36 protein-coding genes (1 of these 36 only partly in view) are annotated in these 57671 nt (G+C 43.3%); 20 read left to right on the forward strand and 16 right to left on the reverse strand.

Going from position 1 to position 57671, the window contains the following annotated elements; translation table 11 throughout:
• From AHMF7605_RS16840 to carB, 5 genes are all read right to left on the reverse strand, one after another.
• Positions 1–2471, reverse strand: the 5' portion of a protein-coding gene (locus AHMF7605_RS16840; protein ID WP_106931225.1) for a YfhO family protein. The gene continues 34 nt to the left of window position 1, outside the view; only the first 2471 of its 2505 coding nucleotides appear in the window; the start codon lies at positions 2469–2471; its stop codon lies off the left edge, out of view.
• A 66-nt stretch (positions 2472–2537) separates the two neighbouring features.
• Positions 2538–2825 carry a DUF4834 family protein gene (locus AHMF7605_RS16845; protein WP_106931226.1) on the reverse strand — a complete coding sequence of 96 codons (288 nt, stop codon included), beginning with the start codon at positions 2823–2825 and terminating at the stop codon, positions 2538–2540.
• Positions 2822–3574, reverse strand: a complete 753-nt coding sequence (locus AHMF7605_RS16850) for an FkbM family methyltransferase (protein WP_158267539.1) — start codon at positions 3572–3574, stop codon at positions 2822–2824. Before AHMF7605_RS16850 ends, AHMF7605_RS16845 begins: the two co-directional genes overlap by 4 nt.
• Before the next feature lie 331 nt (positions 3575–3905).
• Entirely contained in the window at positions 3906–4055 is a 150-nt protein-coding gene (locus AHMF7605_RS16855; RefSeq protein WP_106931228.1) for a type II toxin-antitoxin system HicA family toxin, read from the reverse strand.
• A gap of 221 nt (positions 4056–4276) precedes the next feature.
• On the reverse strand, positions 4277–7090 hold the full coding sequence (gene carB / locus AHMF7605_RS16860) for a carbamoyl-phosphate synthase large subunit (RefSeq protein ID WP_106931229.1): 2814 nt from the start codon (positions 7088–7090) through the stop codon (positions 4277–4279).
• Between the two features lie 46 nt (positions 7091–7136).
• Here carB and AHMF7605_RS16865 point away from each other — a divergent pair, with 46 nt between their 5' ends.
• Together AHMF7605_RS16865 and AHMF7605_RS16870 are read left to right on the forward strand one after the other, a co-directional pair.
• Entirely contained in the window at positions 7137–7367 is a 231-nt protein-coding gene (locus AHMF7605_RS16865) for a hypothetical protein (protein ID WP_106931230.1), read from the forward strand.
• A 150-nt stretch (positions 7368–7517) separates the two neighbouring features.
• Complete coding sequence (locus AHMF7605_RS16870) at positions 7518–8534, forward strand: SDR family NAD(P)-dependent oxidoreductase (RefSeq protein ID WP_106931231.1); 1017 nt, start codon at positions 7518–7520, stop codon at positions 8532–8534.
• 211 nt (positions 8535–8745) lie between these two features.
• Here AHMF7605_RS16870 and AHMF7605_RS16875 read toward each other — a convergent pair whose 3' ends face one another.
• Entirely contained in the window at positions 8746–10236 is a 1491-nt protein-coding gene (locus AHMF7605_RS16875) for a PQQ-dependent sugar dehydrogenase (RefSeq protein WP_106931232.1), read from the reverse strand.
• Positions 10237–11231: 995 nt separating this feature from the next.
• On the opposite strand from AHMF7605_RS16875, the gene AHMF7605_RS16880 reads away from it, so the two are divergent.
• The 4 genes from AHMF7605_RS16880 (at position 11232) to AHMF7605_RS16895 (ending at position 13671) form a co-directional block, all read left to right on the forward strand.
• Entirely contained in the window at positions 11232–11426 is a 195-nt protein-coding gene (locus tag AHMF7605_RS16880; RefSeq protein ID WP_106931233.1) for a YwbE family protein, read from the forward strand.
• Positions 11427–11587: 161 nt separating this feature from the next.
• On the forward strand, positions 11588–11983 hold the full coding sequence (locus AHMF7605_RS16885) for a DUF983 domain-containing protein (protein WP_233219167.1): 396 nt from the start codon (positions 11588–11590) through the stop codon (positions 11981–11983).
• A 343-nt stretch (positions 11984–12326) separates the two neighbouring features.
• Positions 12327–12770: an Hsp20/alpha crystallin family protein gene (locus AHMF7605_RS16890; protein WP_199200254.1), complete on the forward strand. Its 444-nt coding sequence runs from the start codon at positions 12327–12329 to the stop codon at positions 12768–12770.
• 604 nt (positions 12771–13374) lie between these two features.
• Positions 13375–13671, forward strand: coding sequence for a hypothetical protein (locus AHMF7605_RS16895; protein WP_106931236.1), 297 nt, complete (start codon positions 13375–13377; stop codon positions 13669–13671).
• A 158-nt stretch (positions 13672–13829) separates the two neighbouring features.
• Here the strand turns inward: AHMF7605_RS16895 and AHMF7605_RS16900 are convergent, their stop codons facing one another.
• The 5 genes from AHMF7605_RS16900 to AHMF7605_RS16920 form a co-directional block, all read right to left on the reverse strand.
• Positions 13830–15164, reverse strand: a complete 1335-nt coding sequence (locus AHMF7605_RS16900; RefSeq protein ID WP_106931237.1) for an MBL fold metallo-hydrolase — start codon at positions 15162–15164, stop codon at positions 13830–13832.
• Positions 15165–15201: 37 nt separating this feature from the next.
• Positions 15202–15438, reverse strand: a complete 237-nt coding sequence (locus AHMF7605_RS16905; RefSeq protein WP_106933510.1) for a heavy-metal-associated domain-containing protein — start codon at positions 15436–15438, stop codon at positions 15202–15204.
• A gap of 204 nt (positions 15439–15642) precedes the next feature.
• A complete protein-coding gene (locus AHMF7605_RS16910; protein ID WP_106931238.1) occupies positions 15643–17094 on the reverse strand; it encodes a DUF4403 family protein in 1452 nt (483 codons plus the stop codon).
• A gap of 188 nt (positions 17095–17282) precedes the next feature.
• Positions 17283–18050 carry a hypothetical protein gene (locus AHMF7605_RS16915; RefSeq protein ID WP_106931239.1) on the reverse strand — a complete coding sequence of 256 codons (768 nt, stop codon included), beginning with the start codon at positions 18048–18050 and terminating at the stop codon, positions 17283–17285.
• 100 nt (positions 18051–18150) lie between these two features.
• Positions 18151–18876, reverse strand: coding sequence for a DUF3891 family protein (locus AHMF7605_RS16920; protein WP_106931240.1), 726 nt, complete (start codon positions 18874–18876; stop codon positions 18151–18153).
• A 644-nt stretch (positions 18877–19520) separates the two neighbouring features.
• On the opposite strand from AHMF7605_RS16920, the gene AHMF7605_RS16925 reads away from it, so the two are divergent.
• The 4 genes from AHMF7605_RS16925 (at position 19521) to AHMF7605_RS29815 (ending at position 28868) form a co-directional block, all read left to right on the forward strand.
• Entirely contained in the window at positions 19521–22664 is a 3144-nt protein-coding gene (locus AHMF7605_RS16925) for a SusC/RagA family TonB-linked outer membrane protein (RefSeq protein ID WP_233219169.1), read from the forward strand.
• An 11-nt stretch (positions 22665–22675) separates the two neighbouring features.
• Complete coding sequence (locus AHMF7605_RS16930; protein ID WP_106931242.1) at positions 22676–24526, forward strand: RagB/SusD family nutrient uptake outer membrane protein; 1851 nt, start codon at positions 22676–22678, stop codon at positions 24524–24526.
• 86 nt (positions 24527–24612) lie between these two features.
• On the forward strand, positions 24613–27987 hold the full coding sequence (locus AHMF7605_RS16935; RefSeq protein WP_394336236.1) for a VCBS repeat-containing protein: 3375 nt from the start codon (positions 24613–24615) through the stop codon (positions 27985–27987).
• Between the two features lie 734 nt (positions 27988–28721).
• Positions 28722–28868 (forward strand): hypothetical protein, encoded by a 147-nt coding sequence (locus AHMF7605_RS29815; RefSeq protein ID WP_158267540.1) that lies wholly within the window; start codon positions 28722–28724, stop codon positions 28866–28868.
• Positions 28869–28894: 26 nt separating this feature from the next.
• On the opposite strand, the gene AHMF7605_RS16940 is transcribed toward AHMF7605_RS29815, so the two are convergent.
• Positions 28895–29863, reverse strand: a complete 969-nt coding sequence (locus AHMF7605_RS16940) for an NAD-dependent epimerase/dehydratase family protein (RefSeq protein ID WP_106931243.1) — start codon at positions 29861–29863, stop codon at positions 28895–28897.
• 193 nt (positions 29864–30056) lie between these two features.
• Here AHMF7605_RS16940 and AHMF7605_RS16945 point away from each other — a divergent pair, with 193 nt between their 5' ends.
• The 4 genes from AHMF7605_RS16945 to AHMF7605_RS16965 all read left to right on the forward strand — a co-directional run bounded on the left by AHMF7605_RS16945 (position 30057) and on the right by AHMF7605_RS16965 (position 37060).
• Entirely contained in the window at positions 30057–31379 is a 1323-nt protein-coding gene (locus tag AHMF7605_RS16945) for a hypothetical protein (RefSeq protein WP_106931244.1), read from the forward strand.
• A gap of 149 nt (positions 31380–31528) precedes the next feature.
• Complete coding sequence (gene kbl / locus AHMF7605_RS16950) at positions 31529–32719, forward strand: glycine C-acetyltransferase (RefSeq protein ID WP_106931245.1); 1191 nt, start codon at positions 31529–31531, stop codon at positions 32717–32719.
• A 506-nt stretch (positions 32720–33225) separates the two neighbouring features.
• A complete protein-coding gene (locus AHMF7605_RS16960; RefSeq protein WP_233219171.1) occupies positions 33226–35874 on the forward strand; it encodes a M1 family metallopeptidase in 2649 nt (882 codons plus the stop codon).
• A gap of 172 nt (positions 35875–36046) precedes the next feature.
• A complete protein-coding gene (locus tag AHMF7605_RS16965) occupies positions 36047–37060 on the forward strand; it encodes a ScyD/ScyE family protein (protein WP_106931247.1) in 1014 nt (337 codons plus the stop codon).
• A gap of 66 nt (positions 37061–37126) precedes the next feature.
• Here the strand turns inward: AHMF7605_RS16965 and AHMF7605_RS16970 are convergent, their stop codons facing one another.
• The 4 genes from AHMF7605_RS16970 to AHMF7605_RS16990 form a co-directional block, all read right to left on the reverse strand.
• Positions 37127–37333, reverse strand: coding sequence for a hypothetical protein (locus AHMF7605_RS16970; protein WP_106931248.1), 207 nt, complete (start codon positions 37331–37333; stop codon positions 37127–37129).
• Positions 37334–38023: 690 nt separating this feature from the next.
• Positions 38024–39826 (reverse strand): carbohydrate-binding protein, encoded by a 1803-nt coding sequence (locus tag AHMF7605_RS16980; RefSeq protein ID WP_106931250.1) that lies wholly within the window; start codon positions 39824–39826, stop codon positions 38024–38026.
• Between the two features lie 381 nt (positions 39827–40207).
• Entirely contained in the window at positions 40208–41065 is an 858-nt protein-coding gene (locus tag AHMF7605_RS16985) for an aminotransferase class IV (protein ID WP_106931251.1), read from the reverse strand.
• Positions 41049–42191 (reverse strand): DmpA family aminopeptidase, encoded by a 1143-nt coding sequence (locus AHMF7605_RS16990; RefSeq protein WP_106931252.1) that lies wholly within the window; start codon positions 42189–42191, stop codon positions 41049–41051. The genes AHMF7605_RS16985 and AHMF7605_RS16990 overlap by 17 nt, the downstream gene beginning before the upstream one ends.
• A gap of 546 nt (positions 42192–42737) precedes the next feature.
• On the opposite strand from AHMF7605_RS16990, the gene AHMF7605_RS17000 reads away from it, so the two are divergent.
• The 6 genes from AHMF7605_RS17000 to AHMF7605_RS17025 all read left to right on the forward strand — a co-directional run bounded on the left by AHMF7605_RS17000 (position 42738) and on the right by AHMF7605_RS17025 (position 57602).
• Positions 42738–45143, forward strand: a complete 2406-nt coding sequence (locus AHMF7605_RS17000) for an ABC transporter permease (protein ID WP_106931254.1) — start codon at positions 42738–42740, stop codon at positions 45141–45143.
• Positions 45144–45295: 152 nt separating this feature from the next.
• A complete protein-coding gene (locus AHMF7605_RS17005) occupies positions 45296–47698 on the forward strand; it encodes an ABC transporter permease (protein ID WP_106931255.1) in 2403 nt (800 codons plus the stop codon).
• A gap of 35 nt (positions 47699–47733) precedes the next feature.
• Positions 47734–50136, forward strand: coding sequence for an ABC transporter permease (locus AHMF7605_RS17010; protein ID WP_106931256.1), 2403 nt, complete (start codon positions 47734–47736; stop codon positions 50134–50136).
• 48 nt (positions 50137–50184) lie between these two features.
• Entirely contained in the window at positions 50185–52545 is a 2361-nt protein-coding gene (locus AHMF7605_RS17015; protein WP_106931257.1) for an ABC transporter permease, read from the forward strand.
• Positions 52546–52571: 26 nt separating this feature from the next.
• Positions 52572–55043: an ABC transporter permease gene (locus tag AHMF7605_RS17020; RefSeq protein WP_106931258.1), complete on the forward strand. Its 2472-nt coding sequence runs from the start codon at positions 52572–52574 to the stop codon at positions 55041–55043.
• A gap of 153 nt (positions 55044–55196) precedes the next feature.
• Complete coding sequence (locus AHMF7605_RS17025; RefSeq protein WP_106931259.1) at positions 55197–57602, forward strand: ABC transporter permease; 2406 nt, start codon at positions 55197–55199, stop codon at positions 57600–57602.
• Positions 57603–57671: the final 69 nt, after the last annotated feature.

Genomic DNA, 57671 nt, shown 5'->3' on the forward strand with positions numbered 1-57671 from the left:
TCGGATTTTACGGCGTACACCACACCGCCAATAATGATTAAGAGCATAAGAATGGAAGAAATAAGGGAGCCGGTGTTGCCTAAGCTGTACGAAGCCGGTTCAAATTTAAATTCTACGGTATGTTTACCGGCTGGTATTTGCATGGCTCGCAGCACGTAGTTCGCCCGGATATGTTCTACTGGTTTGCCATCGAGGTAAGCTTGCCAACCTTCGGGATAATAAATTTCCGAAAAAACTACCAGACCGTCTTGCGACGCATTTACATTGTAAACCAAATCGTTTGGTTCGTAGTTGGTAAGCGTTACCGTAGAACCGGCGGCACTAAACTGGGTTTGCTTTACCGGAAACTTAGAAATATCTACTACCGCTTCGGTGACCGGATCAAAATCTTTTAAGGCGGCTAATTCCTCGTCGGGGCTGTTTACGGTTCTTATTTTCTGCACGAACCAGGCATTACCTAAAGCTTGTGGGTTTCGCTGCACGGGTTGTTGCTGATTACCGGTTATTAAATACCGGGTATTGAGCATATTTAAAACCTTAATATTATTTTGGGCAATGTGCTGTTCAATAATATCGGCGTAGCGCCGCAATTTAGCTCCGTGATACCCGCCAATGGATTTATGGAAATAAGAAGTACGCGCTTCGTTAAACGGATCTCCCAGGTTCAGTACCCGGTAACTTAAATCTTTATCCTGCAAAATGGACTGATCAGCCGGAGTCGGTTCAAAATGCGTTTCGGTTAAATTAGTTTGAAAATCGTCGTTGTTCAGGTAACGTTTATCTACGGACCAAAGGTCAATCAGAATTAAAAACGCTATTATTAATACCGTCGAAGTAACCGCCAATTTATTCCGCAAATAGAAATACAAGGCGCCAGCCGCTAAGGCAATAAAGATAAGAGAACGAATAGCATCGCCGCGCATCATACCCGCCCGATCAGCACGGACGGCGTTGATTAACCAGGCTTGCTGTAAAGTTTGCTCATCACTCGGGTTGGCGAAGCTGGCCATACCGGCAAATAAAAATACTAATAAACAAATACCACCCGTAATGCCGGCAGCGTACCATAATTTTTTCTGCGAATCTTTTACATCGCCCTTATACAAAAAGCGATACAGCGCAAAAATTCCTAAAAGGGGCATGGTAATCTGGGCAATTACTAAGGTCATGGATACGGCCCGGAACTTATTATACGCCGGGAAGTAATCGAACATGAAATAATTAAATGCCGGAAAGTTTTTACCCCAGGATAACAGAATAGATAAAATAGTGCCCGCTAATAACCAGTAGCGCAGGCGCTTTTCTACTACAAATAGTCCCAACACAAATAAAAAGCATACGATGGCACCCACATAGACCGGGCCGCTCGTGCCCGGCTGATCGCCCCAGTACAAGGGAAAACTTTTTAAATATTCTTCTACCTGCGCTTCCGGAATACCGTTCTGCAGCATAGCTTTGGCCGTTTCCGAACTTTTGCTTAACGAACCTACACTGGCCCCGCCGTAAAAATTAGGAACCAGCAAGGTCATGGTTTCGCCTACGCCGTAGCTCCAGTTAAACGCATAATCCCGGTCTAGCCCCGTTGATTGATTCGTGCCACTGTTAGGGGCTTTTAGTTCTGATTTTCCGCGAATAGAATATTTGGTGTACTCGGCAGTAGTATATAGCCGGCCAAAACTTACCCCGGCAGCAATAATCGCGCAGATACCCAACACTACTACCCGCTTCAGAAAATCGGGTAGCCATTTATTTTTAATGGCATCAATAAACTGCACAATACCAAAAATTACCACCAGCAGCAACAGATAATAGGTAATCTGCATGTGGTTGGAGCGGATGTGCATGGCTAAACCAAAAGTAAATAAAGCTGCCCCTAACCATAAATGCCGATTGCTTTTCCGGAAGGCGTACAATAACCCGGCAAGTGCCAGCGGAATGTAAGCAATGGCTATAGATTTGGTGTTATGCCCAGCGGCCAGAATAACCAGGTTATACGACGTAAAAGTCATAGCGAAGGAACCGGCAATGGCCAACCAGGTACTCATGCCCATTACCACAAATAGAATATAGGCACAAACCAGGGTTAAGAAAATATTGGCCGCAACGGCTGGTAAACCCAGCGTCAAAGCATTATGAAAAATATAGGAAAGATCACCGGGAAAACGGGTGGTAATTAGGTAGGCCGGCATACCACTAAACATAGAATTCGTCCAAAGGGGTTCTTTGCCGTATTTATCGCGGTAATCCTGGATTTCTTTGGAGCCGCCCTTGGATTGCAGAATATCATTTTGCACCAAACTTTTATTATCGAATAAAATGGGCGAAACGTAAGCAGCCGTTATTGCCAGAAATAAAATCACGGCGAGTACGTGCGGCAATATGTCTCTTTTTAAATCAAACGAACGCCGCCGGTTAACCGGGCTCGTTAAGGTGGTTTGCTTTTCGTTTTTCGAAACGGCTGTATTTTTCATTTTTATTTTCTGTTTTCAGGTAACAGCACCTTACTCAAATTTTATTTTAAAAAGAAAGGTAAGTAATTATTTTACTTCTTCATAGTCGACGTATTCGCCGCCTTTAAAATCACCGCCGTTGGATTTTGCTTTGTCCCCATCCGGCACGTAATCAATATTAACTTTGCCTTCCTGGGTCCGTTGCTGTTGTTGTTGAAAAGGCTCTTGTTGAAAAGGAGGCTGGCCAAAGGTACCCGTAAACCCGCCTTTGCGCAGGGTACGTTTCACAAATGCTTGCAATACCCATCGGATAATGTACGGCATTAAAAGCCGCAATAGAAAAAATAGTATTAATAAGGTTATGAAAAATTTCATGTTGCTAAAGAATGTTTAAAATAAAAATCGCCTTGATGATGCGCCCGTTGTGGAGCATCGGCACACAGGACTAACGTTTGAGTGGAGGATAAAATATACGGTTGGTAGCCTAAATTCTGCAATAAAGTAATTACGCCTTCGCGGTTTTCCGTACCATTTAACTCCGTTTGGATCAAAGGCCTGAATTTTCGCAAAGTTTCTTGGAGATGGCTGAAAACGGGATATTCAAATCCTTCTACATCGCATTTAACAAAATCAAGCCGGTTTAAGTTGCGGAATAATTCATCGGGCACTTTCATTTGTACCTCGTAGAGGCGGGCGTACTTTTCGTCGGCCGAAGAGGTAACTTTGGTCATGCCGTGGTGCAGCAAACCGTCGCGCTCGGGCGTCCCCATCTGGATGCGGGTATTTTCGCCGCCTAGGGCGTAAGGCAATAATTCTAAGTTTGGCACTCCGCTGGCTTTTACGTTGTCGCGCCAGATTTGCTGGAACATGGGTATCGGCTCCACGGCTAACACTTTACCCTTTGAACCGGCCAATTTTGATAAAAAAGTAGAGTAATAACCCAGGTTCGCGCCAATATCGAGGCAGTAAAAACCGGGTTGAATAATTTTTTTAAGAAAAAACAGTTCCGGATATTTTTTAGCTAGCCACCCAGCGCCTACTAATTGCAGATAGACTTTACTTACCAGCCGGATATAGCCCTCAAAGCCGAGCAGTTTTACTAACAGTTTGCGAATTGCTTTCACGGCGGCAAAGGTATGAAAAAAAATAAACCTTCCGCCTGCGGCACCTTCCCTAAAAACAGGGAAGGACAAGCCGTTGATGCTGCGTAGTTAATGATTTATCTTATGAATACAACGCCGATAAATTTATCCGGTAATAAATATTACTTCGGCTTTAGATTTAGATTATGGAATGGCTAAACCTTCTTCTTTCAATCCTTCCAGATAAAAGTAATAGCTTCGTAAATATTAGTTTCAATCTCAAACTTGGTGTTACCAACAGCGATACATCCTGGCACGTAAGCACTATAACCTGTATCCGTTTTTTCTATAATTATCAAAATTTTCTCATTGTTCAGCTTTTTAAACCTGCTTGTTTTAAAATACTATTTAATGTACCTGCTGCTAAATCATCTGAAAGCCTATGTACTGAAACTATTACTAAACCAGATTTAATTTCGGGCTTATACTGTTTATGCTTCCTTTTTGCCGCACTACATACCAACTATTCATTTTTAATAATTTAATATCTCCGAAAACCTTCCTAAAATATAGTTTAAATCAAGCAATGTCTTATTTCATTAATTATTTTAAAATCTTGTTTTGCACTGATATAAAGTAAAAATTCCAGCCTCATACCCGAAACTGGAATTTTAAAATCTACCTCACACAACTTTACCGGCATCTCCTCCCCTGTTTTAAGGGGAGGTGCCGCAGGTGGAGGGGTTATTTACTCAGATACAAATTCCGCTCTGAGTAGACATTAATAAAGTAATCATCCTGTAAATCATCGATAAAGTAGATGGCTTCGCCGGTAGATTTCATTTCGGGACCGAGTTCTTTGTTTACTTCCGGGAACTTACTGTGCGAGAATATTGGTACCTTAATGGCGTATCCTTTTTTAACCGGGTTAAAAGTAAAGTCTTTCACCTTTTTTTCGCCCAGCATTATTTTGGTAGCGTAGTTCACGTAAGGCTCCTGGTAAGCTTTCGCAATAAACGGTACTGTACGGCTCGCGCGAGGATTCGCTTCAATTACGTATACCGTTTCATTCTTAATGGCAAACTGAATATTGATTAAACCAACTGTTCGTAGGGCCAAGGCGATTTTTTTAGTATGCTCCTCAATCTGACGAATAACGTTTTCGCTTAAATCAAATGGCGGCAACACTGCGTAAGAATCGCCGGAGTGAATGCCTGCGGGTTCAATGTGTTCCATAATCCCGATAATGTACACTTCTTCGCCGTCGCAAATAGCATCCGCTTCGGCTTCAATGGCCCGGTCGAGGAAATGGTCGAGAAGTACCTTGTTGCCCGGATTATCTTTTACAATATCTACTACCTGGGCTTCGAGTTCTTTCTCATTAATGACAATTTTCATGCTTTGTCCACCCAACACGTAACTTGGCCGAACCAGCAGCGGGAATTTTAAATCTTTGCAAACCACCAGGGCTTCATCGGCGCTTTGCACGGACGCAAACGGCGGATACGGAATATTATTTTCTTTTAGTAAAGTAGAGAAAGCGCCGCGGTCTTCGGCTAAATCCAGAGCCTCGAATGAAGTACCTATAATTTTAATGCCGTACCGGTCGAGCTTTTCGGCTAGTTTCAAAGCGGTCTGGCCACCCAACTGCACGATGACACCCTCTGGTTTTTCATGAAGAATAATATCGTAAATATGCTCCCAAAACACCGGCTCAAAGTATAGTTTATCGGAAATGTCAAAATCCGTGGAAACCGTTTCGGGGTTGCAGTTAATCATGATGGTTTCGTAGCCGCACTCTTTAGCCGCTAATACCCCGTGTACGCACGAATAATCAAACTCTATTCCTTGCCCAATACGGTTAGGACCAGAACCTAATACTACTATTTTCTTCCGGTTGCTTACCACACTTTCGTTTTCGCCCTCGAAAGTAGAGTAGTAATAAGGCGTTTTCGCTTCAAATTCGGCGGCGCAGGTATCTACCAGTTTAAATACCCGATTAATGCCCAACTCGGTACGTTTGGCGTGCACTTCGCTTTCCAAACAGTTGAGTAAATAGGCAATCTGCCGATCTGCATAGCCTTGTTGTTTGGCTTTCCGGAAAAGATCCACCGGCAAGGTATCCAGGGTATATTTGCGCAGTAATTTTTCTACGGCATCCAGTTCTTCTATCTGGTGCAAAAACCAAGGGTCTATTTTAGTTATTTTCTGGATAGTGGAAGTAGGAATACCGAACCGCATGGCATCTTTCACGCTAAACAAGCGGTTCCAGCTGGCATTGGTAAGACTATCAATCAGCTGATCGTAATTAGTCATTTCTTTGCCGTCGGCGCCAATTCCGTTTCGCTTAATCTCTAAACTCTGACACGCTTTCTGCAAGGCTTCCTGAAAAGTACGCCCGATGCCCATTACCTCACCCACCGATTTCATCTGCAGGCCCAATCGTTTGTCGGCGCCTTTAAATTTATCGAAATTCCAACGCGGTATTTTTACAATCACGTAATCCAGGGCCGGCTCAAAGAAAGCCGAGGTCGTTTTGGTAATCGCGTTCTTTAATTCGTCGAGGTTGTAGCCAATGGCTAATTTTGCGGCAATTTTGGCAATGGGGTAACCCGTAGCTTTAGAAGCCAGCGCCGAAGAACGGCTCACCCGCGGATTAATTTCAATCGCAATAATATCGTCGTTCTCCGGGTTTACCGCAAACTGCACGTTACAACCACCGGCAAACTGACCAATCCCGTTCATCATTTTAATGGCTAAATCGCGCATCCTCTGATAAACCGTATCAGGTAAAGTCATAGCGGGTGCTACGGTAATGGAATCGCCGGTGTGAATGCCCATGGGATCGAAGTTTTCGATGGAGCAGATAATAATAATGTTCTGGTTGTTATCGCGGAGTAATTCCAGTTCGTATTCTTTCCAGCCCACAATACTTTGCTCGACCAGCACTTCGTGGATAGGCGAAGCGTGCAAGCCGCGGTTCAAAGCTTTATCAAATTCAGTGGGGTCGTTCACAAAGCCCCCACCGGTTCCGCCTAAGGTAAAAGAGGGCCGAATTACCAATGGAAACCCAATTTCCTGGGCAATTTCTTTTCCTTCCAGGAAGGAGGTAGCTGTATTGCCTTTACACACGTTAACGCCCAGATCGAGCATTTTCAGCCGGAATTTTTCCCGGTCTTCGGTGGTTTCAATGGCTTTAATATCCACACCAATTATCCGTACCCCGTACTTTTTCCAGATACCAGCGTTTTCGCAGTCAATCGCCAGATTCAACGCTGTTTGACCGCCCATGGTAGGCAGCACCGCATCAATCTTATGTTTTTGCAGAATCTCAACAATGTACTTTTTCTCCAGGGGTTTCAGGTAAATATTATCGGCGGTAACACTATCCGTCATAATGGTAGCCGGATTAGAATTAATGAGTGTTACTTCGATGCCTTCTTCGCGGAGGGAGCGGGCGGCCTGGGTACCGGAGTAATCAAATTCGGCGGCCTGACCAATGACTATGGGACCGCTACCAATAATCAAAATGGATTTAATGCTGGTATCTCGGGGCATGTTGCTGTAAGTATAAATTGCGCAAAGGTAGACAAAAACTTAAAAGTTGAAAGGCAATTTTTTAACTAATACCCCAGATTCGTTAATAAATAGAAAAGCTTCAGCCATTCGAAGGTTTACCGGAAGATTTTTAGAAAATTTTAAAAATTATGTTTTTGTCTTGGATAATTGCTATCAGAAAGAGGTAGTTGATTCTTTTGAATACCAAAAATGGCTGGTCATAATTGGCTACATAATAAATTATCCTGAAAAGATTAAACCAAAATCAATAGAATAAATTTTTAAGTTCGAAACTTAAAGACTGCACCTTGTTTTAAGAGAATTGTTGAGGCAAAACTCATCTTTCCGTTATTGTTCGCGTAGAAATGTTACCCCGGTAAACATAGGGCTTAATTTTTTATTTATTAACGATACGCCTTCTAAAATTATGACAACAAAAAATAATCCTTGGCTTTGGGCTACGGCCGGTATAGGAGCAATAATAGCCGTTCGGGCCTTGGCGCGGCAGCAAAATAAATACTCTTTTCAGAATAAAGTAGTTGTTATTACCGGTGGCTCAAGAGGTTTAGGTTTGGTGCTGGCCCGCCAGTTGGCTGCTGAAGGCGCTTTATTAGCCATCTGCGCCCGCACCGAAGAGCAACTAAAAAAGGCTGAACAGGAATTAACGGAACGGGGCGGGGAAGTTTTAGCGATTCCCGGCGATGTAACCAACCGGGTGCAGGCAGAGCAATTCATTCAGCGCGTAATAAAATACTACGGGCGCATTGACGTGCTTATAAACAATGCTGGTATTATTCAGGCTGGTCCGCTCGCTGATATGACTCTAGCTGATTTCGAAGAAGCTATTAATACGCATTTTTGGGCCCCGCTTTATACAATGTGGACTACCATCCCGCACATGAAAGAACGCGGTCAAGGGCGCATTATAAATATTGCTTCGGTAGGTGGTAAAGTAAGTATTCCGCACTTGGTACCTTACAGTGCGAGCAAATTTGCCTTAGTAGGATTATCGAATGGTTTCCGGCAAGAGTTAAAAAAAGATGGCATTTTAGTAACCACCGTTAATCCCGGTTTAACCCGCACCGGTAGCAACCGCAATATCAAAGTAAAGGGCCAGTCCGAAAAAGAATATGCCTGGTTTACAACAGTAGGAGCGAGTTTGCTCATTTCCTCGGCGGTAGAAAAAACCGCTCGCAAAATAATTGATGCCTGCCGGTACGGCGAAGCCGAAGTATTAACAAATTTTCCGGCTAAGATTCTGGCATTAGCAAATAATGTACTTCCCGAACTAACCTCAGATATGCTTAGCTTAACCAACAAAATTTTACCGGAAGAAAATGGGAATGAAATTAATTCGCGCGGTTACGAAAACGAATCTGACTTGATTCCGGATTATTTGCAAAATCGAGCTAGCCGGGCGGCTCAAGAAAATAATGAAATATGAGTAAAGAAGGCTGAATAAAACAAGGATGACCTTGGCAACTGTTATTTTAAAACAGTTTGCCAAGGTCATCCTTGTTTTCAATAAAAAATTTAAATTTTTATTCTACTACTATACGCTTTTACTTTCTTGATTTCTTTACGAAAAAATATAAAAATGAAGGTATAATCAGAATAACAGTAAATAAAACAAAATAACGAAGAACAGTAATCAGCTAATTAAAGAGGCTGCTAAACGTTATCATAGAAGTTGGTTCTTTTAGCACAGGTTTCAGGAGGGTGATTTTGCCATCGCCTCCATATTCTGATACATAAATATTGCCAGTGTTCATATCTTCGGTTAAATCGAGCGGCAACATGAAATCTGCGAATCCGGAAATAGCTCTTCCAGGAGTTTCCCGGATAATATTCTTGGTTCGGCTACTTGGAGCTAATACCATTATATCCCGGTTTCCCATTAAACGTACTACCAGAATTTTCCCTTTCATCTGACCTTTAAAGGCATTGCCCTTGTACTCTATTATACCATTTGGCGAATTATGCACCGGAAATTCATGAGCAAATCCGCGCCAGTTAGGATCTGGTTGAATGCCTACCGGGTATTGATTAAATTGAGCCGGATCCATTTTTTCCGTCGGATTTCCTCCATTCATAATGTACTCGCCCCGACTAGGATTTGGATGACCATAATAGCCTCCTTTTTCCACGCGTAACAGATAATCTTTCTGATCTTCCAATACATTGCTAACAGCCGGTACTTTAGGACCTGAATAGAAACTACCATCCGGCCGACGGATACCTGCTACCGACGCGGGGGTATTTCCTCCGGCACCAGATCCGTTTGTAGTTACGTATAATTGTCCGTTGCTGTGCCATAATAAGTCGTATGCATTACGAATTCCGCTGGCATAGATAGTTAAAGGAGCATTCGGCGCAAAAGGGTTGTAATTTCCACCATCGTCTGTTTTTACATTAAGGGGCAGTGTTGCCCCTTGTAATTTCGTTAAATCTAAGCGTAAAATGGCGGCAGAAAGTAAATGTTCCCGGCGATTAGCCCAGGTACTATCGGGGCCACCCATAGCCGTATTGCTGCCCTGACAAAAATAAAGCGCCTTGTCCGGACCAAAAGCAATGCTGTTTGTTAAATGGTCTTTTGCCGATCGGGGTAGGTTGACTAATACATCCTGTACAGTTTCCAGATTAGGGCCGGATAAACGAGTTAATTTACCATCCCAATCAGGGCCATCCATAAACATGAAAGTGCTATGCGTTGCCCAGGCAATTAAATTAGTAGGGGTAGAAGCGGGGTCAAAGGTCAAGCCAATAGTTAAGCGTGGAACCCGTTTCCCACTTACATCTTGTAAAGAATAAATAATTTGCGGATTACTTAAAGTGCCATCTGATTTTATTGTAAATCTCTTGATTCGTCCGTCAATGGTGCTGGCGTATAATTTGCCGTCCGGGCCAACGGTAAGGCTGGTGTGGTGATCGGTGGTATTTTGTAGTTCAATCCTGTTAAATTGAACTTCTTCGGTTACAGCGCTTGCCAGATGCACCTGCGATAAATCCTCCACATCTTCAAGCAGGTGCTTTACGGCTAATTTAATTTCTCTTAATTCTTGCTTTGGTTTAGAACAGGATGTAAGAAATCCCGCTAACATTACAAAAGCATGAAAAAGATAGGACTGGTATAATTTAATTTTCATTAGAATGCAAGCTTCAAAAAGGCAAATTCTTTTATGCCAAATTATATATTGTAATTTATCTATGTAAAATTAGGTGCTTTATTTAAATTTTTTACTGATTTTTATTATTTTCTCTAATTTTATTCCTAAAAATACCAGTATATAACTATTGAAAATTAAATTACAGCTTTCTAATGAGTAACATTTTTATACGTATACTTAGCTCAAAAGATTTTAAAATAGGATATTATAAAGTATTTCTTTAAAAAATATTATATACCTATTGTAAGCAATCAATTTTCAACATTTTAGTAAATTTTAGGGTTCCTTATTTAAAAGATATACGCTTTGTACTTACTTTTTACAACGAATAACAACTTTACCAAAAATCCGGCCGAAATTTTGAAAATATATCCAGTTTTCTATATAAAATTTTGCAATTATTTGGTATAAAGTTACAATTATTTGATAAATAATGAATTATAAATAAAATAAAAGCAAATTAATCTTGTAAAATTTTTAAAATAATTTAATGCCAATAAGATTTGAATTAGATTTTGGCGTACTTTAATCTAATTAATAATTAAACTAATCCAGTTTTGTATACATTCTGCAACAATGATCCTGCCGTTGCAATATCTTTGCTTATATTAAATGAAATGTTAAAACATAGGAGTTATTATTTGTTTCTGGAACTGTGTATCCATGCACGTTAGAGCTTAAAATGCGATTCAGTTCGAACTTACCTAATAACAGTGGGTTTGTTAAGGTATAAATTTACTTTTGTCGCGCCTCGGGATGGTTCTTGCCCTGGAATTATAATCTTAGAAGATACTCTATAGTCAAAGTAAAGTGTTTAACGCTTCATTACTGCCTGTTAAAACTCTGGATAATAACTTGTTAAAATACGGCTTATTCATTTTTAGTTAACGTTCGTTTAACTTTGTGCTGGTTCGAACAGTTAAAAAGGTATTTTAGCATTCTGTTTTTCTTATACCCGCATTCTATAACTAATTATGAACGGAACGAATCGTGATGCTATTTATCCGGGCCTGGCAGTAGCCATTGTTTTAAAAAAAGATCAGCGCACTGGCAAACGTACCCGAGGAATTGTAAAAGATTTGCTTACCAGTTCTGCTTATCACTCGCGAGGAATAAAAGTAAGGCTTGCAGATGGCCAGATTGGACGGGTAGTAGAGATATTGGAATAGTTGTTCTTGAAATTGCACGTATGCTTAAAGGTAAAAAGAGATTGTTTTTTACAATTAAATAGTATCCCTCAAAATACTTTGTCTGTTATTCCCATTGCAACGTAATTGTTTCCGTTTACTTTTTAGTAAAAAATAAGTATACGTTTCTGGAGGTTATTACTATGAAGAATCAGAAGCCATCGTGGTTGTACAGTGTTATTGCGGCAAAATGTCCTCGGTGCCGGGAAGCTAATATGTTTCCGCCCGGCACTTTGTATACTAGTCGGTTTGCCGATATGTACCAACAATGCCCCTGCTGCGGCCAGAACTTTGAACCGGAACCAGGTTTTTATTACGGCGCCATGTACGTGAGCTTTGGTTTTAGTACCGGTATATTTTTAATTGTTTTGTTTGTATTAAGCCAGTTCGTAAAAGAATTAACTCTGGGCATGGTAGTCATTACCATCACCGTTATTGTAGTAGGATTATTACCTATAATGTTTCGCTTATCGCGGGCCGTATGGATTAATATTTTTGTCCGTTACGAGGGGCCATGTAACCAGATCGCTAAGAAGTAAGCTTTGTTAAATGCGTTAATGGCTGCTACCTGCCTGTTTTTTTATCCGAGGTGGTATTCTCTTTTAAGATATCCATACTAATAGCTTGTTTAATTTTTAGACTTACCTGGTTATTTCCTGGTTATTTCCCGGCTAAGTTGGAAATACTGCCAAACCGACTGTGATTTATTCTTTTAACGGGTAACTTCTCTGAAATTTTTTCAGAATTTTCGCTGAAAATCAGTTCTAAAATCTGTCAACTTTACAGAAAGTTAGTTTGGCAAGTGCCTTGTTAGTAGCCTATTGTATTCTAAAATTAATTTAAATCATAAAATTAAAGGAGGAATTAAAAATGGGAACTTTAATGAAAAACGATCAAAGCTTATTTCCAACCATCCCTTCCTTTTTTGATGATATGCTAACAAGGGATTGGTTCAACTGGCCTTTAAGCCAACGTACTAACAACTGGTCTGTGCCAGCGGTAAATGTTAAAGAAACCAATGATGCTTTTGAACTGGAAGTAGCTGCCCCCGGCATGGACAAGCAAGATTTTAAAGTAGAGTTAGATAATAACTTGCTGGTAGTTTCGGCCCAAAAAGAAAATAAATACGAAGAACAAGCCGGAAACGGTCACTTTGCTCGTCGCGAATTTAACTATCAATCTTTCACCCGCACCTTTAGTTTACCGGAAAGACTAGTGAAGGGAGATGAGATTTCTGCCAAATATCAAGATGGCATTTTATATATTTCTGTTCCTAAAACAGAAGAAGCCAAGGTGAAACCGGCGAAACAAATTGAAATTCACTAATTACAAAAGGCGGGCTCCCCGCCTTTTTTTGTTTTATATAAAGTCTAGGTTTTAAGAGGTAAACACCATTAAAGGAGGTATAGCTCTGAAACCAACCTTGTTGAACAATCCCACAGCACTGCCCTGAATTTTCCATCCATTGACTCATGTAATTGACCGGCTTTTAGAAGCTAAGTTGGAAAGTAGCCCGCTTTTACCAGATACTAATTTCCGGCAAACTCCAGCAGTTATATTCTGGAAGTGGTGGTTCCGGGTATGAGTAAAAAGTAATTAAAACTAAAAGTAGATAATCAAGTACTTGCTATCCAGGGAAAGAAAACACACAAAGTAAAAAGGAATGGGTTATTAAAAAGTCTACCTTCCAGAGTACTCACTTAACTAGGTAAATAATTCCAATAATAAGGCTTTTGTCTTTGATTTAACTTAAAAATAGACTTAAACCAATGCGATTGCACACTCTCTTCTTTAAAAAAAGCCAGATTTATAAAAAAATAGCTTAAATATTAGAAGTAAATTTTTATTTAAGCGATATTTATCCGGCTACTTTATACGAGAAGATCGTACCTAGAAAATTTTATTTCTTCTGACTTAAACTATTCCGTTTATGAGTTTCCATACTTTAGTAAATCCCGTTCTGGACAAAGTACATCAGCTCACTTATTCCGAAGATAGTATCTATGATTTCTTTAGTTTAGCCAATAAAGCTTATTTGCTGATTTACACCCAGGGAGCGGATGGAAAGAAAGAGTATCTTGATAGACTAAAACGAGTAATAGAAACTCAAATTCGGCCTTTGCTGGAAGAAGAATTAACGCGGGAAGAAAAGAAGAATTTATTTAACACAGCCAAAACCAGCTTCGAAGCACAACTGGAAGCTTATCTTAAACAAATCCAACCATAATTAAAAAAACTTTAACAAATAGTTACAGGCGTTCTATAAGAACGTTACCAGAACTCCCGTGTTACCTAGCACGGAGTTGATTATGTAATTTATACCAGTATAAAAGTTAAATAAACCGCTTATACTTTCCTAACAACGAAATATTTTTAATTTCCTCTTTAACTAAACTCTTTAACGGCTTCGCTTAAATCATAAACTGGTTGATTTTTAATATTGCGGCTAATAATGGAAGCTCCGGCCGCCGAACGGTAACCGCCCGCGCAATGCACCATAATGGGTTTATCAACTGGAATTTCGTGAATACGCTCGCGTAGTTCCGGTAAAGGAATAGGTATTGCCGTTGGGAAAAGTTTGCCTTCTTTTACTTCGTTGTTATTACGAATATCAATAATAGTAAATGCCGCCAAGTCGGATTTAAAAGCGGCGGTATCCGCCATATCCGATTTTTCGGTTTGGTTTTCCGGATTTACAATGGCTCCTTTAATGTTGCGTTCATAACCAATTTTAGCAGTTTTAGCAATAACTGTTTCCAGAGTCAGAACAGAATCCGCGATTAAATAAAACTTTTCCTGCGGACCAACCACTGAACCTAGCCAAGTTTCAAATTTTGCTCCCTCCTGCAAGTTAATGGCACTGGGTAAATGGCCTTGCTTAAACAATTTTCCAGGACGGGTATCAATAATCAAGGTATTTTTATCTAATAAATAATGAGGCGGCAGATGAGGAACATGATTAATGCTTGGCTTATACGCAGGAGCGCCGTGTTTATTTAATTCAACGGCATAAGCAAAGTATTTAGGTACGAATGGCTGATCGGCGAGCAGGTACTTGGCAAATTCTGCTTCACTCATTTCCTGTAGCGCCGGATTGCCTTTTTTTTCGGCGCCAATAGAACTGCGTTTGGCCTCGCTCATACCCTTGCCGCACAACGAACCCGCTCCGTGGGCAGGATACACAATTACTTCGTCGGGCAAAGGCATAATTTTCTCGCGGATGGAGTGGTACATTTGGTGGGCCAGATCTTCGCGCTTGCTGGTAATACTGCCCACGTTTTCCCGTAAATCCGGGCGGCCCACATCGCCGATAAACAAAGTATCGCCGGAGAACAACGCTATGGCCTGACCAAATTCATCTTTTACCAGGATGGAAATACTATCCGGAGAGTGCCCCGGGGTATTAATCGCATGCAGGGTTACTTCGCCCACCTGAATGCTATCGCCCTCATCAAAGGCCTGGTGTTCATAAGTGGCACCCGTAAGTTTGCTGGTATAAATAGTAGCTTCTTTGGTATGCGCTATTTCTTGGTGGCTGCTCACAAAGTCGGCGTGCGGGTGGGTTTCTATTACGGCTACCAAACAGGCGTCGTGCAAGTTAGCATATTCGTAATAAGGCTGCGGATTACGGGCAGGGTCAATTACTGCCATTTGCCCTTCACTACTTATTATATAAGAGAAATGGGCCAGACCTTTATCTTCAAACTGCTCAATTTTCATAACTTAACCACTTTAAATTACAGCGGCAAGATACGATTTAAGAAAATAATTTACCGAATAAGCTTTTCTGTTCTTCTATTTTAAAACCAGCTTGCTTTACTTTTTCTACTACTTCTGCCGCTGAAACAGCCTCGCCTTGTACCGTTAAAATTTTTTCGGGATTTGTGGTATCTACGTTCCAGTTGGTATCATCCGGTAAAGCATCTAAATAGGGTTTAGCGGTAGCCACGCAATTACTGCAGTTAATATTAGTTTTAAATTTTAAAGTTTTCATAAAGTATTCCATTCTAAATTTTTGTTCCATTCTAAATTTTATATAACAAAGATACGCGGCTCTTTGCTCCTGGCTGTTATATAGTTTTAACGGAGATGTATAAAATTTAGCTGCCACAAATTGGGGAAACAAAGAGGTAAAACTTAAATTTATGATTCAAAATAAGAATCCGCGGAATCCGTGTAATCTGCGGTAATCCGCGGTTTAGAGTTTTACAATTTGCACCGTTAAATTTCCCTGAGCATTTACTACGGCTTTTATGGAAGTTGGCGTAAGATAAATATTATCCGGCGTAAAGGAGCGAATATTACCTTTCAATAAAATAGCATCATTTACGTGCGCCGATTGGTCGAGGGAATGTTGCAGCAAAGTGCGGGCTTGCTCCAACTGGGTTTTAACCGGAAAGGTAATTTGTTCTTGAATGTTGCGAATAAATTTGCCTTTCGCTAGCCAACTAGCAGTTTTTAATAACTGATCTTTTGTTTTCAGATCATAGTCTACCTCGCGGATGCGAATGCTGGTGGTAGCGGCATCATAATAAGGTATCGCTTTCAAAAATACCTTTCCCACAATTTTTTTAGTGAATAAACCTGTTTTAGCTTTTCCATTTACGTCCAGCATTACCACTAATTTATCGCCGCTGCCGCTAATTTCGGCGTTATTGATGGTAATCTGCTGTTTGCCGTTCTCAAAGTTATACGTTTTACCAGCAACTTGCTCTTGTAATAATTTGGTCGCGTGAAGGTAGGGTACTTCGCCAATCAAACCTATTTGTACGTTATCGATTAAGCGGTTATCTGTAATAAGTTTAGGTAAATTAGGATTTACCTTTACCTGCGGTTTACCATTGGTTACCGTTTCGATAAAGGAGTTAAAGCCAATACGCAGGTTCAATTCGCCGTTGGTGGCTTGTAGCGGAGAAATACGAATATCCTGCGGGGTAACGGTTAGCCAGGCATTGTAGGTTTTATCCAGTTGTATAGGCTGCTGTAATTTTAACCAGGCTTCCTGCACGTATTGCCGGATGTTGAGTCGTTTTTGGATTTCCTGGTCCAGCATATTGGATAAACGCGCCATTTGGTTTTGCATAGCCGGTTCTACAAAACGGGCCAAACCAATTTTAAGCGGACCAACGGTTAAAGTAGGTTTAGTAGCGCCCCAGTCAAAATCGCCGGTAGTTACCGTTTTAACTTTATAATCTTCGGTAAAGGAGAGTAAGCTTTCCGTTTTTACCACTACGTCAAATTCCGTGCTTTCGCTTTTATCAATTACCGGACAAATTTTACAGGGTTCCCATTTCCAGCGCCCTTTCGCGAAAATATGCAAGGGCACTGTAAAGTAAATTTTATTCTGTTCGGCGCGGATGCCTAATTTACCAATTTTACTTACCGTTACGGCCAGGTTATCGCCTTCCAAATTATCATCTTTGTACAAAATGCCGTTTAATTCTTGGTTAAGCTTGGTTTCGAGAGTAGCTGCCTGAAAAGAGATTGGAACGGTAATCGTGGAAAGTTTACGCTCAAATGCCGGCGCGGCGGCTACGGACTGAGTTGGGGCCGTAGCTTGTAAAGTTGTCGTTTTCTGACAACTGGTAATAAGTAAAGTACTGGTTAAAAGTACAGATAAAAAGGTAAAACAATTTAGGATAAAACGCATAGTTTTAATTATTAGAAAATGCCGCAAAGGTAAAAACAGATAGTAAATGATTGCCGCCTAATTGAACAGGAAACGAATGGGGCAACCGAATAGTTTAGTGCTTTCCGGTAAGGTATCTATTTAAAATAACAAAGCCGGCAGTTTTAAGGCTGACCGGCGGTACAATTAAACTGTTATTTTTTATTGTGTTAGAACACAAAACCAGCCCGAATGCCCGAGTTAGCGTAAGCTCCCGAGTTCCAGGAAGAATAGCCCTTAAAGGTTACATTGGTAGCTGGCTCCTTTTGCACCACTTTTACATCCTGATACTTGCTATAACTCACAGAATAGCCAAACTCCAGGCCGAGGTAAAAGCGGCTTAATACATAATAATCTAAACCGGCTAAGCCACGTAGTCCAACTGTATTAAAATTCCTGGCATATAAATAACCTTCTTCAAAATTACTGGAAGCGGGATAGTTATACCAGCCTTTTTGTACTTCAATTTCGCCGGAGGTATTAATATCTGTTATGTTCTCGTGGTATCTGCCGGCTGTAAATGCGAGCTCTGTACCGATGTAAGGTGATAATTTTGAAGTACCTTTAAAATGCTTCTCCAAACCTGGATTAATAGAGAAAGTATTGCCAGAACGGGAAGTTTTATAATTATTTGAATAAGCGTAATTATTTGAATTATGCTCGTAGTTAAAGCTAAGCCGCAAGGCTTTATTATCTTGGTAGAAGTAACGTCCCCGGATTTGTGAAAGTATATTGCCTAATGTGAAAACATTGTTTTGGTAGCCATACGATCCATTATAATTATTAAAATAATTTGTGGTAAATAATCCAAGCGTTAACTCCGTGGTAAAATTACCGGCTCGGGGTTTACGGGTTTGGGTGGAATCGGATTTTCCCTGTGCGTGGACAAAAGAAGAGATGGTTGCTGCTAAGGTTAGCAGCACAAGAGCTTTTTTCATGAAGTTTTAACAGGTTAAGATGAATAAATCGGTTAAAGCAAAAAAGAAAGGCAATTTCTGGTTTAGCCACAAAAATAAAGCCATACAGTTGTTTTTTGGTTTATTTCACTAACTCCCAGTATTTGGTCCGGATAGGTGCCTGCCGGAGTGCCGTATCTAATTCTGCTTCCGACGCAAATTGCAATTGCGTTAAATAAGAGGCTTCTACGGTTACGGTGAACTGATTTAATTCAAACGGCCAGGGTATTACTTGAATGCGGCCCTCTTTTTGTTGCCGCACATCATAACGGATGCCATCGGGACCCGCACTAATTTCCAGGGCACGTTCCGCTTCGGGTAATTCCTGCCGACACAAAATCAACGACAACCGATCGCACCATTGCATTAAATCATAGGCCTTTTGAGCTTCTTTTTTTGTTACTTTTAAAGCTTTGCGCCAAAGGGCTTGGTTCTGCAATTGCTCATCTAAAAAAGCATCGGTGGTTTTATGCTGGCCGCGGAGTTCTTCGTAGAGAAACGCAAGGTGCATGGAAGTGAGCAAGGAGCGCCATTGCCCCTGGTACCGGGCTTCCTCCATTACCTGCTGGGCTTGTTCCAGCGAAAAAGGTAACATCGTAAAGTTGGCAGGCGCTCCGGCAGCCGTTAAACCTACTTTGCCCGCCCAGGAACGTTGGCCATCATCGTGCTGAGCAATGGCCGCCAAGGTATCTACCCACCGGACGGGTCGGTCGGTGGTACGCCAGGCAAAAGCAATTTGCGCCGCCAATAAAGCATGTGCTTGTTGGTAAATGATCTCCCAACCTTCTTTTACCAGATTTACAATCATAACAACATAATAGAATAATGTGCTATTTAATCGTAATCTAAGCCGGAAGGTTATTACTATTAGGTATAAATCTTATTAAATTCCTAAATTTTATGGTGAGTAGATTTTAATATATTTGGCAATAGTAGTACTTCTCTAAACCATAAATTTATATAAATGTCATAAATACATCTATAAATAATAGAATTTAGTTATTGGCTAAATTTTCAAAGAAATATTCCAGAAAATTGCGGCAGGTGAAACGGTACGCACTTGTTAAATATGGTATAGGCTTTTATAAGTCAAGCGCTTATAATTATGCTTAATTATTTGTTAAATTGTTTATTGCAACATGCAAGAGGCCTAGTGTAAAATAAGCAGCTGAATAGTTCTATATATCCGAAACCTGGAGAATTAAATCTAATTTAATCGTTGAAAAAGATATAAGTATTTTTGACACTTATTGAATGTATTAGAATAATTTAACGAAGTTGTTTAAATTATACTATTTTTTGTTCTACTTATTGTTTCTCTTCTAAAATTGCCTTAGGTTTATTCATTCTATCTCTGCCAGTTAGAGGTAAGTAAACTATTGCTTAGAGTACCAATTTTTACTCGCTTTCACTTAAATCAATTATATTATGCAAAAACAATTACTAAGAAAAATGAAGTATTTTATACTACTTCATCTTTTGTTATTTTCAATTACTGAGTCCTTCGCCCAGGTATCGGTAAAAGGCAAAATAACCGGTGAAACCGGGGAAGGATTGCCCGGCGTAACCGTATTGCTAAAAGGAACCACTACGGGTGCTACAACCGACCCGGATGGTAATTATACGCTAGCTTTACCTAATGGCAATGGCACATTAGTTATCTCGTTTATTGGGTACCAAACCCAAGAGTTGGCAGTAAATAATCGTACTACAATTAACGTATCATTGGCTCCCGACACTAAGGCTTTACAAGAAGTAGTAGTGGTAGGTTATGGTACGCAGAAAAAAGAAACCGTAACGGGTTCGGTTGCTACCGTTAAAGGAGCGGAATTACAAAAATCTCCGGCCATAAACCTTTCTAACTCTATTGCCGGCCGTATGCCCGGTGTAATTGCTACTAACGGTAGTGGTGAGCCCGGATACGATGGTTCCGCTATCCGGATTCGGGGTTCTAATACCTTAGGTAATAACGATGCCTTAATTGTAATTGATGGTGTTCCAGCCCGGGCGGGTGGTTTTGAACGCCTAAACCCCGCTGATATCGAAAATATTTCGGTATTGAAAGATGCTTCCGCGGCTATTTATGGTTCTCGGGCGGCTAATGGCGTTATTCTGATTACCACTAAACGCGGTAAATCCGGTAAACCAGAACTTTCTTATTCTTATAACCAAGGCTGGGCCCAACCTACTATTGTGCCTAAAATGGCTACTGCCACGCAGTATGCCGAAATGGTAAACGAAATCGATATCTATAATTTACCTTCTCAATACTGGTCTGCCGCTGCTGAGGCTTTTAGAACTACCGGTAGTTTTACCCGGCCAGATAATGGCGCCGTAACAAATGCTACTTTTAAGCCCGATGATATGCAAAAGTTTCGGGATGGCTCCGATCCTTGGGGGCACCCCAATACCGATTGGTTTGATGCTGCTTTAAAAACCTGGTCGCCCCAATCGCGGCATAATTTACAGTTAAACGGTGGGTCCGAAAATATCCGCTACTTAGCTTCACTGGGTTATCAAAATCAGGATGCTTATTACAAAAAGGCTGCTACTGGTTACAAACAATACGATATGCGGCTGAACGTAGACGCTACCGTTAACAAATACATTACTACTTCCTTGGGGGTAGTGGGCCGTCAGGAAAATCGTTTCTTCCCGACCAAACCTGCCGGGGCTATTTTCCGGATGCTGATGCGCGGTTACCCGTATCGGCCGGCTTACTGGCCAAACGGCTTACCTGGCCCGGATATTGAAAACGGGGAACAACCGGTGGTAATTACTACTAATAATACCGGTTACGATCGCGATACCCGTTATTACTTACAGTCAAACGGTAAAATTGAAGTTACGGTACCTTGGGTAAAAGGCTTAAAATTTACTGGTAGCGCTGCCGTAGATAAATATGTTCGCCAAACAAAAACTTTCCAGACTCCTTGGTTCGTGTATAGCTGGGATAATAAAAGCTACGAAGCAGATGGTACCACGCCAAAATTGCAAAAAGTTAAACGCGGACCAGCACAAGCTACTCTTGGACAGGGAAGTGAAGACCAGTTAAATACCTTGCTTACCGGCTTAATATCTTACGACCGTACTATTGGTCCGCATGGTATTACCGTACTGGCCGGGGTAAACAAAGAAACTTCTAATTCTAACTATTTCGGGGCTAACCGGAAATATTTTAACTCTAACGCTATCGACCAATTGTTTGCCGGGGGTAACGCCGAAAAAGATAATTCTGGTAGTGCCTGGGAACGCGCCCGGGGTAGCTACTTTGGCCGGTTAGCCTATAATTATAAAGAAAAATACCTCGCTGAATTCCTCTGGCGGTACGATGGTTCTTATATGTTCCCGGAAAACAGCCGTTGGGGCTTTTTCCCCGGCGCTTTGGTGGGATATCGTATTTCTGAAGAAGCTTTCTTCAAGAAAGCCCTGCCTTTTGTTAATGACTTAAAAATCCGCGGTTCTTGGGGTCAGTTAGGTAACGACCAGGTATATTTTAACAATGTTCTACGGGAGTACGATTACTTGCCTACTTACGGCTTGGGTTCTTATCCAATTGGCGGCCAAGTCGCGCAAACATTATTCGAAAACGGAGTGCCTAATACTCAATTAACCTGGGAAGTAGCCGATAATAAAGATATTGGTTTAGAAGGCCAAGTGCTGGATGGTAAAATCTTCTTCGAATTTGATGTTTTTCGCAACAATCGTTCAAATATCCTGTGGCGGAGAGCGGCCTCTATTCCGGCCTCAACCGGTATGGTGTTGCCCGCTGAAAACATTGGTAAGGTTAGAAACCAAGGTTACGAATTCCGGATTGGCCACAATAATACCTTCGGGGATTTTAACCTGAACGTAAGCGTAAACGGAGGCTATGCTAAGAACGAAATCGAATTCTGGGATGAAACTCCCGGCGCTCCCGAATGGCAGAAGTCTACTGGCCGTACGATGAATACCGGCTTATTCTACATCTACGATGGTATCTTTACTACGCAAGCCGATATTGACGCGAATAAATTGGATTACAGCGGTGTAGGTGCGAGTACTTTACGTCCCGGCGATATGAAATATAAAGACGTGAACGGCGATGGTAAATTAAACGGCGACGATAGAGTAAGAAGAGACAAAAACAACCAGCCTACTTTCCAGGGAGGTTTGAACATTGGCGCTCGCTACAAAGGATTTGACCTGACTATCCTGTTCCAGGGGGCTACCGGCGGCGAAATCTTCCTGCAAACCGAATCGGGTACTATTGGTAACTTCCTGGCTTATAGCTACGAGAACCGCTGGACGCTGGATAATCCGAGTACCGAGCATCCTCGTACCGTGGACAGAAGCAACCAGTATTTTTCTAATGGTAATACCTACTGGCTCAGAAGCACCGATTATGTTCGTCTGAAAAACTTCGAGATTGGCTATAATTTACCTACTAACATAGGTCAGCGTTTCGGAATTAATAACTTACGGGTGTATGTAAACGGTTTGAACCTGATTACTTGGGACAAAACCGATGTATTCGATCCGGAATCAACTGGTGGTAACGCCCAATATTATCCACAGGCTAGAATCTTGAATACGGGTGTTTCTGTAACATTTTAATCCAAAACAACATGAATAAATCTTTAAAATATATTGCCATTGCTTTAGTCTCCGGTGGATTATTGGCCGGTTGTAACGAAGATTACCTGAATACATTACCCTTAGATAAAGCTCCGGGCGATTTAGTTTGGACGGATGCCGCGTTAGCAGAGTCGGCGGTAACCGAATTATACAATGGCTTGCACGATGGTTTACTTAACCAAGAAAGCATGGATTGTATTACCGATAACGCGTTATATAACTTCGGTAAACAGGATATCATGGAAGCCAATATTAGTCCTTCTAATACCGGCTGGGTAAATAATACTTACGAATACGGCGAAATGTATAGCCGGATACGGGCGGCTAATATTGCCTTAAAAAAGTTGGCAACACCGCAATTCGAAAATACTAATGGCATTGTAGAGCGGTTAAAAGGAGAAACGTATTTTATGCGGGCCTACTTTTATAACCAAATGCTACGGTACTACGGGGGTATTCCTATTATTAAATCGCCTTATGAGTTAACTAGTTCTGACTTTACCATTGCCCGGAACACGTACGAAGAATGCGTTAATTTTATTGTTAGCGATTTAGATTCGGCGTCTATGCTCCTGCAAGGTAAAACATTAGCCACCGGCCGGGCTACTAATGGTGCCGCTTTAGCTTTAAAATCCCGGGTACTATTATATGCCGCTAGCGATTTACACGATATTCCTACTGCCAGTGGTAAATCGACGGTTATAGGTGGTTTTTCAAACAAAGAACTGCTGGGTTATGTAAGCGGCGACCAAAATGCCCGTTGGCAGGCTGCTAAAGATGCTGCTAAAGCAGTAATAGATTTAGGCATTTACGGTTATAACCTAAATTTAAGCGCGCCGGTAACGCCAGAAGAAGGTAGAGCAAATTATGTTAACTTGTATTTATCCCGGAACGGCGGCGAAAAGGATGCTATCTTCTTGCGTCAGTTTATTAATGCCAAAGACGAATGGGGTGCCTGGTATCCACGGAATAACGGACCAAACGGTTACCATGGCTGGACTTCCAGTGAACCTACCCAAAATTTAGTGGATGATTACGAAATGATGGATGGTACTAAATTCGACTGGAACAATGCTGAACACAAAGCGGCTCCTTACGATAACCGAGATCCTCGTTTTTATGCTTCTATCTTGTACGATGGAGCTCCCTGGAAACCGCGTACCGCCGATGCAGCCGGAACCGATCCGTTTAACCAAATTCAGATGGGAACGTACCAGGTTGGTAGTGCCAGCAGCCCCACTACTTACTTTGGCTTAGATACTCGTAATAGTTCTATTGAAAACTGGAACGGAACCCGTACCGGTTATGCCATCCGGAAATTCATTGATCCGAATCCAGCTATTGAAGACCAGGTAACCCGCCAGGAAGTGGCTTCACCGCAGATTAAGTTTACCGAAGTAGTGTTTAACTACATCGAGGCTTGTCTGGAATTAGGTCAGGAAGCCGAAGCAATTACCTGGTTAAACAAAATTCGTTTCCGTTCCGGTATGCCGCCCGTTAGCGAGTCGGGCCAGGCGCTGGTAGAACGCTATCGTAATGAGCGCAATATTGAAATGTTGTTCGAAGAGCAGCGTTTCTACGATGCCCGTCGTTGGATGATTGCTAAGGAAACGCTGGGTGAAAAAGTTAGAATTATGAAAGTAACGGCTACTTTAAAACCAGGTAAAACCGTACCGGTTTATAAGTACAGCAAAGACGATTATAATTATACTTACACCGTACAGGAAATTGACCCAGGAGTAGAAAACCGGAAGTGGGACGATAAATTGTACTTCATGCCGATTAACCGCGACGAAATGAACCGGAACAATAAATTGGTTCAGAACCCAGGTTATCAATAAGCGTAACCTACCCTCGTATTAAAAATCTATGCTGGTAATTTTTATACTGGCATAGATTTTTTTATTTTTAATAAAATCTTAATTGTATTATCACCTTGTTACCAATTAAATCCAAGTATTATTTCATATTTTTTGGGATAACTGTTCTCTTTTCCGCCTGTCAGAAAAAAAATCCCAGCACCGAAGAAAATACCTCTGTTAAATCTTCTGCTCCCACTCTTTTTACCTTGCTTCCTCCCGAAAAAACGGGTGTAACTTTCGCCAATACCTTAACCGAAGGCTTAAATACGAACGTGCTCATGTACGAGTATTTCTATAATGGCGGCGGTGTAGCGGTAGGCGATATAAATAATGATGGCTTAGAAGATTTGTACTTTACGGCTAATATGGCCCCGAACCGCCTGTATCTGAACAAAGGCAATATGCAATTTACCGATGTTACTGATGCAGCAGGGGTAATTGGTCGGCCTGGCCCTTGGAAAACTGGGGTAACCATGGCCGATGTAAACGGCGATAATTTACTGGATATTTTTGTTTGTTACTCCGGCAATGTTCGGCCTGAAAAACGTATTCCCCAGCTATTTATTAACCAAGGAGCGGATACAAGCGGCATGGTCCGTTTTAGTGATCAGGCGGCGCAATATGGCTTTACTCAACCTAGCTACAGCACCAATGCTTCTTTTTTTGACTACGACCGCGACGGCGACTTAGATGTGTTTCTGCTGAATCATTGCCCGACGCAGTTACCCGCTTTAGACGAAGCTTTAACGGCCGAAATGCAAAGTAAAGAAGACCCGCAAAGTGGCGTTCGCTTATTCCGGAATGATAATAACTTTTTTAAAGATGTTACGCAGAAAGCGGGTTTGCACAGTTCCGTTTTAACCTACGGATTAGGAGTAGGAATTTCCGATTTAAACACCGATGGTTGGCCCGATATTTACATCTCCAACGATTACGCTATTCCGGATTACCTGTATCTAAATAATCACAACGGTACTTTTACGAATAAACTGCCCAACAGCATGGGGCATACTTCGCAGTTTTCGATGGGTAACGAAGTCGCCGATATGAATAACGATGCGCTGCCCGATGTTTTTACCCTGGATATGCTGCCCGAAGATAATCAGCGGCAAAAGCTCTTGTTCGCGCCGGATAATTATGAAAAATTTAACCTGAATCTACGCTCCGGTTTTTACTACCAATACATGCGTAACATGCTGCAACTCAACAACGGCGATGGTACCTTTAGCGAAGTAGGACAGTTGGCCGGAATCTCGAATACCGATTGGAGTTGGGCCCCTTTACTCGCCGATTACAACAACGATGGCTGGAAAGATTTATACGTGACCAACGGCTACGTTCGCGACTTTACCAATATGGATTTCATGAAATACATGAGCGATTTCATGAAACAACGGGAAGGAAGGCTCATGCGCGACGATGTTTTAAAATTAGTGTACCAGATGCCGGCTTCTAACGTTTCCAATTACGCTTTTCAGAACATGGGGAATGCCCAATTCCGAGACCAAAGCGCTGCCTGGGGCTTAAAGCAAATATCGAACAGCAACGGAGCCGCCTACGCCGATTTAGATAAAGACGGAGACCTGGATTTAATCGTTAATAATATAAATCAACCGGCCTCTATTTACCAGAATGAAGCTAACGCACAATTAAAAAATGAATACTTACAGGTAAAGCTGCAAGGGACCGGCAAAAATACGCAAGGCTTGGGTGCCCGCGTTACTCTTTACGCGAATAAGCAGAAACAATACCTGGAGCAAGTCCCTACTAGAGGCTTTCAATCGAGCGTTTCGCCGGTTTTGCATTTTGGTTTAGGTACTACTGCCGTGGTGGATTCGTTGCTCGTACACTGGCCCAATGGTAAGCAGCAAGTATTGCGGCAGGTCAAGGCTAATCAGCTACTTACTTTAAAAGAGCAAGAGGCTGGTAAGCCAGCAACCACGGTTAAGAAATCAACACCGGTTTTTTCGGAAGTAAGACCACCGGTACCTTTTGCGCACCAAAAACAAAACATTAACGACTTTAAACGGCAGCCTTTATTAATAAGCCCTATATCTTTCGCCGGACCTTGCCTGGTTAAAGGCGATGTAAATGGCGATGGCCTGGAAGATGTATATGCCGGCGGCAGTGCGGGGCAAGCGGGGGGGTTGTACCTGCAACAAAAAGGGGGTAAATTTATTTTGAAAGCAAACGCTGCTTTTGCCGCCGATAAAAACAGCGAGAACGTGGATGCTTTGTTTTTGGATGCCAACCACGATTCTAAATTAGATTTATACGTGTGCAGCGGTGGTTATGGCAATTTTATGCCCGAAGATCCTCTACTGCAGGACCGGCTTTATCTAGGCGATGGAAAGGGTAATTTTGCAAAAAGTGCCGCTGCTTTGCCGCGAATGCTAACGAGCACGAGTTGCGTACGAGCCGCTGATATAAACCACGATGGTTATTTAGATTTATTTGTCGGGGGCCGGGTTATTCCGGGCCGTTATCCCGAAGCTCCCCGCAGTTATGTATTAATAAACAATGGTCAGGGCAAGTTCACGGATCAAACGGCAGCTCTAGCGCCGGCGCTTCAAAAAATTGGCATGGTAACCGATGCGGTCTGGCAGGATTTAAACAACGATAAGACTCCGGAACTGATTGTAGTAGGCGAGTGGATGCCGGTGGCCGTTTTTAGTAATACCAACGGCAAATTACAGGACGCTACCAAAACTTATTTTAGCAAAGAGTATCGGGGCTGGTGGAATAAAATTTACGTGAATGATTTCAACCACGATAACAAACCAGATTTGGTACTGGGTAATGCCGGACTAAATTCGCAGTGCAAAGTTTCGGAGAAGCAGCCCGCCGATTTATTCTATAAAGACTTTGATGATAATGGCTCCGTCGATCCTATTCTTTGTTTTTACATGCAAGGCAAAAGCTACCCATACGTCAGCCGCGATGAATTACTGGAGCAAATGAGCATTATGCGTACCCGTTTCCCGGATTATAAAAGCTATGCGAACGCCACATTAAAAGATATTTTTAAACCCGAGGAATTACAAGGAGTTCAACAATTATCGGCTACTTACCTGTCAACGGCTTATTTTCAACTGGATGCTAGCGGAAAATTCGTGGAGAAAGCTTTACCCATTCAAACGCAATTTTCGCCGGTTTATGCTATTACCGCTCTGGATTATAACCAGGATGGAAATTTGGATTTACTTATGGGGGGTAACAGCAATCAGGCTCGTTTGCGTTTTGGCAAAGCCGATGCTAATTACGGTACGCTGCTGCAAGGAAACAGTAAAGGAGAATTTACTTACGTACCCCAGCTTCAATCGGGCCTGCAAGTAAAAGGCGACGTAAGAAGCATTATTAATGTGAATCAAATAGTTTTATTTGGCCGGAATCAGCAACCTATTGTGGCTTATAAAGCCCAAGCGCCAGGTAAAAAGTAGATGGAAAAATTTTTCAATTACGGTTTCGCAAGATTTAGTAAGAAAGGTCGGGATACATTCTTCCGGTCTTTTTTTGGTAAATAATGATAGTTTTTACTCTACAGCAAAACTTTTATTTATACTAGATGGAACTATAAAAGTCGTACTCAGAGCAGTTTGTCTTTGAAGTCTTTTCAAGTCTCTATTCATTGGTGCTATCTTCTTTGAGCCGTAACCTGTTTGCCTCGTGGCCGGTGGGCCTCATTTGGCTCTTCCGGGCGGGTCTAAGCCTCCTTTCCTCGTTCCTCGGAATGTCTCCTCCGTCGACACCGGAACCTTAGAAAGCCCTTCATAGCCAAACTGGTGTCATTTATTCTTGGCTAACTAATTCTAATTAAAACCAGTAAATACGTCTTATTTGTTTCAATTTGGTATTATTCCAGTCTTGTCTCTTCAGGATAAATAAACGAGTAATATGTTCTGAAAAATTCAAGTTAACTTTTTTTAGTCCTGTAAATTTTGAAATGCAACGCAAAAAGCAGTAGTAATACGGCCTTCTTATTTTGTTCGGAATATATTTTACGTGTTAATTCCGGTTAAATAATGAAAATTTTTAACTCCCTAATTCGTTCTTAAACAGCTAGTAAGCAGAGATAAATAAGTAGTAAGCTCTGGCGTTATTTTTGCGATGCAACCATTAATGCCGATAAGGAGTCTTAGGGGAAAGTTGTTAAATTAATTAAAAGAAGTAGTTCATGCGTTGGCTGTTAAATATTGTGTTTGTAGTGTTATTACTTATTACGGCGTCTTTTACGGCCCGGTACATTAAAGCCGAGGCGTTTCCGGCGGGTAAGCAAGTAACCTGGCAAGTTGCCGCTTCCGATTCGAGAATAGATAAATAAAAACAAACATTAAAAATCAAGCGGGCTTAAAGGCCCGCTTTTTGTTTCCGGAGGTTCTCGATCATATCCTGGGTCATGCGGGGTAAATCGTAATCGGGTTGCCAGTTCCAATCTTGCTGAGCAACCGAATCATCAATCGTTTCAGGCCACGAGGCGGCAATCTGCTGCCGGTAATCCGGTTTATAAGTAATTTTAAAATCCGGAATGTGCTTTTGAATGGAAGCGGCGATTTCGGCGGGCGAAAAGCTCATCGCCGTTAAATTATACGACGACCGGATTTTAATATTTTCCGTGGGCGCGTGCATTAATTCCAGCGTAGCTTTTAAGGCGTCAGGCATATACATCATGGGTAAATACGTGTCCTCGGCCAGGTAACATTCAAACGGAACTTCTTCCACGGCTTTGTAGTAAATATCCACGGCGTAATCGGTGGTACCTCCTCCCGGTAAGGCTTTGTAGCTGATTAATCCCGGATAGCGCAAACTGCGGATGTCTAAATGGTAGCGCGTAGCGTAGTATTCGCAGAAGCGTTCGCCGGCTAATTTGCTAATGCCGTACACGGTATTGGGGTCCATAATGGTGTGTTGCGGCGTGTGCTGACGCGGCGTATTGGGGCCGAAAACCGCAATGGAACTAGGCCAGTAAACTTTGGCAATTCCTTTTTCTAAGGTCAGGTCCAGAATATTTTCCAAACCTTTCATGTTGATTTTCCAGGTAAACTTCGGGCGTTTTTCGCCGGTAGCCGATAATACGGCGGCCAAATGATAAATTTGCGTAAATTCATGTTTATACGCCAGATCAGCTAAATGATGCCGGTCGAGCACATCCAGAATTTCAAACGGCCCCGATTCGGCTAATTCACGTTGTTTCGGAACGGCAATGTCCGCCGCAACTACCTGCGCATCGCCGTATATTTTTCGTAGTTCCAGCGTAAGTTCGGCGCCTAACTGGCCACAAGCGCCAATAACCAGTATTTTATCTTTAAGAGAAATCATGCTATATTTTAGAATTAGATGGCTCTGGATCAGGAAAGCATTAACCGAAACCGCATTCAAAGTTATATTTGATTTGATATCTTTGCAAAAAGTTAAATTTTAACCCGAAATAAGGTTTAACCCCAGTTTAATCAGCAGCCTAAACCAACCGTTAAATAAAGTTTAAATTTTACATTCTGTAATACCGAAGCGTATGACCTTTGAGGAAGACCTAACCAAACGACACATAGATATAACGGCTTTTGCTGTCGGCGATCCGGAAAGATATGCCGCGTGGCGATTGTTGTACGAGCAGGTTCATCCGAATACTTTTTATACCTCGGTAAAAATGGTTATTAACGAGGTAAGGCGACAGTTTTGGCTCCAGGAAGTACCCAAACCTACAGCAGCTTCGGCGCCAACGACAGCTAAACCAGTTGTGCGTCGGGCAACCGGAACCGTGCCCAGTACCGCTTCTGCTATTCCGGATGAGCCTTCGCCTTCCGTAAATCGCACCCCGGAGCCAGCGCCGCGCACCCGGCCGATCATCCGCCGCCCCGCCGTAACCGAAACTGCCGTACCCGAAGAAAAAGAACCTGTTCCGGAAAAACCAGCGCCTACTAACACGGAGGCAACTTCCCCAGAAGCTCCCAACCCCGGCCGCGCACGTCCCGTTTTCCGGCGGCCAGCAGCCGAAACGACAGGTAATACTTCTGCCGAAAGTGAAATTAAATCAGAAACTAAGCCAGAGATAGCACCGGAAGTTACTAGCCCATCTACCGACGGGGCGAAGCCGCCCCGTCCAAGGCCTGTTTTCCGAAAGCCAGGTTCTCCCGACGAAAAAGCTACGGAAGCAGGTATAGTCAATGAATTTCCGGACGGCAATAGTGCTACTTCATTACCCGAACACAGTAACCCAAACCCTACTGAGGGCCCCAAACCAGCACGCCCAAGGCCAGTATTTAAGCGACCTGCCCCGGTAAATTCAATAGAGACTGAAAAAGCAGCTGCAACGCCGGAAAGTCCTGTTTCTACTAATATCCCGGCCGAGATTCAGACAAAACTGACCGAGGAAAAATCTGTGGAGACTTCTCCCGAAACTCCTAAGCCACCCCGGCCGCGGCCAGTATTTAAAAGGCCCGCACCGACAAATGTAACGGAAACCCCGGAAACGAAAGCAGTTGAAACAAAAACAGAAGTTAACCCGGAACCAACTTCAACGCCCGAAGCGCCTAAATTTCCCCGTCCCCGCCCGGTAATGAAGCGTCCGTTACCTCCCGCTGAACCTACCGTAACGGAATCATCAATTGCAAATGTAACTAATGTTCAGAGTTCTGGGCCGGAAATTCAAAATTTAGAAAACAGCAAGCAAGAGGCACTTTTAAATGAACCAAGTGCCGCTACTACAACGCCCTTATCTGAATCTTCGGAAGTGCCCGTGGCCCCGAAAACACCCCGGCCGCGGCCCATTTTCAAGCGGCCAACTCAGTCTGACTCGCCGGAAAATACAACTAACAATAATTCTGGAAAAGAGTAGTTAAATTTGGTAGAAAGAAGTTTGAAAATTTATTTTGACTAGGATAGTTGCTTTTGCGGAGATGTAACATAGGGCACCTCTACAGAAAACAGCTCTTATTTATAACCTAAATCTATGGTCCGTGGACTATGGACTAACGACTAAAAAACATGTACGAAACGCTAAAGCCTGATCTGGAACAGCAACTCGCCGAAATAGAAGAGGCCGGTTTATATAAGAAAGAACGCATTATTACAACACCCCAAGGAGCCGAAATCGAAACTTCGGAAGGCAAGGAGGTTTTGAATTTTTGCGCGAATAATTACCTGGGCTTATCGTCGCACCCAATGGTAATTGAAGCCGCTAAACGGGCCATTGAAACCCATGGTTACGGTTTATCATCGGTACGGTTTATTTGCGGCACCCAGGATATTCACAAAGAACTGGAACGTAAAATAGCTGAATTTTTAGGCACCGAAGATACTATTCTGTACGCGGCGGCTTTTGATGCGAACGGGGGTGTTTTTGAGCCTCTCTTCGGCGAAGATTCTGCTATAATCTCAGATGCTTTAAACCACGCTTCTATTATCGACGGCGTACGTTTGTGCAAGGCGCAACGTTTCCGGTATAACCACAACGATATGGCTGATCTGGAAGTAAAATTACAAGAAGCCCAAAGTGCCCGGCACCGCATTATTGTAACCGATGGTTCCTTTTCCATGGATGGTACCATTGCGCAGCTCGACAAAATTTGCGACCTCGCCGATCAATATAAAGCTTTGGTAATGATAGATGAGTGCCATTCTTCGGGTTTTATTGGCAAGACTGGACGGGGTACGCACGAATACCGTCATGTAATGGGCCGGATTGATATTATCACGGGTACTTTAGGTAAGGCTTTAGGTGGAGCGATGGGTGGTTTTACCTCGGGCCGAAAAGAAATTATTCAGCTGCTGCGGCAGCGTTCGCGCCCGTATTTATTTTCTAACTCACTAACGCCGGCGATAGTCGGCGCTTCCATTGCGGTACTCGACATGCTTTCCGAAACAACGGAACTGCGCGATAAACTGGAATGGAATACGAAGTATTTCCGCGAGAAAATGACCGCTGCCGGTTTCGATATTCGCCCCGGCGAACACCCGATTGTACCTATTATGCTTTACGAAGCAAAACTGGCGCAGGAATTTGCGGCTCGTTTACTGGATAAAGGTATTTACGTGATTGGATTTTACTACCCGGTAGTACCGCAAGGGAAAGCCCGCATTCGCGTGCAGTTATCGGCCTCGCACACCCAGGAACACCTGGATAGAGCCATTCAGGCCTTTACAGAAGTGGGTAAGGAGTTAGAAGTTCTAAAATAATCTTTGACTAAAACAAATACGAAAAGCCGCTCTTAAAAGGAACGGCTTTTTTGTGCAAATTATTTATGTTTATTTAATTGTTGGTTCTGCGGCTAAATGGTATTTATCTGCCGGCAAATGCCACCATTACTTATAACTTAAACCATTTTTCTTCTTTTGTACAAAAGAAAATATTAGCTGGGAATACTAAATTTTGCCGGAATAAAGGCGTATTTTGTTCAGAGTTAATTACTTCCCGGTCCATTTTAATTTTTTACTGCAATATCAGGAAGTCCGATCAATAAATTATATGTACTAGTGTCCTGACAAAGTAAATTTTTAGAATAACTTTTATGGGTGAAGTAAATGGGAAGAGTGTTTAATCTTCATTTCTAATTCCTGATTTTTACTTTTTAATTTAGCGAAGCACCGGGTAAGTATTCGTTAAACCAGTTACCTAGTTTATCTTAGTAACTATTGAGGTAGAATTTTATCTACTAAATTTAAATTCAAAAATTTCAGTTGCTTTGAAAAAATATATATTAACCCTAATACTCCTGCTGCTATTTGCATGTAGCAGTTATGCCCAAAAAACTACCATTATCCAAGCCGAAGATCTTCCACGCCAGCAATACCCAGTGTCCGGAACCGCGGTGGAATTGTTTCAAAACGAAAAAGCATTTGCAGCTTTTCTGACGCAGGTGGAACCCAACGTAAAGAATACTTTAGAAAGATACGAGTTTGCCGACAAAGCTGTAGAAATACAATTGCTGTTGACACTGCGGGATATTTACTCTTTACAAGGCAAGTATCAGCCGGCTGAACAATTCCTCCAACAGGCCAGAGAAGCGGAAACAAACCTTGCAACAAAACTTACCGCTGGCTTATTACAGGAAGCTATGCTTCGGGCGCTTACGGATACGAAAGGCAAAATGGATGAGAACTTCAGAAAAGCTTATGCTAAGTATTTAAAAGAGTTAGTAAATAATTTACCCTGGACGATTGTACAGGAAAATATAAAGCAAATAAAGTCCAGCGCAGAAAACAGAAGCAAAGAAAAGATTCTTAGTTGGATTCAAACGAGTATAGAACCTGCGGTAATAAAGAATCACTCGCTTGGAAATGCACAAGCAAATCAGCTAATCTGGTTTAAAAACCTGGAGAAATTCTATTTATTTACCGATAAGGAAACGGTTAAGATTTTAACCAAATACATAGATGCGCACGAAAATATAGCTTCCAATTATAATTATAATGCCGCTTTTAACCCTTTGTTCTATAATAAAAACGGCAACGAATACCGGAGTGCCAGCGGTAATCCGGGACCAAAGTACTGGCAAAACAAAGCCGATTACGAAATAGCAGTAAAATTAGACGAAGCTAAAAATGAAATTGCCGGCTCGGTAGTTTTAACCTACACCAATAATAGCCCGGAAGAATTGCCCTTTATCTGGCTGCAATTAGAACAGAACTCCTTTAAACAAGACGCGCGCGCTACGGCTATTTTGCCGTTAACCGGGAGCCGCTACGGCAGCCACGGACAAGTATTTGATGCGGGCTACAAAATAAAAGCAGTTTCCCTGGTTTCGCTGAATAACAAAAAAGAGAAATCAGTTACTTCCCTTACGTACACCACGCAAGATACCCGCATGCAGGTTTTCTTGCCAGCCGCAGTTAAGCCGCAAGGTGGCCAATTAAAGCTTCAAATTGACTATTCTTTTATTGCACCCTCTTACGGCTCCGACCGGCTGGGGGTATTAGAAACCAAGAATGGTAAAATTTTTACTATGGCGCAATGGTATCCCCGGGTAGCCGTTTTCGATGATATCTCGGGTTGGAATGTAAATCCCTATTTAGGACCATCGGAGTTTTACTTAGAATACGGCGACGTGGATATGAAAATTACCGTTCCGGCGAATCATTTGGTGGTAGGTTCCGGCGAGTTAATCAATCCGCAGCAAGTATATACTGCTGATCAGCAGAAAAGATGGACCAACGCCGCGCAAAGTGAGCAAACAATAGCCATCCGGTCGGCAGCGGAGCTAAAAAGTGCAGCTTCCCGGCCCACCGGAAAATCGGAGCTAACCTGGCATTTTAAAATTACCAACACCCGCGATGCTGCCTGGGCTTCGTCGGCGGCGTTTATCGTGGATGCCGCCAGAATTAATCTTCCCAGCGGTAAAAAATCACTGGCGGTATCTGCTTATCCCGAAGAAAGTGCGGGTAATGATAAATGGGGAAGATCTACCGAATACACCAAAGCTTCCATCGAAAATTATTCTAAGCAATGGTACGAATACCCTTACCCCGCGGCCACCAACGTGGCGAGTATTGTAAGCGGCATGGAATATCCGGGCATTGTTTTTTGCGGCTGGCAAGAACAGAAGGGAAGTTTATTCGGCGTTACCGACCATGAATTTGGCCATACCTGGTTTCCGATGATTGTGGGTTCTAACGAACGTTTATACGCCTGGATGGACGAAGGATTTAATACTTTCATTAACTTTTTGGCTACGGAAAATTTTAACCAAGGGGAATACAAACAGCCTAAGTTAGACCTGCATAAAATAGCGCCTAATTTAACGGCACCTAATTTAGAGCCGGTTTTTAGCAGCCCCGATAACATGAAAGAGGCCAGCATCGGGAATTTGGCTTATTACAAACCGGGTCTGGGCTTATCCATATTGCGAAACCAGATACTAGGAGTGGAGCGGTTTGACCGCGCGTTTCGCACCTATATTAACCGTTGGGCTTTTAAACACCCCACCCCCGACGATTTTTTTAGAACCATGGAAAATGTGGCCGGCGAAAACTTAAATTGGTTTTGGCGCAGCTGGTTTCTGAATAACTGGCGATTGGATGTGGCGGTTACCGAAGTAGTATATGTAAACAGCCAGCCCGAAAAAGGCGCTTACATTACCATTACTAATCTGGAAAAAATGCCGATGCCGGTAATTTTGGAAATAAAAACGGCCAGTGGTAAAACTGACCGGCTGCCATTACCGGTTGAAATCTGGGAAAGAAATGTAAGCTGGACTTTTAGATACCCGTCCACCGAAAAAATCGAATCGGTAACGTATGATCCCGATCATGTTTTCCCGGATCACAATGAAAGCAATAATGTTTGGGAAAGTAGCAACGGTGTTTTACCTAAAATGAGTTTAAATCAAAAGTAATTGCCGCTAGCAAAAAAAGAATACTGTAAAAGGTAGGCTTAATTAAATGATTTAAAGTGTGTTTAATATAAAATTAGGCCATAAAGGTGCCCTGCGGGGTAGGCATACACTTTTATGGTAAATACCCGTTCATTCCTATTTTTAACCTTCTTTTCACTTAAATAATAAAGCTATGCACCGTAAAATTACTTTTCTCTTTTCTTTATTTCTGTTATTAGGCGCTACTGGTTGCGAAGAATTCTACGACATTGTGGATGAACTCAAACCCCGCCCGCCAAAGTCGAAAGCGTTTGCTACGGGTTTAACGGCTCCTTTAGGCGTAGAGAGCGATGCGCAGGGGCAATTGTGGGTTACTGAAGCCGGCACTGGCCAAAAAAACGATGGACAACTTTCTTTTATTACCGCCCAGGGAGAAGTGCATCCCGTAGTTCAAGGTTTTACTTCGGTTGCTAGTCCCGAAGGAGCAATTTTTGGCCTTAATCATCTTCTGCTGAAAGATAACATTTTGTACATGCTGCATGGGGTAGAAGGCAAGCTCTACAAACTAAATATTTCTACTTATCAACCCGGGGATAAGCCTTTAAAAGCTTCCGACCTGGAGTACGAAGACATTGGTGCTTTTGTAAAAGAATATTTTAACACCGAAGAAACGGATATTTTTAATCTGACGGTTGGCCCGGAAGGAGATTTGTATATCGTAGATGCAGCCGCGAACGCCGTTATCCGGCGGGATGCCGAAACTAAAGAATTAAGCGTGTTTGCCGCTATTCCCCCCATCGACAATCCGGGCGGAGAACCAGACCAGGTACAGGCAGTACCCACCGGAATTATTTTCGACGGGGAAAAATTCCTGGTTTGTACCTTTACGGGCTTTCCTTATCCGGCCAAAAAAGCTACTATTTATCAAATTGATTTAGCCGGAAATACCTCCGTTTACCAAACCGATTTATCTATTTTAACCGACATGGAGCTAGGGGTAGATGGGAAACCAGTGGTGTTAGAATATGGTACCTGGACCGGAGAAACATTTATTCCTAATTCCGGCCGTCTAGTATTATCTACCTCTCACAAGAATATTTCATTATTAAATAATCTAAATTTTCCGAACTCCATTGAAAAAAGCGGCCCAAAAACTTTTTACATCGCTCAAACATTTGATGGAGAAATAAGAAAAGTCACTTTCTAACCTGTTTACGGCTATTTACACCTAAATAAAACAGCCGCTCCTTATTTGGAGCGGCTGTTTTATATTTTAATTTTTTATTTCGGCGGTAGACTCCGTTAAAGTTGCATTATCTTTTTTTACTTCAATTAATTCTGTTTTTACGGCAGTTTCAATAAACCGTGCCCGGTTTTTAGGTAAAATGGGCGCGGCCCCACCGAGTCCGACCCCCATGGAGGCCAGAACAATAAGACACACGATACCCGCTAGCTTAATTATTTTGCTTAATTTTTTCATGATTTAGGAAATAAATATTAAAAGGTTACACACCGTGGAACCCAAAAATCTTAATGAAACTTAATTGTTTCTGCCAAGAGCAGGCAGGGAAAAGATTAGCTTAAGCGAGAAGCGGCGGGTTTTCTTTTGAATGGGCGGGAATAATTTTAAGTAGACAAAACTTTTGTAAAGTTTTAACCCAGAAGTACTGTTTGGCGGCTAGGGCAAACCTAACTTGGTAGATCTGGTTATGCCCGAATAATATTTGCTCAAACTGAAATAAGTATAAATTATAATAATTTAACTTCTTTTTAAAGCCAAGTTGTACCGCCCTTCTTAATGATATAGATTTCTGACTATTGGAATATACCGGAAGAACAAGCTCCGTTAAACTAACTTGTGGTGGCTGATAATTATAATAAATAGTATATCCCGAACACGTAAGTACGCTGAGAAGCCAGGTTACCGTTAATAGTAACTTAGCAAATTCTTTTCGGTGATAGTTGTGGTAATTAGCAAACATATTTTAATGGATATCCCATTGCTGTTGATTGCTTTTGCCGTAATGGTGTATGCACCTTCTTTCGCATGGTACCAATTTTTGTTTAAAGAAGGTACGTTTTCAATATAAATCAACTGTTTTACTGTACCCTCTCCTGGAGCCAATTTCCGGCCGTTCTTACTCCAAATATTGGCGAATTAAGTGCGAAACTACTCAACTACAAGAAGGTTGGTCACGGTCTGGGCGGCAGAGTGATCCTCCCAACTCCATACCAGATTGTTGTTACCATCGAATTCTACCGCGTGCGGCCCCGTGCCGACGTTGCCGTCGCCGAGCCAATTGGCAATGAGGATGTTGCCGTTGGGAACAACGCTGTAGCCCGAGAACTTTCTCAGCCGCGCTTTCGGGTGATTGGTCATGCCGCCCCAGTACTTGATGATAGCGCCAGTCGGGCTGAGCTGTAGCAGCTTGTTGTCATCCTTACCGGGTTGATACAAGTTGCCGACAGGACCCATCGTGGCCTGCGTGTCGCCGTTGGCAAGGCGATTAGCGACGTATCCCTTACCACCGTACAGCAACTGCTGCCAGACAATAGTGCCGGTCGCATCTACCTCGATCACCTTATACTTTAAATCGTTGTTGGTGTCGCCGGTGATTAACGTGTGGCCGTCCGCCAGCCGACGAGCGAGGCGGAAGGTAGTAATATTATTGATCGTTATTTTCGAAACTTCCTTACCGGCGCTATTTACTTCCGATAACATTACTTTGGCGGGCGTACTGCCGGAAGCGCCTTTTGACCAACCGATCAATGTATTGCCATTAGCCAGGCGCTGCGCCGTCGAAACACCCGAATAGGTACTAATCGACCAGCCTTTGGCGCCCGTGGTACGGTCGTATTCGGCGGCGCCATTGCCGTGGCTCACGAGTATCTTGTTATTGGCGACCAATTGCAGGTCGCGCGAGCCGCTCGGAATCGATACTGTCCAGTTTTTAGAAGGGTCTTTTTGGTTGAGGAAAACAAGCCTATTAAAGCCATTATCAACCATATAAAGCGTGTGCTTTGTGCTGCCGGTATTATAAGTAAGGTTATCGATGTTTGGCCCGTTAGAACCAATGGTAGTTAATCGTATTTTGTTGGCTCCCGCTACTAAACTAACCGTTGCCGAAGAAACCGCCCAGTTCGCCCAACTTCCTGTGGAGGAAAAAGCCAGGCTTGCCGCAACTACGGTGCCATTCACCTGCAATTGTAAAGGCCGGTTAGTAGTGCCGCCATTGGCATGTCTGAATTGCAGCGTAAAGGAACCGGGGGTTGTCGCGTTAACGGTCCATTCGATAAAATCACCGGAGGCATGTACATAATCGGCAAAACCCGAACCGGTATAGCCGGGTTGATTAGTCGTTACTACTGCTCCGCTTAAAAAGGCTTGTTCTGCTTCAAGAGTTCCGGATTGCGTTACAACTACTTTAACTGCAAGATGATCGATATTGGGCCCATTGGCACCGGTTGTGGTTAAGCGTATTTTATTGTTTCCGGCAATTAAATTAGCGGTTGTCGAAGAAACAGACCAGGTTGCCCAACCGCCCGTAGAAGAAAAAGCAAGATTTGCAGCAGCTGTTACTCCATTTACCTGTAATTTTAAAGGTCGGTTAGTGGTTCCGCCATTGGCATACCTGAATTGCAGCATAAACGAACCGGCAGCCGTAGCGTTAACCGTCCATTCGATAAAATCATCTGTTGCATGTACATAATCAGCAAATCCGGTTCCGGTATAACCCGGTTGATTAGCAGATATTACCGCTCCGCTTAAAAAGGCCTGTTCCGCTTCATAAATAGTTGTTTCCGTTTCATTATGGGCAGTATTCTGCCTAGCATTTTCCGAAGGAGTAATTAATTCAAGCTCTTGTTTACAACCTGTAAAGCAGAAAGCCGCCGCAATAAGGAAATTAATAAACAAACTGCCTCCGGTAGGTAAATAATTGCCGTTAACCGAATTAATTTTTAACAATTTCATTTTGGTTACGTTTTAATTCTTAAAATTTAGTTACTGGTTTCTAATGACTGCAATAAAACTAAATAGTCCGGGTCATTAAAGGAGCTGTAGCCCGAGGTATTTAAAAAGAGGCGAGAGGCACTTTGTTGTGGAGGGTATTTGCCACAACCAAAATTCGTATAATAGAGGAGTTAATCTTTTGCTACTAAGAATTAACTCCTTCATTTAAAAGCTATTGTATCCGTATATTACAACTTTTTGGGCAAATTTACAATACTGATTTTTCAGTATTTTCCGGCTACTATTGCATAGCATTGAATAACAAAGTGCCCTTAATTCTACTATTCTACCTTCACGCATCCGCTCATCCACTCATTCAAAATTCACTCATTCACCCATTCATTAAAAGCTTGCTACCAGCGCGTGCTGATTTTCCAGGGTCGTTAAATCCTGCAGTAAGTCGAGGGTTACCGGGCCGGGTTGGCCGTTGCCGATAATTTGGTCGTTTACCTGCACAATGGGGATAATGCGCTTGGTGGTGCTGGTCAGGAAGGCTTCTTTGGCTTGGGCCAGGTCGGTAAGCGTTACAGTTCCTGCTGCGGTGGGGTATTTTTTATCGGCGAGTTCCAGTACATTTTTGCGGGTAATACCTTTGAGTACGTCTTGTTCCGGGGTGCGCACCTGATTATCATGGGTGACAATAAAGAAATTACTGCGCGGAAACTCGGTTATAACCTCGTTGTGATAGTATAAAACATCCGTCGCACCCTGGGCTTTTACCTCTTTCATCAGCCGGATGCCAGTGGTGTAATTAATGGTTTTGGCCGGGGCTAACTCCCGCACGAAAGAATAAGTAATAATTTTAATTCCCTGCTGAATTATTTCTTCGGTGGGCAGACTTACTGGTTGTTGGGTAATAATGAGGTTGGGAGCAGCGGGGGTGTAGCCATCTTCGGAGTAGCCCCCAGTCAGAACCATTTTAATGCCCGATTCCGGAATCTGGTTTTTCGCCATTAACTGGTACAGCACTTTTTTAAGCTCATCCGGAGTAAAAGGCACTGGCAAATCCATGAGCCGGGCGGATTCGTAAAAACGGGCCAGGTAATCATCTAAAAACAAAGGCACGTTGTTTTGTATTTTAAAAAAATCGAAAATGCCGTAGCCCCGCTGCACCGCTAAATCGCTGATGTGCAAATAAGCTTTCTCTAGTGGTATAATTTCCTGCTGATGGTAAACGAAAAGGTTAGGGCTGGAGGGCATCGTGTTTTTTTAAAATTTTAAGCGTTTGTTCAATGGGTAAGGCCGGAATACGGTGTTGGTCGCGCCCAATTAAAGTTTCGGCCTTAAAAAGAGAATTTAAAATAGCTTCTTCCGTAGCTTCAATGGTAGCCAGAAACAAAGGCGTTACCTCATCGTTGCGCAGCAACGTTACGGTCTGGGTTTTTGCTTGTGTATTATGCGGAATACGCAGATTGGGGTGCGTGGAGAAAGCAATCACGTAATCGCCGCTGCCATTGGCGGCAATACCGCCGGTTTTACCTAAGCCCAGCAGGGCCCGTTTGGCCATTCGTTCTAGGTTACGCGCGTCCACGGGGGCATCGGTAGCCACCACCATCATGCAGGAACCATCGGCTTTCGCTTTCATTTGTTCGTTCAGGTAATTTTTTAATTCTTCGCCCACCGGCGCTCCGTTTATCTGCAATACGCCGCCAAAATTCGTTTGTACCAACACGCCCACGGTATACCCCCCCTGTTCCGGAGTAAGCTGCCGCGAAGCCGTACCCATGCCGCCTTTAAAGCCGAAACAAACTGTGCCGGTACCCGCGCCCACGTTGCCTTCGGCCACCGGGCCTTCATTTGCCTCTTGAATCGCTTGCCGCGCGTGCACCTCCGTTACGTGCCGGCCCCGAATATCGTTGAGGTACCCATCGTTGGTTTCGCCGACCAGCGCGTTTACCGATTGCACCTTTTCGTTGCCCGGCACTTGCAACGTATAGCTAATCAGAGCAGTTATAGCGTTGGCTACGTTTAAGGTGTTGGTGAGTAAAATAGGGGTTTCTAAGTTACCTAATTCTTGTACCTGCGTACTACCGGCTAATTTGCCAAACCCATTGCCCACGTACACCGCGGCCGGTACTTTTTCCTGAAAAATATTGCCACTATGGGGCACAATCGCCGTTACGCCCGTCCGGACGGTTTCACCTTCGTTTAATGTTACGTGCCCTACTTTTACACCGGGCACATCGGTAATGGCGTTGTTTTTACCCGGAAGCAAAATACCTATTTTCAGGCCGTATTCGCGGGCTCGCTTCCGCTCCTGGGCCCGTACGGCACCTACCACAATCAGCAGGATGAGCAGACAGAATGCTTTAGAAATAGATACCATAAAATGTTCGGCGGGTAATTTTTTCTGCTAATTAGTAAAATTTTAATCATGCACAAGAACAAGTAAATAAATTTAAAAGCTTAGTGTAAGTAAAATCTCAAACTAATTCCCGGACTTTACGGAGGAAAAGGAAAAGTACGGTTAAATTAATTGCCTTATTCCCTGCATCTTTGCTTAACTGGATTTTGCTGGCAGTTATTTGACTGGTACTTCCAGAACAAGAGCCCCCAATAACGCGGCGCGGAACACTGGAGCCCGTTCTGTTATTCCGGATGCTTTTCTGTTACTCCACATCCGGCTGTTTTCAGCGGAACCAAGTTGTTGCAAAACCGAACAAAAGTTGTATCAAAACCGGACGATTTTACGGGTAAAAATTAAAAAAAACAGCTGCATCTACTTGAAATACAGGCAGTTGTTAACGTGGCATTTTTATTAGTACAACTATAGCTAGGCTTTATTAAAGCACTGCTCGACTAAAAAGGAGCCGTTAACTGCTTATACCCAATAAATCATTATCCATTCTGACAACTCGACCATTCAACCACTATGTTAAAAAACTATCTGAAAATCGCGTTCCGTAACTTGTTACGCCACAAAGGGTATTCTTTTATAAATATTGCCGGACTGGCGGTTGGCATTGCTTGCTGCACGTTTATTCTGTTGTTTGTGCAGGACGAGCTTTCTTTCGAGAAAAACCATCGTAAAGCCAAAAATATTTACCGGCTCACGATTACCGTGGATAATAGCGGCACCCTGGAAAAAGCCGGCATTACTTCGCCGGCCATTGCGCCGCAGCTCAAGCAAGATTTCCCGGAAGTAAAGCAATTTGTCCGCTTTCTGAGTACTGGTAATCAATCTTTAATTCGCTACCACGATAAAGCCCTGTACGAAGCGAACGGCTATTTTGTAGATTCTACGCTGTTCCAGGTATTTGATTATCCGTTAGTGGCCGGCAATCCCAAAACCGCCTTAAACGAACCCAATTCCATTATCCTGAGCCAGGAACTCGCCCAAAAGTATTTCGGCACCGAAGATCCCATGGGTAAGATTATAGAACTGGAAACCCAATCCGCTAACACCTTAAAAGTAACGGGTATTCTGGCCGAGATCCCGCGTACTACCCAGGTGCGCCCGGATTTTCTGGTACCCATGCGCTTAGTGGGCGGCGGCTTTTTGAGCCAGTGGTTCGCGTACGGACTTGCTTCTTACATTCTGGTGAATGATCATTTTAATGCGGCCGCTTTTGAACAGAAATTACCGGATTTCACCAAAAAATACCAACCTCACTCTCCCGGTAATCCACCGCCGCCTTCGCTGCACCTTCAGCCTTTGCTGGATATTCACTTAAATGCCAATTACGGTGGACAAATAGCCCCCGTGAGCGATATTAAAAATGTGTACTTATTCTCGGCTTTAGCGCTGTTCATAATTTTACTGGCCTGCATTAACTTTATGAACCTGGCTACGGCCCGCTCGCAAAACCGTTCCAAAGAAGTTGGGGTACGCAAAGTAATTGGGGCTTCCCGCAGCCAGCTTATTCGGCAGTTCCTGAGCGAATCGTTAATTCTTTCGGGGTTGGCGCTGGTATTAGCTATTGCTATCGTGTATCTGGCGTTGAACTTATTTAATCAGTTATCCGGCAAATACATCCAGATCAATTTTTTAAGTAACCCGAGTTTATGGCTGGGCTTATTGAGCCTCACGTTTTTTGCGGGTATTGTAGCGGGTTTATATCCCGCCTTCTACTTATCGGGTTTCCGGCCGGTTCAGGTACTAAAAGGCAGATTCGGGGGCAGCACCAACGGGGCTACTTTACGGAAAGGCTTAGTCGTTTTGCAATTCGCTATTTCCATTGCCATGATTGTGGGTACGGCCGTGGTGTATAACCAAATGCAGTACGTGCAGAACAAGCGCCTGGGCTTTGATCAGGACCAAATGTTAGTGGTAAATATTCCGGGTAATTTGGATTTTAAAAAATCCCGGACCTTAAAAGAAGAACTATTGCAGTTACCGGAAGTAAAGCAAGCCACGCTCACCAGCTCCATTCCCGCCGACGAAAACTGGTGGCGTACGCCCATGCACCCCATGGGCAAAGGAAATTCCAAAGAAAATTCCATTATCGGGTTTGTGTTGCCCACCGATTTTGATTTTGCGAAAACCTTTGGCCTGGAGTTAAAAGCGGGCCGGTTCCTGAATAAAAGCTTTATCACCGATACGGCCCGGGCTATTATGCTCAACGAAGCCGCGGTAGCTGGTTTTGGCTGGCAAAAACCGGAAGATGCCTTAGGCCAGCGGATTAGCTATGGCGGCAACGATTCTATTGGCAGCGTAGTGGTAGGCGTACTTAAAGATTTTAACTTTCAATCGTTGCACCAGAAGGTAGAGCCTTTAATATTCAGCGCTAGTTCTAGCCGCGCTTCGTTTTTAGTAGTAAAAGTGCAAGGCGCCGACCTACCCGCTACCCTGGCCAAGCTCGAGCAAAAATGGAACGCTTTTGACGCCAAACACCCCTTTGATTTTACTTTTATGAACGATCGCTTGCAAAGCCAGTACCAGGCCGAAATACGCCTGGGCCGCATCTTCGCGGTATTTGCCGGTCTGGCTATTTTTATTGCTTGCTTGGGCTTGTTTGGTCTGGCTTCTTTCACCACCGAGCAGCGCACCAAAGAAATCGGTATCCGCAAAGTACTGGGCGCTTCGGTGAGCAACATTATGGTGATGCTATCCCGTGATTTTGTGAGGCTGGTGTTAGCCGCCAACCTGATTGCCTGGCCCATCGCGTGGTACGGCATGAGCCAGTGGCTGCAAGATTTTGAATACCGCACTCCTATTTCGTGGTGGATTTTTGGGATTGCCGCCGCTGCCGCTTTATTAATCGCCCTGGTTACCATTAGCGTGCATTCGCTCAAAGCCGCGGTGTCGAACCCGGTTACTGCCTTGCGGAGCGAATAGGCTCTGGACCATAATTTATCGGCAACAAGGAAAACCACGGGAATACGCCCCTGGTTTTCTCTTCTTTTTAAAGGTCTTATTTTGGATTTCTGCTAAACAGGAAAATGCTTAAATTTTATACATGCTGGTTCTGACGTAAAACAAGTAAAGCTATGTGGTACAATTATTTAAAAATTGCTTTCCGGAACTTGCTGCGGCACAAACTGTTTTCGTTCATCAACATCTTTGGGTTGGCCGTGGGCATGGCGGCTTGTCTGCTCATTGTGCAGTATGTCCGGCACGAATGGAGCTACGAAGATTTTCATAAAAACGCAACTAACGTTTACCGCGTAACGCTTGATTCTTACAAGGGTTCTGAATTTGTAGTTACCGATGCGGAAACGTACCGGCCTTTAGGCCCGACTTTAAAAGCCGAAATGCCCGAAGTCCGGGAATTTGTCCGGATGCACGAATATTTCGGCAAAGAATTCGGCACTCCGGGCCGTTCGTTCATCGAGAACCGGGTATATGTAGCCGACCCTTCTGTTTTTAAGGTGTTTACTCACTCATTTATCTACGGCGACCCGGCTACTGCCTTATCCGCCCCGTTCCAGGTAGTTATTACCGAATCCACCGCTAAAAAGTATTTTGGGCACACTAACGTGCTCGGAAAATTGCTGCAGCTTTCCCGGTACACCGAAAAGAATAATCTGATTATTGCGGGCGTAATCGCCGATGTGCCGCCCAATACGCACCTGAAGTTTGATATTTTAATCGCGTTTCCAACCCTGAAACAATGGGGCGAATCTTTTGATAGTTGGGAATCTAACAACGATTATACTTATTTGCTGCTAGCGCCAAATACTCAATTACAGGCTTTTAATCAGAAATTATTTACTTTTTCGAAAAAACGGTTAAAGGCCGAAATAGTTGTTGCGGAGCCGCTTAAAAGTATTCATTTGTATTCGCATAAGAGCTACGAACCCGAAGAAAACGGAAACGCCGGAACCGTATATTTCCTGCTGGGTATTGCCTTTATTATTATAATAATTGCCTGGATTAATTACGTGAATTTAGCTACGGCCCGAGCCGTGGGGCGGGCCAAAGAAGTAGGCATCCGGAAAGTAATTGGCTCTTCCCGGCTTAGTTTAGTAAAGCAGTTTATGCTGGAATCTTTCGTGGTAAATGCGCTAGCGGCTTTGTTTACCTTGGGTTTACTAAGCCAGGGATTAGTAGCTTTTCGCGTCGTAACCGGTATTCCGCTCACTAGTTTCTCGGATGCGGTTTTCTGGGGTATTTTTTGCGGCTTATTATTAGTTGGTTCTTTGCTGTCGGGTATTTATCCGGCGTTTGTGCTGGCCGCTTTTAAAACGGTAAATGTTTTAAAAGGCAAATTCAGCCACTCCGTTCATGGCCTTTGGCTACGAAAAGGCTTAGTAATAGGGCAGTTTGCGGCCACCATTCTGGTTATAGTGGCCGCATTTACCATTCACCGGCAGATTTCTTTTATGCGGCAACAGGATTTAGGCATGAACCTAAACCAAGTGCTGGTCGTGCGGGCGCCGCAAGCCTTAGGTCCTGATTCGCTTAGTCGAAATCTCGGAGCAAGCTTTAAAAATGAGCTGTTGCGTAACCCGGAAATAAAAATGGTTTCTAATGTCGGATCGTTACCGGGCTTAGACGTAAACGATTTAAATTCTACGAGTATAATGCCCTACGGCACTTCGAGTGGGCAAACCGGTTATACGTACTATCATTTTGCTATTGATGCCGACTTTATTCCTGTCCTGGATTTAGAAATCATTGCCGGCCGTAATTTTCTGGCGGATCGCCAAAATCAAAACGAAATTATTGTAAACGAAGAATCGGTCCGGCTACTAGGCTACCAAACTGCTGCCGAAGCAATAGGTAAGCGCACTACATTTAAAACGGATGATAAAATGCCCTACTCCATTATAGTTGGAGTGGTTAAAAACTATCACCATCATTCCTTAAAAAATGCCTTTATCCCTTTAATATTTCGGTACTACCCGTATACTAACAACTATATAGCCCTGCGCCTAAATAGCCCGAATATACCCGGAGCGCTAAAAAAGGTGGAAGCTACCTGGCAGACTCTTTATCCGGGTAAAGCTTTTTCTTATTTTTTCCTCGACGACAAGTTTGACCAGCAGTACCGGGCAGACCAGCAATTGAACCTCATTTTTACTTTTTTCTCGGGTATCGCCATTTTATTGGCCTGTTTGGGCTTATTTGGGCTGGCTTTCTTTACCATTGTGCAACGCACCAAAGAGATTGGTATCCGCAAAGTACTGGGCGCGTCCCTGAGCAGTATTCTGTTTTTATTATCTAAAGATTACATAAAGTTAATTCTGATAGCGAATGTTCTGGCTTTACCGCTGGCCTGGTGGGGCATGTACTCCTGGCTGCAGAATTACGCTTTCCGCATCCCGCTTACCGCTTGGATATTTGTTATTCCGGCCATTATTATTTTAATGATTGCCTTGCTAACGGTGAGTACGCAGACTATTAAAATTGCTTTAGCCAACCCGGTAGATGCGTTGCGCAACGAGTAAGAATAAGAACTTAGAACCTTTTAATTGTTGCAGCTATGTTTTATACGCACTTTCTCGTCGGAACCCGGAACTTACTTCGCCACCGGTATTATACCTTGCTCAACGTGGTGGGTTTGGCCGTGGGGTTAGCCTGCGCCTTGCTCATCTGGGTTTTCGTGCGGTTTGAAAGCAGTTTTGATCAGTTTCATGCGCATCCGGAACGCATTTTCCGGGTGGTCACGGAACTACGATTCGACGACCATACCGGCCATCAGTCGGGCGTACACGTGCCCTTTCCGGCCGTTTTGCGCACCGACTTTCCCGAAGTAAAAGTAACGCAATTATCGCATTACGGGGGCAGTCAGGTTACCGTACTAAACGAGCAAAAAAACGCGACGCCCAAAATGTTCCGGGAAGACGTGGGGGTATTTTTTCTGGAGCCGGAATTTTTTAAAATTTTTAATTTTTCTTTTCTGCGGGGCAATCCCCAAACCACTTTATCGGCGCCCAACCAGGTAGTGCTTACCCAACAAGCGGCCGAGCAGTATTTCGGCAGTTGGCCAACGGCAGTTGGTAAGTTTATTCAAATTGATGATAAAACCTTACAAGTAGTGGGCATTTTGCGGAACCCGCCCGTTAATTCTAATTTTCCTTTAAAAGTATTGGTCTCGTTTGCTACGTTGCAACCTTCTATCAAAAACAAAGGCTGGAACGGCATCGACAGCGACTTTCAGTGTTTTGTGGCCTTACCGGAAAACGTATCGGCCGGCCGGTTTCAGCAACTGCTCACCGCTGCGCACGATAAAAACGTGGCTCCTCCTAAAATTACTCATCCTACGCTCCAGCCCTTAGCGGATCTGCACTTTAACCAAGAATACGGCACTTTTACCGGTTCTACGGTTACGCGCCAGACTTTGTGGTTATTTGCGGGCATCGGCGTTTTTCTTATTCTGATGGCCTGCGTAAACTTTATAAACTTAGCTACCGCTTTGGCCGCGAAACGTTCGAAAGAAATTGGCGTGCGCAAAGTATTGGGGGGCAGCCGCTGGCAATTGTTTCGCCAGTTATTAACCGAAACCGGTCTGGTGATTTTAGTGGCCATGGCACTGGCCATCGGGCTGGCTTACCAAAGTTTTCCGTGGCTGAAACAATTATTAAAATTACCGGAAAGTCTCTCGCTTTTTTCCGGGGAGATTTTGTTTTTTGTACTCGGCGTAATGGGCTTGGTTACCTTGCTCGCCGGCACGTATCCGGCTTTGGTATTATCGGGTTTTCAACCGGTATTGGCTTTAAAAAGCAGGGGTATTACGCAAACCGTGGGCGGTATTTCGTTGCGCAAAGCTTTGGTGGTGGTGCAGTTTAGTATTTCGCAGGTTCTCATTGTCGGAACGATTCTGATTATCAATCAGATGAATTTTGTGCAAAACCAGGACCTGGGTTTTCAAAAAGACGCCTTAATTTTTTTACGGATGGATAGCGATAGTTTGAGTCAACTAAAATTTCGCGCCTTTAAAGACCAACTATTACAAAACCCTCTTATTCAGCAGGCCAGTTACAGCAGGGCCTTACCCGCCGATATCGACTTTAACTCGAGCCGGGGCATCGAACAATTTGATAATAAAAGCTTACCGGCGTACCTGGAGCCGCAGGTAAAACTGGCCGATACGGCTTACTTCCGGACGTATGGCTTGCAATTAATCGCCGGCCGAAAATACCAGCCCGCCGATACCATGCGGGAGTTAGTGGTAAACGAAACGTTCCTCCGGAAAGTGGGCCTTGTGCATCCAGCGCAAGCCATCGGTAAAACCATTCGTTTTTACGGCCAGCCCGCTTTACCCATTGTGGGGGTGGTAAAAGATTTTACTAACTCCTCGCTGCACGACGAAATTGCGCCCGTTATCATGAGCACCCGTACCGACCGGTACCAAACTTTAAGTCTGAAAATCAGCACCCAGAACATTGCCCAAACCATTCAGGTAGTAAAGCAGCAGTGGCAGCAGACTTTTCCGGAAAAAGTGTTCGATTACCAATTCGTCGACGAAAAGCTGGCCCAATACTACGAGCAGGACGAAAAAATGCTGCGCTTGTTTAAAGCTTTTGCCGGGGTGGCTATTTTTATCAGTTGCTTGGGTTTGTTTGGTTTAATGGCTTTTACCGCGCAGCAACGCACCAAAGAAATTGGGGTGCGCAAAGTACTGGGCGCTACCGTTACGAATATTGTTTCCCTGCTTTCTGTAGATTTTTTAAAATTGGTATTGCTGGCTAATGTGATTGCCTGGCCCCTGGCCTGGTGGGGCATGAACCAATGGCTGCAAAATTTTACGTACCGCACGCCTATTTCGTGGCAATTATTCGCGCTGGCGGGCGGGGCAGCATTACTAATTGCTTTCGTTACTATCAGCTTTCAGGCCATTAAAGCCGCAGTAGCGAACCCGGTTGATGCTTTGCGCAGTGAGTAATGCCGGATTTTCTAAACTTGGGCTCTAACAATTTAAAATTTTACAACCATGTGGTATAGTTATTTTAAAATTGCGTTGCGCAACTTATTCCGGCAAAAAGCTTATTCTTTTATTAATATTTTTGGTTTAGCTGTTAGTATGGCTTGCAGCATTCTGATCTTAATCTGGGTGCAGGACGAGCTAAGTTACGACCGGTTTCACACGCACGCCGACCAGCTTTATCGCATTACTTGCAGTATGCCCGATATTAAGGCGGCTACCAGTGTAGTTCCGATGGCACCAGCTCTAAAGGCCCAAATGCCCGAAGTAGAAAATACCGTGCGGTTATGGCGTTCTACTAATTTATTTGAGGTAGCAAATCGTAAGTTCGAAGAAAAGGACGTGATTTTTGCCGATGCTACTTTCCTGGAAATGTTTTCTTTTCCGCTCCTGCAAGGTGATCCAAAAACCGCGTTGCTGCGCCCGGATGGAATAATAATTACGGAAGCCACAGCCCAAAAATATTTCGGCAAAACGAAGGCACTCGGTCAGATGATCCGCAAAGACAATCAGGATAATTTTGTGGTAACGGGTGTTTTGGCTAACGTACCGACTAACTCGCATTTGCAGTTTGATTTTATTTTACCGATGTCTTTTCTAGCTCGCACTAATTACGATTTAAAAGTAAGTAATTGGAATAATTTTGATTTTTATACCTATGTGCAGCTCCAGAAAAATGCAGTTTCAGGAGCAGTATCTTTGCAAAAGCTGAATCAACGCATTTCCCAAATTTTCTTAGCTAACAATAAGGAGATAAAGATAGATTTTCAATTGCAGCCTATTACCAGCATTCATTTACATTCTAATTTACTGCTCGAATTCCCTGGTAACGGTAGTATCCAGTACGTGCGTATATTTTCAATAGTAGCTTTCTTTATTCTAGTAGTAGCTTGTATTAATTTCATGAATCTGGCTACCGCACGTTCTGCCCGCCGGGCTAAAGAAGTAGGTTTACGTAAAGTTATTGGAGCCCGTCGGAACCAACTAATCGGGCAATTTCTGAGTGAATCTACTATTATTTCCGGATTGGCACTGCTATTGGCAATTGGGCTAGTTTGGGGATTATTGCCAGTATTTAACCATTTAGCGGATAAAAACCTGACGATTAAGTTTTGGGATGTTAAACTGCTCTTTACTTTGCTGGGCATTGCGCTAGCCACCGGGCTACTTTCCGGCAGTTATCCAGCCTTGTTTCTATCTAATTTTCAATCAATAAAGGTATTAAAGGGAGGCAAAATAGGCACTAGCAACGTGCTTTTCCGCAATGCTCTGGTGGTGACCCAATTTGTGATTTCTATCGTGCTTCTGGTAGGTACTGCCGTAGTGTATAAGCAATTACAGTTTATTCATGATAAGCATCTGGGCTTTGATAAAGAAAACTTGCTTTACCTACCCATGACCGGCGAGCTATGGAGTAAGCAGCAGGCCTTAGAGGTGGAGTTAAAACAAAATCCACTTACCAGTCATTACACCATTATATCTGATTTACCTACCAACCTAACTAATGGCACCGTAACGGTGTATTGGGAAGGGAAAGATCCGGCCTCGCAACCACTTTTTCCAGAGATAAAGGTAGACGAAAATTTTATTTCGGTTTTTAGGATGAAGTTGTTGAGTGGCCGAAGCTTTTCGAAAGCATTAAAATCCGATACGGCCAACTACATCGTCAATGAAACGGCCTTGCGCGTTATGGGAATGGATAGAACCACGGCCATCGGCAAGCCGCTTACTTATCAGGAAACCAAAGGCACTATCATCGGGGTAGTGCAAGATTTTAACTTTAAACCCATGCAGCGGGCCATTGAACCATTAGTTTTACGGTTCAACCAAGGAGGCGGGAAAGTAGTAATAAGAACAACACCTAGTAATACACAGGCTACGATTAAAGCTTTAGAAAAAATTGACCAAGCATTGAACCCCAGTTATCCTTTTACCTATAACTTCCTCGACCAGGATATCGCCAACCTCTACCGCACGGAGCAACGCATGGGTACTTTTTTTAATGTGTTTGCTGTTTGGGCTATCCTTATTTCCTGCCTAGGCTTGTATGGTTTATCCGCTTTTATGGCCGAACAGCGCACCAAAGAAATTGGCGTACGCAAAGTGCTGGGTGCTTCTATTTTAGATATTGTGTACCTGCTAGGAAAGAATTTTATCAGGCTGCTGCTCCTTGCAATCATCGTTGCTGTTCCGCTTTCGTGGTGGGCCATGAATAGCTGGCTCGAGAATTATGTCTACCGCATTGAGTTGAACTGGATTATTTTGTTGGCAGCTTGCCTTACTGCTTTTCTGATTGCCGCCTTAACTGTGAGTTACGAATCTATAAAAGCCGCCATTACCAACCCCGTAAAGGCATTGCGGAGTGAGTAAGGTTATTTTATTAAAACTATAAAGCCATGTGGTACAATTTTCTTAAAGTAGCTTTTCGTACGCTGTGGCGGAACAAGTTTTTATCGGGAATCAATCTTTTTGGTTTAGCCTTGGGCATGACGGCGTGTTTGCTCATTTTGCGGTACACGAGTTTTGAGTGGAGTTATGACCGGTTTCATGTAAATAGTAATCAGATTTACCGCTTGCAACTGGAGCAGTATACGGCGGGGGAGCCAACCGAAAAGAGCGCCCAAACTCCCCCCGAACTCGGCCCCGCCCTGCAAGCAGCCTTTCCCGAAATAAAAGAAGTTACCCGAGCCGCTCCCTGGTTGGGGGGAGTGGTATCTACCGTAGAAACCAATGACCAACAACGATCTTTTAACGAGTCGGATTTACTTTTTGTGGATGCGGCTTTTTTGCGTTTGTTTACCTTTCCGCTCATCAAAGGTTCCGCTGGAGTGTTAGATGAGCCTAATACCGTAATTATTACCGAACAAACCGCCAAAAAATATTTTGGCCCTCAAAACCCGCTGGGAAAAACGCTTACGCTCGATAACCATAACCAAGGGCATCATTATAAAGTTACCGTGCGAGGAGTGTGCCGGAATGTGCCGGCCAATTCGCATTTAAAATTTAATTTCCTGGTTTCGCGCCAGGTTACCGGGCAGGAAGGCGGACCTCCTACCTGGTCGGCTTACACCTACGTTTTGTTAGCGCCAAACACGAATGTAGCTAATTTAGAAAATAAATTAACCAGATTTGGGCGGCAAAACCAGGCGGAGCCAACCGGAAAATCCCTGCCCAAACAAATACTTTCTTTACAAGCCTTAACCCATATTCACTTATATTCCCACTTAGCCACAGAAGTACCCGGGAGCGGGAACGGCAAAATGGTGTGGTTCCTGACTTTTATTGCGGGACTCATTCTGCTTATTGCGTATGTAAACTACATTAATCTGGCTACCGCCCGAGCTACCGAAAGGGCCAAAGAAGTAGGCATCCGGAAAGTTTTGGGTTCGCAGCGGGTACACTTAATCCGGCAGTTTTTCCTAGAATCTTTATTACTTAATTTAATTAGCGGTGCCCTGGCTTTGGGGCTGATGCAAATTTCCTTGCCTGGGTTTAGCCAGCTAGTGGGCATACCCGCTTCTTTTCACTTAGGGCAGCAGTACTGGTTTGTGGGCGCTTTTCTGGGGCTATTATGGGTAGGTGCTTTGCTTTCGGGGTTATATCCGGCCCTGATTCTTTCGGCTTATCAGCCGGTGCAAGTATTAAAAGGGCGGATAAGCCCCTTAAGACAAGGCCTTACGCTCCGGCAGTCGTTGGTACTATTTCAGTTTGTGGCTTCAATTACTTTAATGGCCGGCACTTTCACGGTTTACCGGCAATTCAATTACATGCGCAGCAAAGATTTGGGCATTGATATTTCCCATACTTTAGTGATTGCGGCCCCGCAAGCCCGACGGGAAACGCTGGAACAAGAACAAGCTTTTTACCAAAGAAACCAAACCTTTAAATCAGAGATAAGCCGTTATCCCGGCGTAACCGGAATAGCCGCAACCTCCAATGTGCCTGGTATTGCCATCGATTGGACGCCCCATTATTTTAACAGCCCTAGTGCACCGGATAAAGTAGCTGTTAACCGTCCAACTATAGCTGTTAGCCCCGAATTTATCCGTCAGTTTAATTTGCGGGTTATAGCGGGAGAAGAAGTTTCACCGGAAAAGGCCAGGAACATGGCCGCTCACCAAGTAACCCCAATTATGCTCAACGAAGCGGCCGTACAAGCTTGTGGGTTTAATAACCCGGAGGCAGCAATTGGGCAGGCTATTTACATGCGAAATGGCAGTGGTAAAAATTTTAAAAACCAAGTAGTAGGCGTTATCCGCGACTTTCACCAGCGTTCGCTAAAAGAAACCTATACGCCGCTCATATTTTTAATTTCTGAAAATGCCGGGGCTGTTACGCACTACGCTTTAAAAGTAAATAGTACTAACATCAGCCAAACCATTGCTCGCATCGAAACCACCTACAAAAATCTGTTTCCCGGCAGCCCTTTTGAATATTTTTTTCTTGATGAGTTTTTTAATCAGCAATACCAAACCGACAAGCAATTTGGTCAGGTTTTTAGTTTGTTTACGGGTCTGGCAATTTTTGTAGCCTGCCTGGGCTTGTTCGGTTTATGTTTATTTACCACCACCCAGCGCACCAAAGAAATGGGCATCCGCAAAGTACTGGGCGCTTCGGTTTTCAGTATTGTCTCGTTGCTCTCGAAAGACTTTCTGAAACTGGTTTTACTGGCAAATTTTTTGGCCTGGCCGCTGGCTTATTGGGGAATGCAAAGCTGGCTGCAAAATTACTCTTTCCGCATTCCGGTAAGTGCTTGGTTGTTCGTAGTACCCGCCTTATTAGTGTTGGTGCTGGCACTGCTTACCATTAGTTTGCAGGCGATAAAAACTGCCTTGACTAATCCGGTGAATTCGTTGCGGAGTGAGTAAATGGATAAATGAGAGAATAGGTGAATTTTAACTAAATCAGAATTAAGATTTTGTTTCTGACTCTTCCATATTATTGCTTCCTAATTAATTGAACCGGTAATGATCGGCACCATCATTCACTCATTCATAATTAATCTAAAAACTGCTACCACTATGTTTTACAACTATTTTAAAGTAGCTCTGCGGCATCTTTTAAAACACAAAGGATTTTCGTTTATCAACATTGCCGGACTAACGCTGGGCCTTACGGCGTGTTTGCTGATTGGTTTATTTGTGCGCGATGAAAAGCAATTTGACAAATTTATTCCGGAAGGAGACCGGATTTACCGCTTGTATTATAAAATTACCAATAACGAGGGCACTAGTAACATTGCTACTACGCCACCCATGTTTGCGACTGCCTTGAAGCAGAATTTTCCGGAAGTAGAGCAAACCCTGCGCCTATTAAATATTCCCTCTAAAGTTCTCTTTCAAACCGGTAGTAAAGAATTGTACGAAGAGGGAGGAGTATTTGCGGAGCCTACTTTTTTTGATTTCTTTCCGCTTTCATTTACGTATGGTTCGGCCGTTAAGGCCTTGGCTGCCCCTAACGCCATTGTTATTTCTCATTCCATGGCCCAAAAATACTTTGGCTCCGAAAATCCAGTAGGTAAAGAGATTAGATTAGACAAAGATTTATTTCGGGTAACGGGAGTGTTTCAAAACAATCCCAAATTTCATTTACCGGCAATGTATATTTTGCCTTTAGCCGCATCCGGTTTGCCCGACGAGCAGTTAAAAAGCTGGGGCTGGTATTCTTTCCAGAATTACGTAAAACTTAAAAAAGGAGCCAATAGCTCTATCTTAGAACGCAAATTTCAGGATTATACCCGCTCCTTCTTAACGGATAAACAGGCCACTTATCTGCCCCTTTTGCAACCTTTGCATCAGATTCATTTATATTCTGCCGCTTTTAAATATGATATAGCCGCCAGAGGCAATATAACGTACGTGCGCGCCTTAAGCCTTATTGCTGTTTTTATTTTACTGATTGCCTGCTTTAATTTTATTAACCTGGCTACTGCCAAGTCGCTGCAGCGGGCAAAAGAGGTAGGCGTGCGCAAAGCCATTGGAGCAAGCCGCTCACAACTATTCGCGCAGTTTATCGGCGAAACGCTGCTGCTTACTTTTGTTAGTGTGGCTATTTCTATTGCTGTTACTTACCTGGCGCTTCCCTGGCTGAATAACTTTACGACCAAGCAAATCCAGTTTACCCCTCTAAGCAACCCTTTTATAATACTTCTATCTGTCGGCTTAACGCTGGCGCTTGGGCTTTTAGCGGGTTTTTACCCGGCTTTGGTTTTATCCGGTTTTCAGCCGTTAAAAGTATTAAAAGGAACTGCCTTGGCGGATGTCGGGCCGGGTAAAATTTCGTGGCTGCGGCACGGGTTGGTAGTAGTGCAATTTACTTTATCGGTTTTACTAATTATTAGTGCTCTGGTAGTAATAACCCAGGTAAATTACCTCCACCAGAAAGACTTAGGGTTTAACAAAGAAGAAATTATGTTTTTCCCGATGCAGGGGGATAATTTGACAAAAAATTACGAAACCTTTAAAAATGAATTATTGCAAGTGCCAGGTGTTACGGCCGCATCAGTAGGTTATGGCTTTCCGGGTGATATGTTTGGCGATGGCATTATAACAATGCCGCTGCGCGGAGAACAAAAATCAGTAAAAGCCACCCAGGTGATGGTAGATTTTGATTATATTAAAACTTTAGGTCTGCAGTTATTGGCTGGTCGGGATTTTTCACGGGAATACAAAACCGATACCGCTGCTGCTTACATTATTAACGAAACTGCGGCGAAAGAGCTTGGCTTTTCTACTCCCGAGCAAGCCTTAGGGCATACGCTGCTGTGGCCTACCTGGCGAAAGCCAGACCTTATTAAGAAAGGACAAATTATTGGCGTGGTAAAAGACTTTCATTACAAAAGTTTGTATGATAAAGTAGAACCAGCCGTTTTGCATATTTATCCGCAAGCCTACTGGAAGGTAGCTGTAAAACTTAAATCGGCCGATATTGGAGCAACCGTTAACCAGGTAAAAAAAGTCTGGAACCGGTTTACGCCCGATTATCCGCTGGAATACACTTTCCTGGACCAAAGTTTTGCCATCATGTATAAAGCCGAGGAAAGTCTGAAAACCCTGCTCTGGATTTTTACCTTCATTACCATTTTTGTTTCTTGCCTGGGTTTGTTTGGTTTAGCCGCCTACGCCGCCGAGCGGCGCCGGAAAGAGATAGGTGTCCGGAAAGTATTAGGCGCCAGTATAAATCAGATTACTTTACTTTTATCAAAAGACTTTGTAAGATTAGTACTAGTGGCTATTCTTCTGGCTTCGCCGGTTGCCTGGTACTGCATGCATATTTGGTTACAGAATTTTGCCTACCGCATTGATATAGGTTGGTGGGTATTTGCGGTAGCAGGGTTTGGTTCCATAGCTATTGCCGTAATTACCATCGGCTTCCAGGCCATAAAAGCAGCCGTGGCTAACCCAGTAGATGCCTTGCGCAACGAGTGAAGGAGTGGATGGGTGAATGTATTGAAGCTATGATTTACCTGTCTGAATCATGATGTATAGGATTTAAGG

This window comes from Adhaeribacter arboris (assembly GCF_003023845.1).
Taxonomy (GTDB): domain Bacteria; phylum Bacteroidota; class Bacteroidia; order Cytophagales; family Hymenobacteraceae; genus Adhaeribacter; species Adhaeribacter arboris.

What these genes read in the sequence shown, in the direction of transcription:
- AHMF7605_RS16875 (WP_106931232.1), bottom strand. Translation starts at nt 10,236, where the DNA reads ATGAAAATTAAATTATACCAGTCCTATCTTTTTCATGCTTTTGTAATG.
- AHMF7605_RS16945 (WP_106931244.1), top strand. Translation starts at nt 30,057, where the DNA reads ATGACCTTTGAGGAAGACCTAACCAAACGACACATAGATATAACGGCT.
- AHMF7605_RS16920 (WP_106931240.1), bottom strand. Translation starts at nt 18,876, where the DNA reads ATGATTGTAAATCTGGTAAAAGAAGGTTGGGAGATCATTTACCAACAA.
- AHMF7605_RS16845 (WP_106931226.1), bottom strand. Translation starts at nt 2,825, where the DNA reads ATGAAATTTTTCATAACCTTATTAATACTATTTTTTCTATTGCGGCTT.
- AHMF7605_RS16900 (WP_106931237.1), bottom strand. Translation starts at nt 15,164, where the DNA reads ATGAAAATTGAGCAGTTTGAAGATAAAGGTCTGGCCCATTTCTCTTAT.
- AHMF7605_RS29815 (WP_158267540.1), top strand. Translation starts at nt 28,722, where the DNA reads ATGCGTTGGCTGTTAAATATTGTGTTTGTAGTGTTATTACTTATTACG.
- AHMF7605_RS16940 (WP_106931243.1), bottom strand. Translation starts at nt 29,863, where the DNA reads ATGATTTCTCTTAAAGATAAAATACTGGTTATTGGCGCTTGTGGCCAG.
- AHMF7605_RS16885 (WP_233219167.1), top strand. Translation starts at nt 11,588, where the DNA reads ATGAAGAATCAGAAGCCATCGTGGTTGTACAGTGTTATTGCGGCAAAA.
- AHMF7605_RS17020 (WP_106931258.1), top strand. Translation starts at nt 52,572, where the DNA reads ATGTGGTACAATTTTCTTAAAGTAGCTTTTCGTACGCTGTGGCGGAAC.
- AHMF7605_RS16870 (WP_106931231.1), top strand. Translation starts at nt 7,518, where the DNA reads ATGACAACAAAAAATAATCCTTGGCTTTGGGCTACGGCCGGTATAGGA.
- AHMF7605_RS16910 (WP_106931238.1), bottom strand. Translation starts at nt 17,094, where the DNA reads ATGCGTTTTATCCTAAATTGTTTTACCTTTTTATCTGTACTTTTAACC.
- AHMF7605_RS16985 (WP_106931251.1), bottom strand. Translation starts at nt 41,065, where the DNA reads ATGCCCTCCAGCCCTAACCTTTTCGTTTACCATCAGCAGGAAATTATA.
- AHMF7605_RS17025 (WP_106931259.1), top strand. Translation starts at nt 55,197, where the DNA reads ATGTTTTACAACTATTTTAAAGTAGCTCTGCGGCATCTTTTAAAACAC.
- AHMF7605_RS16895 (WP_106931236.1), top strand. Translation starts at nt 13,375, where the DNA reads ATGAGTTTCCATACTTTAGTAAATCCCGTTCTGGACAAAGTACATCAG.
- AHMF7605_RS17015 (WP_106931257.1), top strand. Translation starts at nt 50,185, where the DNA reads ATGTGGTATAGTTATTTTAAAATTGCGTTGCGCAACTTATTCCGGCAA.
- AHMF7605_RS17000 (WP_106931254.1), top strand. Translation starts at nt 42,738, where the DNA reads ATGTTAAAAAACTATCTGAAAATCGCGTTCCGTAACTTGTTACGCCAC.
- AHMF7605_RS16905 (WP_106933510.1), bottom strand. Translation starts at nt 15,438, where the DNA reads ATGAAAACTTTAAAATTTAAAACTAATATTAACTGCAGTAATTGCGTG.
- AHMF7605_RS16915 (WP_106931239.1), bottom strand. Translation starts at nt 18,050, where the DNA reads ATGAAAAAAGCTCTTGTGCTGCTAACCTTAGCAGCAACCATCTCTTCT.
- AHMF7605_RS16925 (WP_233219169.1), top strand. Translation starts at nt 19,521, where the DNA reads ATGAAGTATTTTATACTACTTCATCTTTTGTTATTTTCAATTACTGAG.
- AHMF7605_RS16980 (WP_106931250.1), bottom strand. Translation starts at nt 39,826, where the DNA reads ATGAAATTGTTAAAAATTAATTCGGTTAACGGCAATTATTTACCTACC.
- AHMF7605_RS16880 (WP_106931233.1), top strand. Translation starts at nt 11,232, where the DNA reads ATGAACGGAACGAATCGTGATGCTATTTATCCGGGCCTGGCAGTAGCC.
- AHMF7605_RS17005 (WP_106931255.1), top strand. Translation starts at nt 45,296, where the DNA reads ATGTGGTACAATTATTTAAAAATTGCTTTCCGGAACTTGCTGCGGCAC.
- AHMF7605_RS16890 (WP_199200254.1), top strand. Translation starts at nt 12,327, where the DNA reads ATGAAAAACGATCAAAGCTTATTTCCAACCATCCCTTCCTTTTTTGAT.
- kbl (WP_106931245.1), top strand. Translation starts at nt 31,529, where the DNA reads ATGTACGAAACGCTAAAGCCTGATCTGGAACAGCAACTCGCCGAAATA.
- carB (WP_106931229.1), bottom strand. Translation starts at nt 7,090, where the DNA reads ATGCCCCGAGATACCAGCATTAAATCCATTTTGATTATTGGTAGCGGT.
- AHMF7605_RS17010 (WP_106931256.1), top strand. Translation starts at nt 47,734, where the DNA reads ATGTTTTATACGCACTTTCTCGTCGGAACCCGGAACTTACTTCGCCAC.
- AHMF7605_RS16970 (WP_106931248.1), bottom strand. Translation starts at nt 37,333, where the DNA reads ATGAAAAAATTAAGCAAAATAATTAAGCTAGCGGGTATCGTGTGTCTT.
- AHMF7605_RS16990 (WP_106931252.1), bottom strand. Translation starts at nt 42,191, where the DNA reads ATGGTATCTATTTCTAAAGCATTCTGTCTGCTCATCCTGCTGATTGTG.
- AHMF7605_RS16965 (WP_106931247.1), top strand. Translation starts at nt 36,047, where the DNA reads ATGCACCGTAAAATTACTTTTCTCTTTTCTTTATTTCTGTTATTAGGC.
- AHMF7605_RS16930 (WP_106931242.1), top strand. Translation starts at nt 22,676, where the DNA reads ATGAATAAATCTTTAAAATATATTGCCATTGCTTTAGTCTCCGGTGGA.